43 protein-coding genes and 1 tRNA gene are annotated in these 48,939 nt (G+C 71.8%); 23 read left to right on the top strand and 21 right to left on the bottom strand.

The genetic code is table 11. The annotated features are described in order from the left end of the window. Positions 1-91: 91 nt before the first annotated feature. Positions 92-337, bottom strand: a complete 246-nt coding sequence (locus HIR71_RS09490) for a cell division protein CrgA (protein ID WP_169324817.1) — start codon at positions 335-337, stop codon at positions 92-94. A 101-nt stretch (positions 338-438) separates the two neighbouring features. Between HIR71_RS09490 and HIR71_RS09495 the strand changes: the two genes are divergently transcribed. The 4 genes from HIR71_RS09495 to HIR71_RS09510 are packed head-to-tail and all read left to right on the top strand — an operon-like array spanning position 439 to position 2,934. Next, the gene (locus HIR71_RS09495; RefSeq protein ID WP_311836199.1) at positions 439-1,257 is read left to right on the top strand and encodes a DUF881 domain-containing protein; all 819 of its coding nucleotides are present in this window, start codon (positions 439-441) and stop codon (positions 1,255-1,257) included. Next, positions 1,254-2,108, top strand: a complete 855-nt coding sequence (locus HIR71_RS09500; RefSeq protein WP_169324818.1) for a class E sortase — start codon at positions 1,254-1,256, stop codon at positions 2,106-2,108. The genes HIR71_RS09495 and HIR71_RS09500 overlap by 4 nt, the downstream gene beginning before the upstream one ends. Continuing rightward, positions 2,105-2,302, top strand: coding sequence for a hypothetical protein (locus HIR71_RS09505; RefSeq protein ID WP_311836200.1), 198 nt, complete (start codon positions 2,105-2,107; stop codon positions 2,300-2,302). The genes HIR71_RS09500 and HIR71_RS09505 overlap by 4 nt, the downstream gene beginning before the upstream one ends. Beyond that, positions 2,299-2,934, top strand: a complete 636-nt coding sequence (locus tag HIR71_RS09510) for an aminodeoxychorismate/anthranilate synthase component II (RefSeq protein WP_169324819.1) — start codon at positions 2,299-2,301, stop codon at positions 2,932-2,934. The genes HIR71_RS09505 and HIR71_RS09510 overlap by 4 nt, the downstream gene beginning before the upstream one ends. 40 nt (positions 2,935-2,974) lie before the next feature. Here HIR71_RS09510 and HIR71_RS17470 read toward each other — a convergent pair whose 3' ends face one another. Genes HIR71_RS17470 through HIR71_RS09550 form a run of 8 tightly spaced genes read right to left on the bottom strand, consistent with a single transcriptional unit; the run spans position 2,975 to position 12,453 of the window. After that, positions 2,975-3,490, bottom strand: coding sequence for a DUF2752 domain-containing protein (locus HIR71_RS17470; RefSeq protein WP_169324820.1), 516 nt, complete (start codon positions 3,488-3,490; stop codon positions 2,975-2,977). A gap of 45 nt (positions 3,491-3,535) precedes the next feature. Beyond that, positions 3,536-5,548, bottom strand: coding sequence for a Stk1 family PASTA domain-containing Ser/Thr kinase (gene pknB, locus HIR71_RS09520; protein WP_169324821.1), 2,013 nt, complete (start codon positions 5,546-5,548; stop codon positions 3,536-3,538). Next, positions 5,548-6,921, bottom strand: a complete 1,374-nt coding sequence (locus HIR71_RS09525) for a serine/threonine-protein kinase (protein WP_169324822.1) — start codon at positions 6,919-6,921, stop codon at positions 5,548-5,550. The genes pknB and HIR71_RS09525 overlap by 1 nt, the downstream gene beginning before the upstream one ends. After that, entirely contained in the window at positions 6,918-8,366 is a 1,449-nt protein-coding gene (locus HIR71_RS09530) for a peptidoglycan D,D-transpeptidase FtsI family protein (protein WP_169324823.1), read from the bottom strand. The genes HIR71_RS09525 and HIR71_RS09530 overlap by 4 nt, the downstream gene beginning before the upstream one ends. Continuing rightward, positions 8,363-9,790 carry an FtsW/RodA/SpoVE family cell cycle protein gene (locus HIR71_RS09535; protein WP_169324824.1) on the bottom strand — a complete coding sequence of 476 codons (1,428 nt, stop codon included), beginning with the start codon at positions 9,788-9,790 and terminating at the stop codon, positions 8,363-8,365. The genes HIR71_RS09530 and HIR71_RS09535 overlap by 4 nt, the downstream gene beginning before the upstream one ends. 13 nt (positions 9,791-9,803) lie before the next feature. Next, positions 9,804-11,201, bottom strand: a complete 1,398-nt coding sequence (locus HIR71_RS09540; RefSeq protein ID WP_169324825.1) for a Stp1/IreP family PP2C-type Ser/Thr phosphatase — start codon at positions 11,199-11,201, stop codon at positions 9,804-9,806. Between the two features lie 13 nt (positions 11,202-11,214). Continuing rightward, positions 11,215-11,727, bottom strand: coding sequence for an FHA domain-containing protein FhaB/FipA (locus HIR71_RS09545; RefSeq protein WP_169324826.1), 513 nt, complete (start codon positions 11,725-11,727; stop codon positions 11,215-11,217). A gap of 9 nt (positions 11,728-11,736) precedes the next feature. Continuing rightward, entirely contained in the window at positions 11,737-12,453 is a 717-nt protein-coding gene (locus HIR71_RS09550; RefSeq protein ID WP_169324827.1) for an FhaA domain-containing protein, read from the bottom strand. A gap of 340 nt (positions 12,454-12,793) precedes the next feature. On the opposite strand from HIR71_RS09550, the gene HIR71_RS09555 reads away from it, so the two are divergent. After that, positions 12,794-12,876: transfer RNA gene (locus HIR71_RS09555), tRNA-Leu, on the top strand. Between the two features lie 98 nt (positions 12,877-12,974). On the opposite strand, the gene HIR71_RS09560 is transcribed toward HIR71_RS09555, so the two are convergent. Then, positions 12,975-14,069 carry a GTPase gene (locus tag HIR71_RS09560; RefSeq protein WP_169324828.1) on the bottom strand — a complete coding sequence of 365 codons (1,095 nt, stop codon included), beginning with the start codon at positions 14,067-14,069 and terminating at the stop codon, positions 12,975-12,977. Between the two features lie 68 nt (positions 14,070-14,137). Then, entirely contained in the window at positions 14,138-14,848 is a 711-nt protein-coding gene (locus tag HIR71_RS09565; RefSeq protein ID WP_211373998.1) for a hypothetical protein, read from the bottom strand. A 103-nt stretch (positions 14,849-14,951) separates the two neighbouring features. Here HIR71_RS09565 and HIR71_RS09570 point away from each other — a divergent pair, with 103 nt between their 5' ends. From HIR71_RS09570 to HIR71_RS09580, 3 genes are read left to right on the top strand one after another with little or no spacing between them, the layout of a single operon-like run. Then, on the top strand, positions 14,952-16,991 hold the full coding sequence (locus tag HIR71_RS09570; protein ID WP_169324829.1) for a hypothetical protein: 2,040 nt from the start codon (positions 14,952-14,954) through the stop codon (positions 16,989-16,991). Between the two features lie 21 nt (positions 16,992-17,012). Beyond that, positions 17,013-18,638 (top strand): class I SAM-dependent DNA methyltransferase, encoded by a 1,626-nt coding sequence (locus HIR71_RS09575; protein ID WP_169324830.1) that lies wholly within the window; start codon positions 17,013-17,015, stop codon positions 18,636-18,638. Further along, the gene (locus tag HIR71_RS09580; protein WP_169324831.1) at positions 18,631-19,818 is read left to right on the top strand and encodes a restriction endonuclease subunit S; all 1,188 of its coding nucleotides are present in this window, start codon (positions 18,631-18,633) and stop codon (positions 19,816-19,818) included. The genes HIR71_RS09575 and HIR71_RS09580 overlap by 8 nt, the downstream gene beginning before the upstream one ends. Before the next feature lie 200 nt (positions 19,819-20,018). Here HIR71_RS09580 and HIR71_RS09585 read toward each other — a convergent pair whose 3' ends face one another. Together HIR71_RS09585 and HIR71_RS09590 are read right to left on the bottom strand one after the other, a co-directional pair. Then, on the bottom strand, positions 20,019-20,498 hold the full coding sequence (locus HIR71_RS09585) for a HEPN domain-containing protein (protein ID WP_169324832.1): 480 nt from the start codon (positions 20,496-20,498) through the stop codon (positions 20,019-20,021). A 3-nt stretch (positions 20,499-20,501) separates the two neighbouring features. Then, positions 20,502-21,086, bottom strand: a complete 585-nt coding sequence (locus HIR71_RS09590; RefSeq protein WP_211373999.1) for a nucleotidyltransferase domain-containing protein — start codon at positions 21,084-21,086, stop codon at positions 20,502-20,504. A 218-nt stretch (positions 21,087-21,304) separates the two neighbouring features. Here HIR71_RS09590 and HIR71_RS09595 point away from each other — a divergent pair, with 218 nt between their 5' ends. The 8 genes from HIR71_RS09595 (at position 21,305) to HIR71_RS09630 (ending at position 35,034) form a co-directional block, all read left to right on the top strand. Further along, positions 21,305-23,056, top strand: a complete 1,752-nt coding sequence (locus HIR71_RS09595) for an ATP-binding protein (RefSeq protein ID WP_169324863.1) — start codon at positions 21,305-21,307, stop codon at positions 23,054-23,056. Next, positions 23,053-26,241, top strand: a complete 3,189-nt coding sequence (locus HIR71_RS09600; RefSeq protein WP_169324834.1) for a type I restriction endonuclease subunit R — start codon at positions 23,053-23,055, stop codon at positions 26,239-26,241. Before HIR71_RS09595 ends, HIR71_RS09600 begins: the two co-directional genes overlap by 4 nt. Positions 26,242-26,593: 352 nt before the next feature. Next, entirely contained in the window at positions 26,594-28,045 is a 1,452-nt protein-coding gene (locus HIR71_RS09605) for a DUF3375 domain-containing protein (RefSeq protein WP_169324835.1), read from the top strand. 26 nt (positions 28,046-28,071) lie between these two features. After that, complete coding sequence (locus tag HIR71_RS09610) at positions 28,072-28,773, top strand: DUF4194 domain-containing protein (RefSeq protein WP_169324836.1); 702 nt, start codon at positions 28,072-28,074, stop codon at positions 28,771-28,773. Further along, complete coding sequence (locus HIR71_RS09615) at positions 28,770-32,156, top strand: ATP-binding protein (RefSeq protein WP_169324837.1); 3,387 nt, start codon at positions 28,770-28,772, stop codon at positions 32,154-32,156. Before HIR71_RS09610 ends, HIR71_RS09615 begins: the two co-directional genes overlap by 4 nt. Next, a complete protein-coding gene (locus HIR71_RS09620; protein ID WP_169324838.1) occupies positions 32,149-33,273 on the top strand; it encodes a Wadjet anti-phage system protein JetD domain-containing protein in 1,125 nt (374 codons plus the stop codon). Before HIR71_RS09615 ends, HIR71_RS09620 begins: the two co-directional genes overlap by 8 nt. Before the next feature lie 91 nt (positions 33,274-33,364). Beyond that, positions 33,365-33,985, top strand: coding sequence for a hypothetical protein (locus tag HIR71_RS16455; RefSeq protein WP_211374002.1), 621 nt, complete (start codon positions 33,365-33,367; stop codon positions 33,983-33,985). Beyond that, the gene (locus tag HIR71_RS09630) at positions 33,982-35,034 is read left to right on the top strand and encodes a helix-turn-helix domain-containing protein (protein WP_169324839.1); all 1,053 of its coding nucleotides are present in this window, start codon (positions 33,982-33,984) and stop codon (positions 35,032-35,034) included. The genes HIR71_RS16455 and HIR71_RS09630 overlap by 4 nt, the downstream gene beginning before the upstream one ends. Before the next feature lie 138 nt (positions 35,035-35,172). Here HIR71_RS09630 and HIR71_RS09635 read toward each other — a convergent pair whose 3' ends face one another. Continuing rightward, positions 35,173-35,949 carry a hypothetical protein gene (locus HIR71_RS09635; RefSeq protein ID WP_169324840.1) on the bottom strand — a complete coding sequence of 259 codons (777 nt, stop codon included), beginning with the start codon at positions 35,947-35,949 and terminating at the stop codon, positions 35,173-35,175. Between the two features lie 243 nt (positions 35,950-36,192). Between HIR71_RS09635 and HIR71_RS09640 the strand changes: the two genes are divergently transcribed. After that, positions 36,193-36,390 carry a hypothetical protein gene (locus HIR71_RS09640; RefSeq protein WP_169324841.1) on the top strand — a complete coding sequence of 66 codons (198 nt, stop codon included), beginning with the start codon at positions 36,193-36,195 and terminating at the stop codon, positions 36,388-36,390. Between the two features lie 54 nt (positions 36,391-36,444). Beyond that, positions 36,445-36,840, top strand: a complete 396-nt coding sequence (locus HIR71_RS09645) for a TraR/DksA family transcriptional regulator (RefSeq protein ID WP_169324842.1) — start codon at positions 36,445-36,447, stop codon at positions 36,838-36,840. 70 nt (positions 36,841-36,910) lie between these two features. Here HIR71_RS09645 and HIR71_RS09650 read toward each other — a convergent pair whose 3' ends face one another. From HIR71_RS09650 to HIR71_RS09680, 7 genes are all read right to left on the bottom strand, one after another. Continuing rightward, positions 36,911-37,816, bottom strand: a complete 906-nt coding sequence (locus tag HIR71_RS09650) for a DUF1206 domain-containing protein (RefSeq protein ID WP_311836201.1) — start codon at positions 37,814-37,816, stop codon at positions 36,911-36,913. After that, positions 37,807-38,619, bottom strand: a complete 813-nt coding sequence (locus HIR71_RS09655) for an ABC transporter permease (RefSeq protein WP_169324843.1) — start codon at positions 38,617-38,619, stop codon at positions 37,807-37,809. Before HIR71_RS09655 ends, HIR71_RS09650 begins: the two co-directional genes overlap by 10 nt. After that, positions 38,616-39,632, bottom strand: coding sequence for an ABC transporter ATP-binding protein (locus tag HIR71_RS09660; protein ID WP_169324844.1), 1,017 nt, complete (start codon positions 39,630-39,632; stop codon positions 38,616-38,618). The genes HIR71_RS09655 and HIR71_RS09660 overlap by 4 nt, the downstream gene beginning before the upstream one ends. A 52-nt stretch (positions 39,633-39,684) precedes the next feature. Then, positions 39,685-40,431 (bottom strand): hypothetical protein, encoded by a 747-nt coding sequence (locus tag HIR71_RS09665; RefSeq protein ID WP_169324845.1) that lies wholly within the window; start codon positions 40,429-40,431, stop codon positions 39,685-39,687. Continuing rightward, a complete protein-coding gene (locus HIR71_RS09670) occupies positions 40,428-41,306 on the bottom strand; it encodes an ABC transporter ATP-binding protein (protein ID WP_169324846.1) in 879 nt (292 codons plus the stop codon). Before HIR71_RS09670 ends, HIR71_RS09665 begins: the two co-directional genes overlap by 4 nt. Beyond that, complete coding sequence (locus tag HIR71_RS09675; protein WP_169324847.1) at positions 41,303-41,722, bottom strand: GntR family transcriptional regulator; 420 nt, start codon at positions 41,720-41,722, stop codon at positions 41,303-41,305. The genes HIR71_RS09670 and HIR71_RS09675 overlap by 4 nt, the downstream gene beginning before the upstream one ends. A gap of 245 nt (positions 41,723-41,967) precedes the next feature. Continuing rightward, positions 41,968-43,455 carry a helix-turn-helix domain-containing protein gene (locus tag HIR71_RS09680; RefSeq protein ID WP_249051738.1) on the bottom strand — a complete coding sequence of 496 codons (1,488 nt, stop codon included), beginning with the start codon at positions 43,453-43,455 and terminating at the stop codon, positions 41,968-41,970. Between the two features lie 158 nt (positions 43,456-43,613). Here HIR71_RS09680 and aceA point away from each other — a divergent pair, with 158 nt between their 5' ends. The 5 genes from aceA (at position 43,614) to HIR71_RS09705 (ending at position 48,837) form a co-directional block, all read left to right on the top strand. Then, the gene (aceA, locus tag HIR71_RS09685; protein WP_311836202.1) at positions 43,614-44,921 is read left to right on the top strand and encodes an isocitrate lyase; all 1,308 of its coding nucleotides are present in this window, start codon (positions 43,614-43,616) and stop codon (positions 44,919-44,921) included. A gap of 55 nt (positions 44,922-44,976) precedes the next feature. After that, positions 44,977-46,650 (top strand): malate synthase A, encoded by a 1,674-nt coding sequence (gene aceB / locus HIR71_RS09690; protein ID WP_169324849.1) that lies wholly within the window; start codon positions 44,977-44,979, stop codon positions 46,648-46,650. A 611-nt stretch (positions 46,651-47,261) separates the two neighbouring features. Continuing rightward, positions 47,262-48,029 (top strand): type I methionyl aminopeptidase, encoded by a 768-nt coding sequence (gene map, locus HIR71_RS09695; protein WP_169324850.1) that lies wholly within the window; start codon positions 47,262-47,264, stop codon positions 48,027-48,029. A 45-nt stretch (positions 48,030-48,074) separates the two neighbouring features. Then, on the top strand, positions 48,075-48,605 hold the full coding sequence (locus HIR71_RS09700; RefSeq protein WP_169324851.1) for a hypothetical protein: 531 nt from the start codon (positions 48,075-48,077) through the stop codon (positions 48,603-48,605). Positions 48,606-48,669: 64 nt separating this feature from the next. Beyond that, positions 48,670-48,837 (top strand): hypothetical protein, encoded by a 168-nt coding sequence (locus tag HIR71_RS09705; RefSeq protein ID WP_169324852.1) that lies wholly within the window; start codon positions 48,670-48,672, stop codon positions 48,835-48,837. The last annotated feature ends 102 nt before the right edge of the window (positions 48,838-48,939 follow it).

Raw genomic sequence — 48,939 nt, forward strand, 5'->3', positions numbered from 1 at the left:
CTGAGCCCACGGAGTGCGGACGTTGCGTGTTGGCTTGTGCCGGGGGGGGGTAACGGGGAGGGCTCAGCGGCAGCGGGTCAGTGCCAGCGGGTCAGTGCCAGCGGGTGGTCAGGCTGAAGCCGGTGATGATGAGCACGAAGCCGACCGCAAGGTTCCACTGTCCGATCCCGGGCACGGGGTACTCCGACCGGGTGAGGTACGTCGTCACGATCCAGACCAGACCGAGCAGCATGAGCCCGAGCATGACCGGGACCAGCCAGCGGGGGTTCGGCTTCGGACCAGCCTTCTCGGGCGGCGGGACGTAGGCGGGCTTCTTCCGGGACCTCGACTCGGGCACGGGGCTGGCTCCTGTCCTGGTGCTGCGGACGGGCGGGAACCACGGCGGTCCGCCACTCATCGTCTAGCGTAGTGCTCTGGACCCCGGGGGTTGGAGCACACGTGAGTGACAGGACGGCGCGCCACACGCGCCCGGGACGGCGCGGCACGGCCTCGGTCGCGCTGGTTCTCGCGCTCGCAGGGGTGATCTTCAGCGCCAACGCACGGCTCGCGAGCGGTCAGGAGGGGCGTCACCCGCAGGACCTCGCGAGCCTGTCCGAGGTCGAGGCCGATCGCGTCGCGGTGCTCGCGCAGCGCGTCGACGGCCTGCGCGAGCAGGTCGACGAGCTGACGGCGAGACAGCCGGTGAGCGTCGACACGGGGGATCCCAGGGCAGTCACCCTGATCGACATCGCGTCCGGTCGTGCGCCCGTGACCGGCCCGGGCGTCACCGTGCGCCTGACGGACGCCCCCTACGACGGCGCGCTTCCCCCCAACGTGAGCCCTGACGACCTCGTCGTGCACCAGCAGGACCTTCAGTCGGTGATCAACGCCCTCTGGGCCGGCGGCGCGGAGGCGATGGCGCTGCAGGACCAGCGCGTCACCGCGACGACGGCCTACCGGTGCGTCGGCAACGTGCTGTCGCTCGGCGGCCGCCTGTACTCGCCGCCGTACGAGGTGCGCGCGATCGGCGACCCGAAGGAGCTGCGCGCCGCCCTGCTGGCCGCCCCGGGAGTCATCGCGTACCTGAAGTGGGTGGATGCGTACGGGCTGGGCTGGTCGGTCACCAACGACACGAAGCTCGAGCTCCCGGGTACGGAGGGCGGCACCGAGCTGCGGTTCGCGACCACGCCGGAGGGGATGCCCGTCTTCCCCACCGACGGCGTGGGGGGAGCCGTCGCCGTCGCCGCGCGTGCCGACGAGGCGACCGCGCTGCGATGACGACGGACGGGACGACCAGCACGGACGCGACCACGCGCCACGTCGCGGAGGCGGCGCCGGGCGGGCGAACCCACGACACGTCCGCCCCGGCGGTGGAGGCCGCGCCCCGGCGGTCCACGCCGCCACCCGCCACCCGGCGGGCGGCGACCGTCGCCGGCGTCCTCGGCGAGCTCATGATCACGCTCGGCGTGCTCCTGCTGGCGTTCGTCGCCTGGCAGCTGTGGTGGACCGACGTGGAGGGCGAGCGCGCGCAGGCGGCGATCGTCGAGGAGCTCGACTGGGCACCGATTCCCGCGCCCGACGAGCCCGCGCCCCCGCCGCCCGCGCCCGCCGTGATGCGCCGGGACGCGTCGCCGCCGATGGCCGAGCCGGCGTACGCCGAGACCTTCGCCACGATGCTCGTGCCGCGCTGGGGCCCGGACTACGAGCGACCCGTGAGCCAGGGCGTCGATCGGGCCACGGTCCTGGACCCCCTCGGCATCGGCCACTACCCCGGCACGGCGATGCCCGGCGACGTCGGGAACTTCGCCGTCTCGGGCCACCGCACCACGTACGGCAAGCCGTTCAACCGGGTCGCCGAGCTGCAGATCGGCGACCCCATCGTCGTCCGCACGGCCGACATCTGGTACGTCTACCGCGTCACCAGCACCCAGATCGTGCTCCCCGAGGACGTCCAGGTCATCGCCCCTGCGCCGAACGAGCCGGGCGTCGAGCCGACGGTCCGGTCGATCACCCTCACGACCTGCCACCCGATGTACTCGGCACGCGAGCGCTTCATCGTGCACGGGGAGCTCGACTACTGGATGTCGACCGCGGACGGGTTCCCCGCCGAGATCTCTGGAGGCGCATGATGTACGGATGGCTGTGGCGGCACCTGCCGGGTCCGGCGTGGACCCGGGTCGTCCTGGCGGCCCTGGCGGCCCTCGCGGTCCTCACGGCGTGCTTTGTGTGGGTGTTCCCCGCGATCGCCCCGCTGATGCCGTTCAACGACACGACGGTGGGAGCGGGCATGACCACGACCGACCTGACGGGCCGTGACCGGTGACGAAGATCCTGGTCGTCGACAACTACGACTCGTTCGTCTACACGATCGTCGGCTACCTCACGCAGCTGGGTGCGGACTGCGTCGTCGTCCGCAACGATGCGGTTCCGCCGGTCGACGAGCGCGCCGGGTTCGACGGCGTGCTCGTCTCACCGGGCCCCGGGACCCCCGCCGCGGCCGGGGCGAGCGTCGACGTCATCCGCGACTGCGCGGCGTCGGGCACCCCGATGCTCGGGGTGTGCCTCGGCCACCAGGCGCTCGGCGAGGTGTTCGGCGGAACGGTGACCCACGCGCCCGAGCTCATGCACGGCAAGACGAGCCAGGTCGAGCACGAGGGCGCCGGTGTCCTCGCCGGGCTGCCCAGCCCGTTCACCGCGACCCGCTACCACTCGCTCGCCGTCGTCGACGGCACGGTGTCGGGCGAGCTCGAGGTGACCGCCCACGTCGCCTCGGCCGCCGGTCCGGTGATCATGGGACTCCAGCACCGGACCCTCCCGCTGCACGGCGTGCAGTTCCACCCCGAGTCGGTGCTCACCGAGGGTGGGCACCGCCTCCTGGCGAACTGGCTCGCGATCTGCGGGGACGACGACGCGGTGGCCCGCTCGGTGGGCCTCCATCCGCTCGTCCGCGGCTGAGAACCGGCACGTCGCCGGCGCTGCGCACCCCACGGGTGCGTCAGACGAGCGGCAAGGCCAGCGTCCGCGCCCAGGTGCCGTCCATGAGGACGTCGGCCATCAGCTGCTGACGGACCGTCAGCGCCGCCAGCAGCGCGACCACGACTGCCACCACGGCCCGACGGCGACGCGGCGTCCAGGCCACCGTCAGCGTCAGCCAGCGCCCCGTGGCGGTGCCGAGACCCGCCCTGACCAGCGCGAGCCCCGCACCGATCACTGCCAGCGGGCCCAGCGGGTTGTACCCCCACGCCCGTGCCCACTCGCCCCGGACCGTGAGGTAGGCGGCCCTCGTCCCGCCGCACAGGGGATCCATGATCCCGAGGTAGTGCAGGAGGCCGTGCAGGTCCACGGGCGGCAGCCCGAGGAGGGCGAGCGCGCTCGCCGCCAGAGCCCCCGCGGCCCCGACCGTTGTCACCAGACGGTGCTGGTCCCTGGCCTTCCACGACAGCGCCCACGGGCGGACCGCCGCGGCGCCCGCGGGCCCGGACGCCCCGCCTCCAGCGCGCCATGCCGCCACCGTCGGCCTCCTCGTCGTCGTTCGTCGGGGTGAGGTCGGCCTCGCTCAGTCGGCGTTGGCGCCGTTCCCACCGGGCGGTGGGGTCGCGCCGCCCCCGGCGTTGCCGCCGCGTGACACCTGGAGCGTCACGGTCGATCCGATCTGCACGGTGGTGCCGCGGTTCGGGTTCGACGAGATGACCGTGTCACGCGGCTGGTCGCTGTCGACGTCGGCGCGGGCCGGGACGAGCCCGAGCTCGGTGAGCTGAGCAGCCGCGTCGGTGAAGCTCTTCCCGACGAGGTCGTCGGGGACGGTGACCGTCGTGGGTGCGACGGCCACGTCGATCGAGATCGTGGTGCCCTGGGGCACCAGGCCCGGGCTCCGGTCCTGGGCCAGCACGGCGTCGGGCGCGTCGGCGCTCTCGACGTTGTTGATGCTCGAGTTGAGCCGCAGCCCCTGGAGGGTGGCGAGCGCGGCGGCCCGCGTCATCCCCACGAGGTTCGGCAGCTCGACCTGGCCCGAGGCCACGAAGATGGCGACCGTGGTCCCGGCGGCGACGGACGTGCCGGCCGGCGGGTCCGTCCGCACGACGTCCCCCGCGTTCGCGGGCACGTTCTCGCTGGTCACGTTCCCGGGGTCGAGTTTCGCCTCCTCGATCAGCCGGCGCGCCTCGTCCTGCGACCGGCCCGTCACCTCGGGGACGACGACCTGGTTCGGGCCGCTCGAGACGAACACCTTGACCGGGGTCCCGACGTCAACCTCCTTGCCGCCGGCAGGGTCGGTCCGGGTCACGGCGTCGGCCGGGATGGTGTCGTGCGGCTCCTCCTGCCGCTCGGGGGTGAGCCCGAGCTCGGTGAGCTGCGCGGCCGCGGCCTCGTAGGTCGCGTTGGTGAGCTCGGGGATCTGGACCCGGTCGACGGCGCCGCCGTCGCGTTCGGCGTTCATCCCCAGCAGGATCGCGATGCCCGCGATGGCGGCCACGGCGATGGCGATGAGCGTCCAGAGCAGCCCGCGCCGCTTCCGGGGCTCGTCCTCGTCGGAGTACGGGGCGGCCGCGTCCTGCGTGGTGGTGTGGCCTGTCGGCGCCCACGGCGGCGGGCCGGCGGGCATCACCTGCGTCTGGCCGGCCGTCGGCGCCAGGACCTGAGTCGACTGCGCGGCGGCCGTCTCCATGGCGGCCGTCGCGGCGAGCACGCCCACCGCGGGCGCCGACACGCGGCCGCCGCGGACGGCGGACTCAAGGTCGGCGCGGAACTCGGACGCGCTGCTGTACCGGTTGTCGCGCTCCTTGGCGAGCGCCTTGAGCGTGATGCGGTCGAGGGTCTCCGGGACGTCGGACGCGATCGAGCTGGGCGTCGGCGCAGCCTCGCGGACGTGCTGGTAGGCCACGGCGACGGGGGAGTCGCCCGTGAACGGCGGCCGTCCGGTGAGGAGCTCGAACAGCAGGCAGCCGGTCGAGTACAGGTCGCTGCGCGCGTCGACCTGCTCGCCGCGGGCCTGCTCGGGGGAGAGGTACTGCGCGGTCCCGATGACCGCCTGGGTCTGGGTCATCGTCGCGGCCGAGTCGGCGATCGCCCGCGCGATGCCGAAGTCCATGACCTTGACCGCGCCCGTCGGGGTGAGCATGACGTTCGCCGGCTTGATGTCGCGGTGCACGATCCCTGCGTGGTGGGAGTACTCGAGGGCGGACAGCACGCCGGCCGTGATCTCGACGGCCTCCTCGATCGGCACCGCCTGGCCGTCGCGCAGGATGTCGCGGACCGTGTGCCCCTCGACGTACTCCATGACGATGAACGGCACGTGCGCGACGGCGCCGGTCGGCTCGGTGAAGACGTCCTCGCCCGTGTCGTACACGGCCACGATCGCGGGGTGGTTGAGGGACGCCGCGGCCTGCGCCTCGCGCCGGAACCTCGCCTGGAACGAGGGGTCGCGGGCCAGGTCGGAGCGCAGGATCTTGATCGCCACGGTGCGGCCCAGGCGGGTGTCGTGACCGATGTGGACCTCGGCCATGCCACCGCGCCCGATGAGCTCGCCCACCTCGTACCGGCTGGCGAGGATCCGGGGTGCGTCGTCCGCCACTACGCGTCCTTAGCTGTCGTCGTCGTCGGCGCACCGGCAGGGAGTTCGCCGGACGCGCTGGGGATGATCATTTCACCGTCGGCGGCCTGTTCCGCGGTACTGCCGGTCACGTGCGTGCTGCTGCGCGGTGCTGTCGCGGCCGGGCGGGCACCGGCGCCCTCGTCCGGGCCCGCCGCGTTGACGAGGGTATCCGCCAACGCACCCCCGAGGAGCGCGATGAGCAGCAGGATGAGCGCGAGCATGGGCCACGTCACCCGTCCGAGCCGCCACCCGGTCGTCGTGGAGGTCCGGGTCGTGGAGGTCCGGGTCGTCGTCGTCCGGGTCGTGGTGGTGCGGGTGGCGGCGCGCGAGCTCGGCCGTGGCTCGGCCGGCGGCCGTCCCCCTGCCGACTCGCGCGTCTCCCGTAGCTGGCGGCGCGGCGGGTACGACGGCGGAGGCGCCGCGATGCCGCCGGGCGCGACCGTGGGTGGCGCGCCCGCGGGGGGCGCGACCGTCGTCGGCGCGACCGCAGCGCCGGCGGGCGCCGAGACCATGACCGGCACGCCCTCGGGCGGCGTGCTCTCGACCATCTGGTCGAACGTCCGGGCGAGGGCGGTCGCCGAGCGCGGGCGCTCGGCCGGCTCCTTCGACAGCATCCTCATCACGAGCTCCGCGAGCCGCGGCTCGATCGAGGGCGGCAGCGGCGGCACGGGCTTGTTGACGTGCGCGACGGCGATGTCGACCGCCGTCGGGCCGGTGAAGGGCCGGTGCCCGACCAGCGACTCGTACGCCACGATGCCCAGCGAGTACAGGTCGGACGACGGCGTCGCGGGCCGCCCGATCGCCTGCTCGGGCGAGAGGTACTGCGCGGTGCCCATGACCATGCCGGTCGCCGTCATCGGCACCTGGTTCACGGCGAGGGAGACGCCGAAGTCCGTGATCTTCACCCGCCCACCCCGGCCGAGCAGGATGTTGCCCGGCTTGACGTCGCGGTGCACGACGCCGGCCACGTGGGCCGCGTGCAGCGCGCGCGCCGTCTGGGCGAGGATCGGCAGGAGGCGCTGGATCGGCAGCACTGGCTCGCGCTCGAGCAGGTCGCTCATCGGCTCGCCCACGACGAGCTCCATGACGAGGTACGCCGAGCCGTCCTGCTCGCCGTAGTCGTAGAGCTGCGCGATGTTGGGGTGCGAGAGCGAGCCCGCGTTGCGCGCCTCGGTGCGGAACCGGTCGAGGAACCCCTTGTCCCCCGCGAACTCCTCGCGCAGCACCTTGACGGCGACGTCGCGCGCGAGCGCGAGGTCGTGCGCCGCCCACACCTCGCCCATGCCGCCGACGGCGATCTGCCGCTCGAGGCGGTAGCGCCCGACCAGCGCGGTCCCCGGCGTCGGCTTCATCGGGCGAGCACCGCCTCGATGACGGCGCGGGCGATCGGGGCGGCGACCCGTCCGCCGGTCGCCTCGCTGCCGGCGCTGCCGCCGTTCTCGACCACGACGGCGACGGCGACCCGCGGGGCGTCGGCGGGCGCGAACGCGGTGAACCACGCGTGCGGCGCGGCCTCGTCGGTCGTCTGGGCGGTGCCCGACTTGCCCGCGACCCGCACGCCCGGGATGCGCGCGCTGGTCCCCGTGCCGTTCTCGACGACGCCGACCATCATCTCCGTGAGCGCTCCCGCGGTCTGCGCCGAGACCGAGGTCCGGAGCACCTCCGGGGACGCCTCCCGGACGACCGCGAGGTCGGGGTCGCGCACGGTCTGGACGAGGTACGGCGCCATCTGTGCGCCGTCGTTGGCGATCGCGGCCGAGACCATGGCCATCTGGAGCGGCGTCGCGCGCACCTCGTACTGACCGATCGCCGAGAGCGCGGTCTGCGGGGCGTCGACCTCCGCGGGGAACCGGCTCGTGGCGACGGCCAGCGGGATCTCGAGGTCCGAGCCGAACCCGAACGCCTCGGACTGGGCGCGCAGCGCGTCCGCACCCAGGTCGAGGCCCAGCTGCCCGTACGAGGTGTTGCACGAGATGCGCAGGGCGTCCGCGAGGCTGATCGTCTCGCCCGGCCCGCAGTCCGAGCCGCCGAAGTTGCGGATCTGGGCGCTCGAGCCCGGCAGGGGGAGGCTGACCGGGGCCGCGAGCTGGCTCTCGGGGGTCAGGCCCGCCTCGAGCGCCGCGGCGGTGTCGACGAGCTTGAACGTCGACCCGGGCGGGTAGGTCTCCCGGATCGTCCGGTTGACGAGCGGCCGGCTCGGATCGGCGTCGAGCGCGCGGTACGCCTCGTTCACCGCGGTGGTCGAGTGCCCGGCCAGCACGTTCGGGTCGTACGACGGGCGGGACACCATCGCGAGGATCGCGCCCGTCGTCGGGTCGAGCGCCACGACGGCGCCGCGCTGCTCACCGAGGGCGTCCCAGGCCGCCTGCTGGACCGCCGGGTCGATCGTGAGCTCGACCGACGACCCCTGCGGCTGCCGACCCGTGAACAGGTCCTGCACGCGCGAGAGGAACAACGAGTCCGCGGTGCCCGTGAGGTACTCGTTCGCGGCGTCCTCGATGCCCGTGCGCCCGTACACGACCGAGTAGAAGCCCGTGGCCGGCGCGAACAGCGCGCCGTTGGCGTAGGTGCGCTGGTAGCCGAACGGGTCGTCGACAGGGGTCGACGACGCGACGGGCTCGCCCCCGATCACGATCGGGCCGCGCGAGTTGTCGAACTCGCGGTAGAGCGTGCGCACGTTGCGGCGGTCGCTGTTGAGGTCGCCCGCCTGGACGAACTGCACCCACGTCGCGGCGCCCATGAGCGCGAGGAACATGCTGAGGACGACGACCGAGATGCGACGCAGCGGGGTGTTCATCCGCGCGCCTCCTCGAGGCCGGTGAGGACCTGGGTCTTCTGGTGGTCGGCCGTGCTCGGCGGCGGCTCGACGAACCCCTTGACGACGGGCGCCGGCCGACGCGCGCTGTCGGAGATGCGCAGCAGGAGCGCGACGATCACCCAGTTCGCGAGCAGCGAGGAGCCGCCGTACGCCATGAACGGCATGGTCAGGCCCGTGAGCGGGATGAGCCGCGTGACGCCGCCGACCACCACGAAGCACTGGAACGCCACGACGAACGCGAGCCCGCCGGCGAGCAGCTTGCCGAACCCGTCCCGCACCCCGATCGCGGTGCGCAGGCCGCGCTGGACCAGCACGAGGTAGACGAGCAGGATCGCGAGGAGCCCGGTCAGCCCGAGCTCCTCGCCGAGCGAGGCGACGATGAAGTCGGACTCGGCGTACGGCACGAGGTCCGGCCGTCCACGGCCCCAGCCCGTGCCGAACAGCCCGCCGTTCGCCATGCCGAACAGGCCACGCACCAGCTGGCCGGAGCCTCCCGGCGACCGGGCGAACACGTCGTCGTCGAACGCGTTCAGCCACGCGTCGAACCGCGCGCCGACGTGCGGGAACGCCTGCGCCGCGACGACCGCGCCGCCAGCGAACAGCACCAGGCCGAGCACGATCCAGCTGAGCCGCTCGGTCGCGAGGTAGAGCATCGCGACGAACACCCCGAAGAACAGCAGCGAGGTGCCGAGGTCGCGCTCGAGGACGAGCACCGCGAGGGAGCCGGCCCAGACGAGGAGGATCGGGCCGAGGTCCCGGATCCGCGGGAGCTGCAGCCCGAGGACCTTGGGGCCGGCCAGCGTGAGCGTGTCGCGGTTCGTCACGAGGTAGCCCGCGAAGAACACGGCCAGCGCGATCTTGGCGAGCTCGGCGGGCTGCAGCGACTGGCCGCCGACGTACACCCAGATGCGGGCGCCGTTGATGCTCGCGCCGAGCCCCGGCACGAGCGGCAGGACGACCAGCACGAGACCGACGACCATCGCGGTGTAGGTGTAGCGCCGCAGCGTCCGGTGGTCCTGGAGCAGGACGAGCACGACGGCGGCGAGGATCACGCCGATCGCCGTCCACCCGAGCTGGCGGGTCGCGAAGGTCGTCGGGTCGCCGCTCGCCGCGTTCGCCAGGTCGATGCGGTAGATCATCGCGAGCCCGACGCCGTTGAGCGCGACGGTCGCGGGCAGGATCACGGGGTCCGCGTAGGGGGCGCGCAGGCGCATGACGACGTGCAGCCCGACGCCGAGGCCCACCATGCCGGCGCTGTAGCCGTAGATGTTGGTCGGCAGGGACCCGGCGACGTTGAGGCCGACGAGCGCGTAGGCGGCGACGCCGAGGGCGAGCGCGAGCACGAGGAGCCCCAGCTCGACGCCGCGACCGGGACGTACGCGATGGGGGCTGACCGTCGCCATCAGCGGTCGACCATCAGGACGGTGCGCCTGGGGCGGGCGCGGGCGGGGCGGCGGGGTCGGGCGCGGGTTGGACCGGGGCCGGCGCGGGTGCGGGCGCGGGCGTGACGGCGGGCGTCGGGGTGGGCGACGGCGTCGGCGGGGTGGTCGGTGGCGCCGCCGAGTCGGCGAGCCGGCCGACGCGTTCCCGGGCGTCGTCGAGCGACGTGGCCGGGATCGTCTGCGCGAGCCGAGCCTGCACGTAGCCGGGCAGGTCGTCGGTGCGCAGGTCCGCACGCTCGACCACCTGCGAGAGCGCGACCGGCCCGACGTTCTGGGGGATCCCGCGGAAGATCGCGACGTCGTCGTCGGCGACCCCGACGTAGAACTGCGTCTGCGTCCAGCGGTAGGCCGCGTAGCCGCCCGCACCGACCGCGACCAGGAGCAGGAGCACCGTGACGAGCGTCAGCGCGCGGCGGCGGCTCCGCCGGCGGGCGACGGCGGGGTCGGCCGCGTCGTCCTCGGCCGTGTCCTCGTCGAGGCGGGGAGCGGCGTCGTCGCTCTCGGTGACGGCAGGCGCGGTCCGCGTGAGCGTGGCCGCGCGAGCTGCGGGGCCGTCCGTCGCGGTCGTCCCGCGGTGGCGGGACGTCGCAGCCGACCCGACGACCGACGACGACGTGACGGGGGCCGCGCCGTCGGGCAGGGCGTCGAGGTCGACGACGTCGGCGACGATCACGGTGATGTTGTCGGGGCCGCCGCCGCGCAGCGCGAGCTGCACGAGGCGCTCGGCGCACGCGTCGACGTCGTCCACCGCCCGCAGGGTGTCGGCGATCGTGTCCGCGCTGACGACACCCGAGAGCCCGTCGGAGCACAGCAGCCACCGGTCGCCGGCGCGCGCCTCGCGCACCGACAGGTCCGGGACGATCTCCATGTCGAAGTCGCCGAGCACGCGCATGACGACGGACCGCTGCGGGTGGTGCTCGGCCTCCTCGGCCGTGATCTTGCCCGTGTTGACGAGGTGCTGGACGAACGTGTGATCGGTCGTGACCTGCGTGAGCCCGCCGTCGCGCAGCAGGTAGGCCCGCGAGTCACCGATGTGCGCCATGGCAAGCTTGCTGCCCGCCCGGAGCAGGGCCGTGACCGTGGTGCCCAGGCCCGCGAGCTCGGGGTCCTGGCTCGCGCGCGAGAGCAGGTCGTCCTGCGCCCGGTGGAGCGCCTGGTCGAGCTCCTCGAGCGCGTCGTCCGGGCCGTGCGCCTCGTCGTCGAGCGGGGCCAGGTTGGCGACCGCGACCGACGACGCGACGTCACCCCCCGCGTGGCCGCCCATGCCGTCCGCGACGACGAGCAGGTGCGGGCCGGCGTACGCCGAGTCCTGGTTGTTGGACCGCACGAGGCCGACGTCGGAGCGGGCGGCGTACCGCAGGGCGATGGTCACTGGTCCTCCCGCCCTACTTCTGGAGCTCGACGACGCTCTGGCCGATGCGCACGCGGGCGCCCGGCGGGACGAGGGTCGGCTGCTCGACCTTGGTGGACCCGAGGAACGTACCGTTCGTGGAGCCCAGATCCTCCACGAACCACTGGCCGCCCTGCGGGAAGATCCGGGCGTGCCGCGAGGACGAGTAGTCGTCGTCGAGCACGAGGGTGCACGACGGGGCGCGGCCGATGAGGATCGCCGACGACGTGAGGGGGAGCGTCGTGCCGCGCAGCGGGCCGTCGGTCACCACGAGGCGGGTCGGCTGCCCGTCGCGACGGGCGGCTGCCGGCTGCTTCGTGGGCGCGGACGTGTCCCGCGCCGGCGCGACCGAGGGCACGCCGGTAGCCGGGCTGGTGGTCTTGCGGCCGCGCGAGGTGATCTTCGTCCCGTAGAGGTCGTGGCGCAGGACGCCGATCGCGGAGAGGACGAAGACCCACAGCAGGACGAGGTACCCCAGCCGCAGCAGGGTGACCGCGAGCTCACTCATGCGGACCCGTCACCGGTCGTCCTCGCCGGCCTCGTCCTGACCGGTCCAGAACATGATGCGGGTCCGGCCGATGGTCAGGGTGTTGCCGTCGAGCAGGGTCGCGGCAGGCACCTGGTGGCCCTCGACGAACAGGCCGTTGGTGGAGTCGAGGTCGGTCGCGACGACGCCGTCGGGGGTCACGCGGATCTCGAGGTGCCGACGGGAGACGCCCGGGTCGTCGACGATGATGTCGGCCTCCGAGCCGCGGCCGATGACCGTGACGGGGCCGGTGAGCAGGTAGCGCTGGCCGTCGATGTCGAGCAGCGGGTGGCGCGCGCTCGGGGCCGCGGCGGCGGTCGCGGGGGCGACGGTGCCACGCACGGTCGAGCTGCGGACGCGGAACCGGCCGGTCTCGAGGTCGTCGTGCTCGGTGAACGTCACGGTGACCGGGCCCACGAACGCGTAGCGCTGCTGCGAGGCGTGGTCGGTGACGTTCGAGGCGAGCTCGTCGGCCAGCGTCTCCTCGCCCCACTCCACGACGCGCCGGTGGTCGTCGTGCGACAGCTCGATCGTGAGCTCGTTGGGGACGACGGTGCGCTCGCGGTCGACGACGGCGGCCCGGTCGTCGACCTCGCGACGCAGCGCGCTCGCGAGCTCGACCGGCTTCACCTCGCTGTGGAACGCCTTCGCGAACGCGGTGTTGACCACGCGCTCCACGCCCTGCTCGAACTTGTCCAGGATGCCCACGGTCACCTCCTTGCGTCGTTCGTCGTCCGCTCCGTACGCGAGATCCCGGGCATGGTGGCGCCGGCGGGGTGCACCGCTGCACCCGATCGTAACGATCTGATCGCGATCGGACGTCGCGAGCGGGCCCCGGGGAGTCGACGTGTCGGTGTGACCTGCGGTTCTGCCGGGTGAACTGTGGTCGTCCGTGCGGCTCGGTGGTGCGTGGCAGGCGGGCCAGGTGGGCGGCGAGGGGTCCGTCACGGGGTGCGTGACGGGGTGCGTGATGGGGTGCGTGACGACGTCGGCGGTGTCCCCGGCGAGGTGAGGCCGAGGTGCCGTGCGTGCTAATGTGCTCCGGCGCGCGCGAGTGGCGGAATGGCAGACGCGCTGGCTTCAGGTGCCAGTGTCCGAAAGGGCGTGGGGGTTCAAGTCCCCCCTCGCGCACAGATCCTTGGGAGTCTTCCCAAGGTGACAACGAGTCGGGAACCCACGGGCTCCCGGCTCTTTGTCGTTCACGCCTCGCACAACGGCGCAGCTTGCGGTCAGGCGGCGGGTTCGCCGTCGGTCTTCACCTTGCGGCGCAGCCCGTCGAGGAACGAGGCGGCGACGTCACTCACCGCGTCGAGGTCGAGCTTTCCTGTGAAGACGTTCTCGGACACGGTGCGCCAGCTCTCTCCCACTGTCGCCGTGATGGTCGCGGCCACCGATGCCGAGATGACGGACCCGACTCCGGGGACCAGCTTGAACAGGGACGTGGCGGCGTACTTGCCGCCCATGGTGGCGACACTGGTCGCGCCGGTGATCACCTTGCGTGCTTGATCCTTCGGGACGTTGTAGATCGCTGCGATCCTGGCCATCAGCGCCATCTGCGCGGGCACGAGGATGCCTGCGTCCGCGACGGGAACGGGAACGAAGCCGACTCCGCCCGCGAACGTGGATGCCCCGGCGATCCAGGACCGTGCGAGTCGCAGCTTCGAGCGCAGGTCGATGCGCTGGGAGGCGATCAATGCGTTCAGGCGGCCCTGCGGGACGGCGGTGTAGGTGCGGTCGAGCAGGTCCTGGAGGCCGTGAGATGGCAGGCCGCTGAAGGGGTCAGGCGTGGCCCTGGCGAGCACGACCTTGTTGCTGACGATCGGCAGGTCACGCGCTTCGATCGAGGCGGCGAGCTCGAGGTGTGCCGGTGCGAACTCCTCACCACGGCGATGGACTTGGGTCAGGACGAGGACGACGGGGATGCCGAGGGTGTCGAGCTCACGCACGAGCGCAGCCTGCCCGTCGTCGAACCGTCCGGACGGGCCCGAGACGGCGAACCAGGCGACGTCGAACGTGTCCTGCCTGCTGCCGCGCCGGTTGTCGGCGACCTGCTTACGCAGCCACCTGCTGGGCTTGTCTCCGGTCTCGAAACCCTGGAAGTCCCAGATAGCGAGGGTGCCTTCGGCGTTCACGTGCTTGTGCACACCTTTGGTCACGGGTTCCCCAACCCCCGCTGCTGCGACATCCTCGCCGAAGACGGCGTTGATCAGAGTCGACTTGCCGACGCCAGTCCCCCCGAAGATCGCGATGCGGACGGTGCCGAGCTCGCGCGTCTGCTCGTCGTACGCATCGTCGAACTGATCAGGCGAGTCCAGCGTGGCCATGGTCGCTCCCGGGGCTTGGGGTCTGGTGAGGCGAGCGTAGGAGGTCCGGAGACGTCGAGCGCCAAGGCTCACTGCTTGCTCCAGACGCCGCACGAGTTGTCGAAGTCCTGACCAGTACTCAGCGTGACGGTCGGGAAGCCTCCCTCCGGCAGGTCGTTGTCCACGATGTCCGAGCCGTTCGTGCCGCTGCGGAGGATCGCCCAGTAGCACATGGACGTGACCGGTTCGGCCGTGCGATAGGTGCCCGGCTCGATGTCGACACCGACGGTCCAGACGCCGTTCTTGATCTGCGTCGCCGCGATCTGATTCTCGGTGGCGGTCACCGCTGCCTCGCGGGCCTCCAGGTCACCCTGGCGGGAGTCGAGCTCCCCCGAGAGCGCATCGAGTTCGTCGGCGCGAGCTTCGAGCGCGGCTTCCTTTTCGGTCGCTGCCGATGTGGCGTCGTCGGCGCGCTCCTCGGCTGTCTCGACGGCGTCCCGCAGGTCGTCTCGCTCGGCCGCGACTCTGACGTACTCCTCGGACGCGGTCGGGTCGCCGCTTCCTCCTGCGGCGCCCACGCCGATTCCGAGGAAGAACGCGAAGGCCGCGGCGACGGGCCACGCCCAGCGGTGCTTCCTCCTCGGTCCGGCGGGCGATGCTGTCGGAGGGATTGCCGCGGTCGGCGGACGTTGCGATGCATCGAAGTCATGCTGCGTGGTCATGGAGATCTCCTCGGCTCGGATCACACGGGATCGACGGTCGTACACGTCGGTGCCCACCTTTCGCCGGAGCACCAGCATTCGGCCATCTGCGTCCTGATAACCCGCCTTACCAACATCACCCTCCGAAACGTCTCCAATCTCAGTTAGCGTCGGGCCATCCACCGAGGGAGAGGAGCCGGCGTTGCAGAAGACCCCCACGCGCCGACTGCTCTCGCTGCCCGACGTCGCGGCTCTCGCCCGCGTGCAACGTCCCGTCGCTTCGATGTGGCGCAGCCGCAGCGCTGGTACGTCGCTCCCGTTCCCAGAGCCCGCGAGCCGGGCAGACGGTCAGGACCTCTTCGACGCCGACGACGTGACGAGCTGGCTCGTCGCCACGGGCCGAGGTAACAACCCGGCAGTGCGCGAGGAGAGCGCGCTTTTCACGTTCGTCGATGGCCTCACCGATCTGGACAGCGCCGTGGCTTTCGATGGCCTTACCGCCCTCCTGGCGCTTCGCGCCGCAGCCGGAGTGCAGCTCTCCGGCCGCGGCCGGATCGAGGTCCTCGACCTCGCCGACGCCGTCGACCCGCAGGATCGCTGGCTGTACCGCGAGCTCGATGCGCTCGGCGAAGACCTCACCTCTCTGGCGGATCACGCGGACGACGTTGCGGATGCGGCCTACACCGTGCCGGCGGCGTTCGAGTCATTGAAGGCGCACCGGTTCCGTAGGGGGATCCGCGAGTACACCGACACGACGTTCAGCCCGGCCGTGCTCGAGCTGGCGGCGCGGATTGCGACCGAGCTGATCGACCCGGATCAGCGCAGTTCCGCCACGGTCGTCGATCCGTCCGGCGGCAGCGACCTGCTGGTGACGCTCGGCGCCCGGCTCACTGACGGCGACGGGACGACGGCCGTGCTTCCGGCGACCGGGACCGCGACGGTACGCCTGGCCGGACGTCGCCTGATCGCACATGGCTGGGGTGTCACCGAAGCCGGTGCTGACGAGGCGAACCGGCGAGGCCCCCTGGATAGCACCTTGCTGGTGGCGCAGTACCCGTCACCGGCGTTCCAGGTCGACACGGAGGACGCGATCCTCGACGCCATCGACGAGGCGGTGCTCACCATGCAGGTCGAGGACCGCGCCGTGATCATCGGCCCGGCGCGTGCGCTGACGAACGCCACACGCACGCCATCGATCACAGGTTCTCGAGCCGCGCTCCTGCGCACCGACCGGGTACGAGCGGTCGTCCGCCTGCCGGAGCGGCTGTGGACCAGCCGCCCCCGACAGCAGCTCGCTCTCTGGGTGCTCGGCCCCGCGCACGCGGGCGTGGCGATCGCAGAGCGCTGGGTGATGGTGGCGGACCTGTCCGCGGTGCGACTCGACGACAGGGTGCTCGACGACCTGCTGACCGACGTGGTCGCCGCCATCGGAAGCCGGGAGACGGTGCGCTCACACGCCTTCCGGTTCGGTCGGATCATGGCGACGAGCGCACTCCTCGCGTCGTCGGGGGACCTCGTGGGGTCGGGACTCCCGCCCCAGCATCGCCAGCGGCGTAGCGCGGCGGAGATGGCCCTCGACGTGCAGCGACTCCTCGACGTCAGTCGGGGATCGACCACATCGAGCGAGATCCGACTCGACGTCGCGCACCATGAACCCGGACCGGTCAATGTCTCCACCCTCGGTCAACTCGTGGAGGCGGGCGCCGCACGCGTCCTCCCGGGTCACCGCCTGAGCCCCGAGCACGTCGGCGCCTCGGGTAGCGTCCGGGTCATCGGTACCGAGGAGGTGCTGGGCGCCCGGCCGCTCGGTAGTCGGACGATCGACCGCCTGACCTTCACCGCCCAGTACCCCTCCGGCCGTTACACCGAACCGGGCGACGTGGTGTTCTGCGCGACGCCGGGCGTGGGGGCGATCGTGGACTCCGACGGCCTCTCGGTGGTGCTCGCCCCCGCCCGGGTCCTGCGCCTGAACCGGGCCGCACATCCCGGCTTGGTGCCCGACGCCGTCGCCCGGGCGGTGCGGTCGGCCTCGGCACGCGGTGGCTGGCGGTCGTGGCCGGTGCGGTTGGTCCCGGCGGCGCAGGCTGGCGCGCTCGACGCCGCGCTGAGAGCGGTCGCCGCCGCGCGCGCCGAGACCGAACGGCGGCTCGCCGCCCTGGACGAACTGGCCTCCACGCTCACCGACGGCGTGACGACCGGCTCGCTCACGCTCAACATCCCTCGCGACTCTGACGATCGATAAGCAGAACAGGAAGGCGTGCGCATGCCCCCCAGGAAGAGGACGTCCGATCCGTCGGCACCGATGACGATGAAGCAGCTGAAGGACACGCTCTGGAAGGCGGCCGACAAGCTGCGCGGATCGATGGACGCCTCGCAGTACAAGGACGTGATCCTGGGGCTCGTCTTCCTCAAGTACGTGTCGGATGCGTTCGACGAACGCCGCGAGCAGATCCGGACCGATCTGACCGCGGAGGGCTACCGCGAGGACCAGATCGAGGGCTTGCTCAACGACATCGACGAGTACACCGGGCACGGCGTTTTCTGGGTGCCCACGACGGCGCGCTGGCGCTACCTCGCGCAGCACGCGAAGGGCACTCAGGCCGCCATGGGACAGGCTGCGCAGACGATCGGCGAGCTGGTCGACGGGGCCATGGACCACATCATGGGGTCCAACTCCTCTCTTGTCGGCACGCTGCCGCGCATCTACAACCGCGACAACGTCGACCAGCGACGCCTCGGCGAGCTCATCGACCTGTTCAACGACGCGCGGTTCACCGGGAACGGCGCGACGAAGGCACGGGACCTGCTCGGCGAGGTCTACGAGTACTTCCTCGGCAAGTTCGCCGCGGCCGAGGGGAAGCGGGGCGGGGAGTTCTACACGCCGCGCGGCGTCGTGCGGGTGCTCGTGGAGGTGCTCGAGCCGTACTCGGGGCGTGTGTACGACCCGTGCTGCGGGTCCGGCGGCATGTTCGTCCAGACCGAGCAGTTCCTGGAACGCCACAACCAGGATCTCCAGGCGATCTCGGTCTACGGCCAGGAGCTCAACGAGCGCACCTGGCGCATGGCGAAGATGAACCTCGCCGTGCACGGGCTCAACGGCAATCTCTCGTCGCGATGGGGCGACACGTTCGCCCGGGATCAGCACCCGGACGTCCAGATGGACTACGTGCTGGCGAACCCGCCCTTCAACATCAAGGACTGGGCGCGCAGCGAGTCCGACCCGCGCTGGAAGTACGGCGTCCCGCCGGCTGGTAACGCGAATTACGCGTGGATCCAGCACATCCTGTCGAAACTCGCGCCGGGCGGTTCGGCCGGGGTCGTGATGGCCAACGGGTCGATGTCGACGAACTCCGGCGGTGAGGGGGAGATTCGCGCGCGGCTCGTCGAGGCGGACCTCGTGTCGTGCATGGTCGCGCTGCCCACGCAGTTGTTCCGTTCGACGGGTATCCCGGTGTGCCTGTGGTTCTTTGCGAAGGACAAGACGGCTGGGTCGAAGGGGTCCGTCGACCGGACCGGTCAGGTGCTGTTCATCGACGCCAGGAACCTCGGATACATGGTCGACCGGGCCGAGCGCGCGCTGTCCGAGGATGACATCGCCAAGATCGCGAACACGTACCACGCGTGGCGCGGCACGGCTTCGGCGGTGGAGGCCGGGCTGACGTACGACGACGAGCTCGGGTTCTCGCGGTCAGCCACCCTCGCGGAGATCAAGACCGCCGACTACGCGCTCACGCCGGGACGGTACGTCGGCGCGGCTGATGTCGAGGACGACGGAGAGCCACTTGAGGACAAGATCGAGCGCCTGACGAAGGAGTTGCTGGAACAGTTCGACGAGGCGGCGCGGTTGGAGAAGGTCGTGCGCGAGCAGTTGGGACGGGTCCGTGGGTGAGTGGAGGGATACGACGCTCGGCTCCTTGCTCGCAATTGGCGGAGGCTCGATCAAGACCGGGCCCTTCGGGACGGCGTTGAAGGCTAGCGAGTACTCGCAGGACGGTGTGCCGGTGATCTCCGTCGGAGAGGTGGGGTATGGCCGCCTTGTAATCCGATCCACGACCCCGCGGGTTTCACCGACAGTTACCGACCGACTTCCCGAGTACGTCCTCCGATCCGGAGACATCGTCTTCGCACGGAAGGGGTCTGTCGACAGGTCTGCGTGGGTGGCTACCGAGCAGGACGGTTGGTTTCTCGGATCCGACGGCATACGGATCCGATCCGGTGATGGAGTCGATGGGCGATTTCTCGCCTATCAGTTGCAAGGCGCAGTACTACGTGACTGGATTGTCCAGCACGCTGGCGGATCCACCATGGCCTCGCTCAACCAAGGCACGCTCGAGCGAGTACCTCTTCGAGTACCTGGTGTGCATGAGCAATGGGCAATCGCGGAGGTGCTGGGCGCGCTCGACGACAAGATCGCCGCCAACGCCGAACTGATCCGTATTGCGGACGAATTAGGTTCCGCGACCTTTCGATCAATGCTGAGTGAGAGCGAGTCGTTACCGCTGTCTGCGGCTGCACGGTTTATCAACGGCAAGGCCTTCACCAAAGGTGCGAGTAGAACCGGTCGTGTCGTGGTGCGCATCGCGGAACTCAACTCCGGAATCGGTGGTTCCACCGTGTACAGCGACATCGAAGTGGCCGACGACTACTTGGCGCGGCCTGGGGACATTCTGTTCGCGTGGTCAGGATCGTTGACGCTCCATCGGTGGTTCAGATCGGAAGCGATCATCAACCAGCACATCTTCAAGGTGGTCCCTGCGGCTCGACGCCCCGCGTGGTTGGTGTGGAACCTGATCGCCAGCAAGCTCGACGACTTCAAGGCCACGGCGGCGGACAAGGCCACGACGATGGGCCATATCCAGCGACACCATCTGGACGAACTCGTCGAGGTGCCAGCACGAGAGGTGGTCGAGCGCCACGACGCCCAGATGACGGCGCTGTGGTCCCGGGCACTCGCCGCTGAGCAGGAGAACCTCACCCTCGCCGCGACCCGCGACACCCTGCTACCCGCCCTCATGTCCGGCAGGCTCCGCGTCCGCGACGCCGAACGGGTCGTCGAAGGTGTCGCGTGAGTGCGCGCGTTGAGCAGAACGGGGCATGCTTCCCGATGCTTCCCAACCTACTGGCGCGATGGGACGTAGTGCTTGTGAGACGACTGGGAGGCTCGTCGACTTCGCACTACTTCGCACCGGAACGGGAATGCGATGCGCAGCTGCGAAGCAGCGAGGCGGCAGAGCGGCAGAGCGGCGAGCTCAGAGTCGGGTGGGACGAGTCAGTAGACGGGCATTCGCGGAAGCACAGTGACCGCTATCTCGATGATGCGCTCCGCCGCCGGCAGCGCCTCCTCGACGTCCTCGGCGCTCGCCACGGGTGCGTCGGTCGTGGGGTACTCGCTCTCGTTGCGGGTGCGACGCATCCAGTCGAACGCGTCGAGGTCCGCGCCCAGCGGAGGGTGGAGTTGAGCCCGCGTCGCGGTGAGGAGCACCGCGTGCGCGCCGTCGCCCCCCTTCGGGCGCAGCCCCTGGTTGAGGAGGATCGCCGCGAGGGCGTTGCGTGCGCCGTCATACACGAGCTGGAAGGCGCCGACGGGATCGATCTCCGAGACGGTGCGTGCAGACGCCAGGTGCCGGGTCGCTTGCAAGATCATCAGCTCGGCGAGCTCACCGTTGGGGTGAACCACCTGGAGCCGGCCCTCGGCGATGAGTGCGTCGATGTGCACTCGGCCCTGCTCCCACCGCAGTGGATCGCTCAACCGTCAGACCTCCTCGGGGACGACCGCGGTCAGCGGTCGGGAGCGCACCGTTCGGACGAAGGGCGCGGTGCCCTCATCCCACTCCGCGGCACTGACACGGCTGATGTTCACCTCGCGCGACAGCCACTGCTCGGCGGCTCGCGCCGCGTCGGCGAGGGCGGCCCTCGGCGCGCTGCCGACCACGAGGACGTCGACGTCGCGGGGCGTCGGTCCTGCCTCGCCGGCGCGGCGGGCCGCCCAGGAGCCGAAGATGTAGGCCTCCCGGACGCCGTCGATCCCGCGCAGCACATCCTTCAGCACGGGAACCGGTCCGTACGTGGCTGTGACCAGCTCTGTCAGCGGGCGGAGCAACGGGTAGTCAGGGTTGACCCGAACCATGCGCGAGCGGCCGACCGTGCGGTCGGTCAGCACGCCGGCGTCCAGCAGTCGCGTCACCTCGCGGTGCGCGACCGCTGCGGCGGTGCCGGTCGCGCGCTGGACGTCCGCGATGCTGAACTCACGGTCGGGGTGGAGCAGCACGTGAGCCAGGACGTCGCCCTGGGCGTCGGACCGCACGAACGGCGCCAGCGCGGACGGCGGAGTCTTCACAGAACGCGACGGTATCATCGCCTAATAGGAATTCGGTCCCATCCGACGCCTGCTCCAACCGGCCGAGGGCAGGGTTCAGTCGGGCGCGAGCGCGACGCCGTGCTCTACCTCAACTCCATGCCCGTCACGATCATCGGGCTCGGCGCACTCTTAAGAACTACTCTTAACCGACTCTACGGCGACACCCAGAAGTTAAGAGTAGGAGTGCTGTGAGCCGGATGGACCGGGACGACGTCACTGAGCTCCTCGACTCCCTGCGCCGGATCGGTGGGGAGCCGGAGACCGTCGAGGCGAAGAGCGGCGCGGGCGGATTCCCCACCTCCGTGCGGGAGTCGCTCGTGGCGTTCGCCAACACCGAGGGCGGCACGGTGTTGATCGGTGTCGACGAGGAGACCGGCTTCACGGTCGTTCCGATACCCAGCATCACGAGGTACCGGGACAACCTCGTTGCTCTTGCTCGGGACGCGATCACTCCACCGCTGCAGATCGAGACGGACATCGTCGAGGTCGACGGCGGCGCCGTCCTGGTCGCCCAGGTGGCGCCGTCCCGGCCTGACCACAAGCCCGTCTACGTCACGTCCAAGGGCGTCACCAACGGTGCGTACCTCCGGACGGGTGATGGTGACCGGCGAATGAGCGAAGGAGAGATCGGACTCGTCTACGCGGCACGCGTCGAGGCGCGGTACGACCGCGAGCCAGTTCCCGGCACGGGCACGCAAGATCTCGACTGGCCGTCGCTCCGCCGCTCGCTTCAGCGCGTGCGTGCAGGCTCGGCGAAGCTGCGGGTCGAGGACGAGACGGTGGTGCTGTTCCGGCTTGGTGTTCTTGCAGAACCGCAGCCCGAGTCGCCGCTGACCCTCGCTGGCTTGCTCGCCTTCGGCGAGTACCCGCAGCGGATGTTTCCTCAGCTGATGGTGTCGGTCGTCGTCTACCCAGCCGACCGCGCGGGCGGTACTCGATTCCTCGACAACGTCACGGTGCGAGGGTCGATCCCAGACATGGTGTCCGAAGCGCTCGCAGTGATCCGCCGCAATCTGGCAGCACGTGCCGTGATGGGTGAGTTCGGCCGGACAGACCGCCTCGAGTACCCACTCGAGTCGATCCGGGAAGCGCTCGTCAACGCGCTGCTGCATCGCGACTACAGCCCGTTGACCCAAGGAACTCAGGTCCAGGTCGAGCTCCACCCGGACCGGCTCACCATCCGCAGCCCGGGCGGCCTCTACGGCGGACTCATCACCGACGAGCTGGGCGAAGCCGAGCGCGCGTCCTCCTCTCGGAACGGGCTTCTCGCGGGCCTCCTCTCCGACACGTACCTGCCCGGTTCGGAGGATCTCGTCGCGGAGAACCGGTCCACCGGTATCCCGACGATGATCGGCCTCGCCCGATCGAACGGCCTGCCGCGGCCCGTCTTCACCAGCACGCTCCTCGGCTTCACCGTGACGATGGGACGCTCCGAGCTCCTCGGGCCGGATGTCCGGGCATGGATCGCCGGCCTGGGGGTTCCCGTGCCCACCCCGGCCCACGAGATCGCGCTGGCGATGATGCGTGGTGGGCCGGTGACGAACGCGATGCTCCGCGAATGGGGAGCAGATCGGATCGCAGCGGGGCAGGTGCTCCGAGACCTCGTCGCGCAGGGGATCGCCGTGCGGGAGGGCGGTCGACGCTACGCGCGATACGTGCTCGACCCGAGCCGATCGGAGCGCCCGGCGCTGCGGACGCTCTGGGACACCGTCGATGCAACAGGGACACCGAACACGACCCAGCTGGTGGCCGACGAGCTGCGCTCGCGCGGAGATGCATCCGCGGAGGAGCTCGGTTGGCTGACGGGATTGAGCCGCCCGACGATCGTGGCCCACCTCAACCGGCTCATCGAGCAGGACCTCGCCGTCGCCGAGGGATCCCGCAACAGTCCGAAGCGCCGTTATCGGTGGACCGGGATGGCAGGCATCAACCAAGGGAAGAAGCGATGACCTACCGCATGAGCGAGGACGCGTGGGAGCACCTCACGCTCGAGGTGCTCGCCGAGCCGCTCATGTGGCGACCTCAGGCGGGCGCGTCGATCGCTCCGGGGTCCGGCGAGCGCGAGTCCTGGGACGAGCTGCTCATCCCGTCGCGCCTGCGGGCCGCGCTGCGCGCCCTCAACCCGAGCGTGCCGCGCGAGTACCTCGACCAGGCGCTCGCCATGATCGCGGCCCCCACGTCGCAGGACGCGATCGCCGAGAACCACCGCATCCACGGCTACCTCACCGAAGGCTTCCGTGGCCTCACCTACATCGACGACGCCGGCCAGGAGCAGACGCCCACCATCCGCCTAGTCAGCGCCGAGCCGAGCGAGAACGACTGGCTCGCCGTCAACCAGGTGACCATCGCGCAGGGTGAGCACGAGCGGCGCTTCGACGTCGTGCTCTACCTCAACGGCATGCCCGTCGCGATCATCGAGCTCAAGCAGGCGGGCAACGCGCGCGCCGACGTCGCCGCCGCGCACGCCCAGCTCCAGACGTACGTGCGCGAGTTCCCGCTCGCCTTCCGGTTCGCGGTCCTCGTCCTCGCCTCGGACGGCGTCACGGCCAAGTACGGCACGCCCTTCACCCCGCTGCACCACTTCGCCCCCTGGAACGTCGACGACGAGGGCCAGGTCGCGGCGTCGGGCACGATGGACGAGGGGCAGACGGCGCTCGACGTCGCGTTGGAAGGCCTGTTCCACCAGCTGCGGTTCCTGCAGCTGCTGCGCGGGTTCGTGGCCTTCGACGAGGGCGACGACGGCCTGACCAAGCGCATCGCCAAGCCGCACCAGTACTTCGCGGTTACCAAGGCCGTCGGGACGACGGTGCAGGCCGTCGAGACCCACGGCAGGGCCGGGGTCGTGTGGCACACCCAGGGCTCGGGCAAGTCCATGGAGATGGAGCTCTACGCCGCGCAGGTCCTGCGGCACCCGAAGCTGCGGAACCCGACGATCGTCGTGGTGACCGACCGCAACGAGCTGGACGGCCAGCTATTCGAGGCGTTCGACCGGAGCCTCCTGCTGCCGGAGTCGCCGGTGCAGGTGCGTCGCCGCGAGGAGCTGCGCTCCGAGCTGTCCGGCCGCGTGTCCGGCGGCATCTACTTCACGACGCTGCAGAAGTTCGGGCGCAGCCAGGCCGAGCGTGAGGCGGGCGCCGAGCACCCGCTGCTGTCGCAACGGTCCAACATCGTCGTCATCGTCGACGAGGCTCACCGGAGCCACTACGACGACCTCGACGGGTACGCACGGCACCTGCGCGACGCGCTGCCCCACGCGACCCTGATCGCGTTCACCGGCACGCCGATCTCCTTCGCGGACCGCAACACCCGCGAGGTGTTCGGCGACTACATCGACATCTACGACCTGACGCGTGCGGTCGAGGACGGCGCGACCGTGCCCGTCTACTTCGAGTCCCGGCTGGTGAAGGTGCAGCTAGCCGAGGGGGTGACCGAGGAAGCGATCGACGCGGCCGCCGACGAGGCCACCGTCGGTCTCGACGACGTGGAGCGCGAACGCGTCGAGCGGTCCGTCGCGGTGGTCAATGCCGTCTACGGGGCACCGGAACGCATCGCGATGCTGGCCACCGACTTCGTCGCGCACTGGGAGTCGCGGCGTGCGGACATGGCCAAGGTGCTCGGGACCCCGGAGACCCCGCTCGTGCCCGGCAAGGCGATGATCGTCGGGGCGACCCGGGAGATCTGCGCCCGGCTGTACGCCGCGATCGTGGCGCTGCGACCCGACTGGCACTCCGACGAGCTCTCGGCCGGGAGGATCAAGGTCGTGTACTCGGGCACGGCGTCGGACGTCCCGCCGGTCGCCGACCACGTGCGCCGCGACTCGGCGAACGCCGCCATCAAGCAGCGGCTCAAGGACCCGGACGACGAGCTCGAGATCGTCATCGTCAAGGACATGATGCTGACGGGGTACGACTCGCCGCCGCTGCACACCCTCTACCTGGACCGCCCGCTCAAGGGCGCCCTGCTCATGCAGACGCTCGCGCGGGTGAACCGGACGTTCCGCGGGAAGCAGGACGGGCTCCTGGTGGCGTACGCGCCGCTCGCGGACAACCTCGCCAGGGCGCTCGCGGAGTACACCGCGGCCGATCAGGAGAACAAGCCGATCGGGCGGTCGGTCGATGAGGCAGTCGCTGTCGTCGAGGAGCTGCTGGGGCGGCTGCGCGAGGTGCTCGCGGGGCACGACTGGCGGGCACGGCTGGCACGGCCTGGACCGCGAGCCTTCATCTCGGCGGTTCACTCGACGGTGGAGTACCTGCGTAGTCCTGCCACACCGGGCAACCAGCCTGTCGAGGGCGAGGAGGGCCTCGGCGCGCAGTACCGACGGCTCGCCGGGCAGCTGTCGCGCGCGTGGGCCATCGCGGGCCGTGCGGACGTGCTCGTCGCCACGCGCGCGGAGGCGCAGTTCTACGAGGAGGTCCGCGTCTGGATGGGGAAGTTCGACGCGGAGGACCGGCAGGCACGGGGCGAGCCCATCCCCGACGACGTCCAGCGGATGCTCAACCAGCTGGTCGCGGGCGCGGTGATGTCGAGCGAGGTGCTCGACATCTACGACGCCGCCGGGATGCCTCGACCGGCCCTGAGCGAGCTCAACGCCGAGTTCCTCGCGAAGACCCAGGCGGCCGAGAACCCGCACCTGGCGATCGAGGCGCTGCGCCAGCTGATCATGGCGGAGACGCGGACGACCACCCGGAACAACATCGTGCGGCAGCGAGCGTTCTCCGAGCGCCTGGTCGAGCTCATGACGAAGTACACGAACCAGCAGCTGACGTCGGCGGAGGTCATCGCGGCGTTGATCGAGGTCGCACGCGAGGTGGCCCACGAGGCTGACCGGGGTGCTGCGTTCACGCCACCGCTCGACCAGGACGAGCTCGCTTTCTACGACGCGGTCGCGGCGAACGAGTCGGCGGTCGAGGTTCAGGGTGAGGGTGTGCTGGCCACCATCGCCCGCGAGCTCGTCGCGATCATGCGGAACGATGTCAAGACCGACTGGACGGTGCGCGACGACGTGAAGGCCAAGCTGCGGTCCTCCATCAAGCGCCTGCTCGTCAAGTACGACTACCCGCCGGACAAGCAGCCCGGCGCGATCAAGCTGGTGATGGAGCAGATGGAGTCGATGGCGCCGCGGTACGCGGCGTGAGTGGACTTGATGACGGGGGGCCGGACAGTCAACACACGGGTGGATGGCGCGTACCGCGGCGCCAACGACGCCATCTGGGCACATTTCGCGCCCGCTGTCGTCCACGAGCTCTGCTGGGAACCGTAGACGCACGAGAGCCCCGTACCGGCGAGGTACGGGGCCCAAGGCGATGCGGGAGGCCCGAGGGCGTCCTGCAATCCACACGCTACAGGCGTACGCACTGAAGAAGCCAGTCTCTCGCGGCACCCACCACATTTCGCCCGGGCCCGTTCGGCGTAGCGCCGAATGCGCTCGCTCGCAGGCGAGGGGTCGCGTCTCGGGAGATGTCACCGCCCCGTGCGAAGGTAGCGGCGTGAGCGCGCTGCACACCGCCTTGGCGGCCGAGAGGCTGTGGGTCGAGAGCCCCGCCTGGGTGCTTCTCCGTGCCCGGAACGCTCCGGCAGCGATCGCGCTGCTCGGCCAGCACCTCGGCGGCGAGGTGCGCCGTCGGTCGGTGCCCGAGCTGTTCGAGCTCATCGAGGAGGACCTGGTCGAGCTGAGGGCGCACGGCTTCGAGCTGCCCCGGCCCGCCCGCGGGTACTGCGACGACTGGCGGCAGGACGGCGTGCTGGTGCGTCGTCCCGTCGAGGGCACGCGCGAGGAGACGTACGAGCTGTCCGACGGTGCGCTGGTCGCGATCCGCTTCGTGCTCGACCTCATGGAGCCGCGCAGCGTCGTCACGGAGTCCCGGCTGGGGACGATCCTGGCGCGGGTGCGCGAGCTGTCGCTCGCGACGGACCCGAGCGCAGCCACGCGGTTGGCTGCCCTCAGCGCCGAGCGGGATCGCATCGACGCCGAGATCGCGCGCGTGCGCTCCGGCGACTTCGACGTGCTCGACGCCGATCGCGCGGTCGAGCGGGCCCGCGACGTCCTCGCGCTGGCCGACGAGCTGCCCGCCGACTTCGCGCGCGTGCGCGGCGAGCTGGAACGCCTCAACCGAGCCCTGCGGGCGCGCCTGGTGGACGACGTCGACTCGCGCGGCACCGTGCTCGACGACATCTTCCGCGGCGTCGACCACCTCGCCGAGTCCGAGGCGGGTCGCAGCTTCGACGGGTTCTTCGGGCTCATCCTCGACGCCGAGCGGGTGACGGCGTTCGAGGACGACGTCGACGACCTGCTCGCCCGCCCGTTCGCGGACAGGCTCACCGCGAGCCAGGCCCGCACCCTGCGCCGACTGCTGCCCGGGCTGCAGGACGCGAGCGGCGAGATCCACGACGTGATGACGACGTTCTCCCGGAGCCTGCGCCGGTTCGTCCAGACCGACGAGCTCGCCGAGCACCGCGAGGTGCAACGTCGTCTGCGGGCGGCGCAGCGAGAGGCCGCCGAGCTGGCGCACACCGTCCAGCCCTTCGCGCGCACGCGACTCGAGCTCGACCTCACGTCCGTGCCGTTCGAGTCGGTCGGTGCCCTGGCCCTGCACAACCCGGCCGACCACCGCACGGCGTCGGACGTCGAGGTGTCCGCGCACGAGCAGGTCGACTGGGAGGAGCTCGTCCAGGCGGCGCGCGACTCGGAGATCGACCTGGTGGAGCTGCGCGCCCACGTCAACGACGCCGTCGGCCGCCTGGGAGCGCTCACCGTGGCGGAGGTGCTCGCCGAGCACCCGCCCACGCAAGGGCTCGCCGGGGTGGTCGGGATGCTCGTGCTGGCCGACGAGCACGCGACAGCGCTCGACGGCGCCGAGCCGGTGTCCTGGACCGCGCCGACCGGCGTCGCCCGGCGCGGGACCGTCCCGCGCCGCCTGTTCACGGCGGCGGTCCCGTGACGGTCTCGCGGGACGAGGATCGCGCGGTGCTCCCCCCGGAGGGCCCGGCGGTCGGCGCCCCCGAGCCGACCGGAGGCCAGCTCTGGCCGGACGACGCGGGGACCCTGCTCGCGTCGTCGCGCCGCGCGCTGGTGCAGCTCGTGCGCGGGCCGTACCTCTCGGCCGCGCGGCACGGTGCGCTGTGGGGCGCGCTCCTCAACGACGAGCCCGCGATCCGCTCGCGGCTGGCCGACCTGTTCCTCGACCTCGTCGTCGACGCCGACCACGAGGTCGCGTTCGTGCGGAACGTCGACCAGCCGGAGGTCGACGCGCCACGCGTCGTCCGCACCGCGCCGATGACCTTCCTCGACACCGCGATGCTCCTGCACCTGCGCCAGACGCTCCTCGCGGCCGGAGCCGGTGAGCGCGTGATCGTCGGTCAGGACGAGCTGGCCGAACAGCTCGAGGTGTACCGCAGCGCGTCGAGCACGGACGCCGCCGGCTTCGCGAAGCGCGTCAACGCGTCTTGGGTGAAGCTGCAGAAGTACGGCATCCTCGCGACGACGACGACCGAGGGCCGGTGCGAGGTCTCGCCGGTGCTGCGACTCGTCTTCGGGCCCGAGCAGATCAGTGCGGTCCGGGCCGAGTACGCGCGGCTCGCGGCCCCGCCCGACGAGCCCACCGACGAAGCGGCCGGTGTCGGCGACGATGCCCACGACGACGACCACGACGACGAGGAGCGCCCATGACCACGCCGAGCACGACGGCGCTGTTCGACCTCGAGGAGTCGACGTCCGCGAGCCCGCGGCCGGCGGAGCCGATCCCCGGCGCGGTGCATCCCGGCCAGTGGCGGCTCGAGCGCATCGAGGTGGTGAACTGGGGGACGTTCCACGGCCACCACGCCGTCGACGTCGCGCGGCAGGGCTTCCTGCTCACCGGGCACTCGGGCTCGGGCAAGTCGTCGCTGGTCGACGCCGTCTCCGCGGTCCTCACGCCGCCCGGCAAGATCCGGTTCAACGCGGCAGCCGCCGACGCCGGGGGGCGCGCGGACCGGACGTTCGCCGCCTACGTGCGTGGCGCGTGGCGTCGGCAGACCGACGACGCGACCGGCGAGGTCGTGAGCGACTACCTGCGCACGGGAGCGACCTGGAGCGGCGTCGCGCTGCGCTTCGCGGACGGGACGGGCGGTGCCGGGGGCGTGGTGACCCTCGTCAAGCTGTTCCACCTGCGCGCGGGCGAGAACGCGAACCCCTCGGACCTGCACGTCCTGCTGCCCGGCGCGCTGGACCTGCTCGACCTCCAGCCGTTCGCCCGGGACGGGCTGCAGGCCCGCGCGATCAAGGCGGAGTGGCCGCAGGCCACGGTCACCGACAAGCACTCGCAGTTCGCCGCGCGGTTCTGCCGGGTGCTCGGCATCCACGGCGACAACGCCCTGCTCCTGCTGCACAAGACCCAGTCCGCCAAGAACCTCGGCTCGCTCGACGACCTGTTCCGGGGCTTCATGCTCGACGAGCCGACGACGTTCGGGCTCGCGGAGACGGCGGTCGCCCAGTTCACCGAGCTCGACACGGCGCACCGGCACGTCGTGACCGCGCGACGTCAGGTCGAGCACCTGACGCCGCTGCGGGCGCTCGCCGCGGAGCACGCCGGCCACGAGCGAGAGGTCGACGATCGTGGCGCGCTGCTCGCGGCGCTCCCCGCGTTCGCCGACGCCTGGCAGCTGGAGCTCGCGCGCCACGACCAGGCGCAGCGCAGTCAGCAGGCGGCCGCGCTCACCGACGCGCTCGACGAGGCGCGACGAGTCACGCGCGAGCGTGAGGGTGAGCTGCGCGACGCGGAGCTCCTGGTCGCGCAGCACGGCGGGTCCGCCGTCGTCTCGCAGCAGGCGCGCGTGGACGCGGCCGACGCGCGAGTCACCGCTGTGCAGGCGGCGCGCACGAGCCTGGCCGAACGGCTCGGCGAGGTGGAGCTGGCGCTGCCCGCGACCGCCGCAGAGTACGAGGAGCTCCGTAGCCTCGCGAGCGCAGAACGTCACGGTCTCGAGGAGTCCCGCGCCGCCGAGCGGGACGAGCGGCACCGGCTCTACAGCACGTCCACGCGTGCGCGCCAGACCGTCGAGACCCTGGACCGGGAGCTCGACGCGCTGAAGCGCGTACGGTCCAACCTCGACGGCGACCTGCTGCGCGCCCGCCAGCTCGTCTGCCACGCGACCGGGCTGGCGCCGGATCTCCTGCCGTTCGCGGGCGAGCTGCTCCGGGTGGCCGACGCGCACGCCGAGTGGGCCGGGCCGATCGAGCGCGTGCTGCGCCCGCTCGCGACCGTGATGCTCGTCCCGGCGCTGCACCGGGACGCGGTGGCACGCGCCGTCGATGCGCACCACCTGAGAGCCAGGATCGTCTTCGAGGTGGTGCCCGCCCGTGTCGACGCCCCCCGCCTGGTGGGAGGTCCGGGATCGCTCGTGCACCGGGTCGAGGTCAAGGACGGTCCGTTCCGAGCCTGGCTCGCGGGGACCCTCAGCCGGCAGTACGACGTCGAGTGCGTCGCCGGCGACGCCGAGCTGCACGGCGTCGAGCGCGGCGTCACACGAGCGGGCCTGGTCAAGCGCGGCAGCACCCGGCACGAGAAGGACGACCGGTTCGCCGTCGACGATCGCGCCCGCTGGGTCCTCGGCTTCGACAACGCGGACAAGGTCGAGCACCTGCTCGCTCGGCGCGCTTCCGCGCAGACCGAGCTCGACGCGGCCGAGCGGGAGATCGAGCGTGCCGACCGGCAGGCGCGTGCCGCCCAGGACCGACGAGCCGCCCTGCGCGCCGTCGAGGACCGCGAGTGGCGGGAGGTCGACCTGGCGGGCGCCGAGCAGGAGCTCGATCGTGCACGGGGTGCGCTCGCGGAGATCCTGGCCGCCAGCGCCGACCTGCGGACCGCCCAGGCCGCTGCCGGTCGTGCACGAGAAGCGGTCGGCGCGGCCCGTGACGCGGAGCAGCAGGCGCTGGCAGCGCGCGCCGAGGCGTCCAGCGAGCTCGACCGGCTCGACCGGCTCGTCGCGGATCTGTCGGCGCGGCCGATCGAGCCGGTCGCGCCGTCGCACCACGCCGAGCTCGAGGATCGGTTCTACCGTCAGCAGCGATCGGTGCGGTACGACGTCGTCCACCGGGTCCAGAGCCAGGTGCAGTCGGTGCTGCAGTCCGAGCGGGAGACCGCTGGTCGGGCGGCGGCGCGCGCGGCGGAGCGGATCATCGGCGTGCAGGCCGAGTTCAAGCACACGTGGCCGGCTCTGGCCGGAGACCTGACGGACGCGCTCGCCGACCGCGACGGCTACCTCGCGGTGCTCGGGCGGCTGGAGACCGACCGGCTGCCCGAGTTCGAGGAGCGGTTCTTCGGCTTGCTGCAGACGCAGTCCCAGCGCAACATCGGCCAGCTCGCGGCCGTCATCCGTCGTGCGCCCGGCGAGATCCGGGACAAGATCGTTCCGATCAACACCTCGCTGCGCCGGTCGCCGTTCGACCGCGGCCGGTTCCTGCAGATCAAGGTCGACGAGAACCGCACCGCGGCCGCGCATGACTTCCTCGCCGACCTGCGGGAGATCTCGACCGGCTCGTGGGCGGACGAGGACCGCGCCGCGGCGGAGCGCCGGTTCGCCGTGATGGCGCGCGTCATGGCGCGGCTCGGGTCGTCCGAGCACGGGGACCGGAGCTGGCGCGCGCTGTGCCTCGACACCCGCCGCCACGTCCGGTTCACCGGCGTCGAGGTCGACCCCGGCGGGACGCAGGTCAACGTGCACGACTCGGCGGCGGGCCTCTCAGGCGGCCAGCGACAGAAGCTCGTGGTGTTCTGCCTCGCGGCCGCGCTCCGGTACCAGCTCACGCCTCCCGAGGCGGAGATCCCCGCCTACGGCACGATCATCCTCGACGAGGCGTTCGACAAGGCCGACTCGACCTTCACCCGGATGGCGATGGACGTCTTCGTCGAGTTCGGCTTCCACATGGTGCTCGCCACGCCGCTCAAGCTGTTGCAGACGCTCGAGGAGTACGTCGGCGGTGTCGGCCTCGCGACGTGCCGCGACTTCCGTGAGTCCCGTGTCGGCCTCGTCGCGTTCGACGACGTGCCCGTCCCCGAGGACCGCGATGCCTGAGCGGCTCACCGTCAGCGCAGCACGAGCGCGTGCGGCCGCCGCCTACGACCGGCACGCGACGACCTGGGCGACGCAGCGGGCCGCGGTCGCGGACGTCCCCGCGGTGGACCTGCCGTTGCACCCACCGACCGAGCGGCACGCCCTCACCGACACCGACGGCGTCGTGGAGTGGGCGACGGCGTGGCGGGGGGTCGATGCGGTGACGTGGGGGCGCCGACGGTGGACGAACGTCGGGGAGCAACGCGTCCCCGAGCGACTGGTGCTCAGGGAGCCGGCCGACGTGGCCTCCTTCGCCGGCCGGGGTGCGCACTGGCGTCGGCTGTCGGCGCGCGCGGACGACCTGATCGCGGCGTTCGGCGTCGACGCCGGTCCCGTGGTGCGCCGCTTCGCGCGGACGATCGTCGACCTCGATGCCGTCGACTACGCGCGACTCGTCGCCGTCGCGTCGTGGCTCGTCGCGCATCCCGACTCGGGTGCGTACCGCCGTGAGCTCCCCGTGGCCGGCGTCGACACGAAGTGGTTCGAGCAGCGTCGGGGGGTGGTGACCGCGCTGGTCGCGGCAGCGACCGGGCGCGACCAGCTCGGGCTACGCGAACCACCCCGTCTGGTCCGGATGCGTGCGCTCGACCGGGGACTGGCTCCCTCCGGCCTCCCCGACGTGAGCGCTCCGGTCGACGACCTGTCCGCGCTGTCGGTTCGCGCCCGCGTCGTCGTCGTGGTCGAGAACCTGCAGACGTTCGTCGCGCTCCCCGCTCTCAGCGGCGGGATCGCGGTGCACGGCTCGGGCTACGCCGTGGACCGGATCGGCCGCATCGGCTGGGTCCGCGAGGCGCCGATCGTCTACTGGGGCGACTTCGACCGGGACGGGTTCGCCATCCTGGACCGGCTCCGCGCCCACTGCCCGGACGTGAGATCGGTGCTCATGGACGAGGAGACGTTGCTTGCCCATCGCGAGCTGTGGGTCGCGGACCCGAACGCGGCGACGCCGTTCACCCCCACCCGGCTCACCGGCGGCGAACGGCGAACGCTCGACGCGCTCGCCGCGTTCGGCGGCGTCCGCCTCGAGCAGGAGCGCCTCGCGTGGCCGCACTGCCTCGCGGCGCTCGAGGGCCTCTGACAGCGGTGGAGGCTCAGGTGAGCGACACGGCCGGTGTTTGATCGTGGCGCTCAGGTCCGACGTGCCCGTCGGTAGTGGTATATTTTCCGACATGTTTTCGCCGCGCGAATCCGAAACCGTCCTCAGCGAACTGGGCAGCAAGTTCCCTCTCGCCCTCGTGCGAGCAACCGACGCGGCCCGTGGCGACCTCCGCTCTCTGCGCCGCTGGAGGTCTGACTGGCTCCAGGGCATGTTCCAACGGGAAGTGGCTGGGATCGTACATGCTCGCATCTGGGCCCACCTGATGGCCGAGCTCGACTCGGTCGATGGCGTCACATTCCGTACGGAGGAGCCCTACCGCGAGGTGCGCGTGGTCACGCCGCTCGGCCGGACATTCAAGGTGCGAGTCAAGCGACACTCAGAGGGCGACAGGATCAGCTCGTACACGACGCCGTCTGACGTGGAGTTCTGGGGTGGCGCGGTGCTCTCGTTCGACGGGTTGGAGGAGGTACCGCTTGCTGCCGGCTACCGCTGGGAGGCGGCGACCGGAGACGTCGGCGCTCCGGTGATCTCCTACCGGGAGGGCAAGGAGAACGTGATCTGGGCGGTCGAGGTCGATGCAGGTCAGGCTGATGCTGCCGCGCCGCTCCGCTACACGCCGATCGCGCCTCCTGGCCTTCCGAAGATCGACCTGGCAGCCAGTCGACGAGACGCGGAGAGCGGCACACGATGAGCGGCCTCGGTGAGGTTCTCGCGACCGCTCGGCGAGCGCGGGGGCTGACACAGGACGAGTTGTCACGGGCTGCCGAGGTGACCCAAGCCGCACTGTCGCGCTACGAGCACGATCTGCGTACTCCCGAACCCGAGGTGCTCGGCCGTCTCGCGCTCGCGCTCGGCGTCACGCCCAGCCTTCTCGAGCACGGTGGCCGCATGGAGGGCGGCATCGCTGCCGGGGCTCACATGCGCCGGCGGGCCACTGCGAAGCCGACCGTGTGGCGCGAGCTCGAGGCTCGACTCAACATGGCTCGCCTGCATACAGCGCGGCTCATGGATGAGATCAGCGTGCGCGCCGACCGCCAGGTACCGAGCTTCGATCCCGTCGATGTCGAACCTGAGACCGCGGCTCGTCTGCTTCGGGCTCAGTGGCGTATGCCCGTCGGCCCCGTCCACTCGCTCAGCGCCTGGATGGACGCGGCGGGGGTCATCGTCGTCGAGCAGGACTTCGGGTCGGCCGCGCGGGCGGACGGTCTGTCGCAGTGGTCGGGTCCTTACCCGGTCGTGCTGGTCAACCTGGCCGCGCCCACGGATCGAAAACGGCTGACCCTCGCCCACGAGCTCGGGCATCTCGTCCTGCACTCCTCCTACCTCGATGACGAGGCGGAGACGCAGGCGAACCGATTCGCCGCGGAGCTGCTGATGCCAGAGGACGAGATCAGGCCCATGCTCAGGGCGCGCCTGACGCCCGAACGGCTCGTCGAGCTCAAGCGGTACTGGGGCGTCTCCATGCAGGCGCTCGTTGAGCGCGCGTTCGCGCTCCGGGTCTTGACGCCCGCGCAGCGCGGTTCGCTCTACAAGGTGCTCAGTGCTCGGGGAATGCGGCGGCGTGAACCGGCGAGCGAGGAGCTCACCCCAGAGGTTCCCCGGCTGACGCGGCACATCGCGGAGTCGTTGCGGTCGCGCGGGCTCACCGACGACGAGATCGCCGACCTCGCTGGGTACGCCTCCGCATCTGTGAACGCACTGTTCGTCGTGCCCGAGAGGCCGAGACTTCAACTGGTCTGACGGAGGATCGCGACGCGTGTCCGCGCAATGAGGTAGGAGAGGCTCGGCTTCACGCCGGACGACGCTCGCCCCGTCAGAGACGGCGGCATCGCGTCGTTGCGCACGGCGAGCCGCGGCGGAGGCCCTGACCGACGCTCCTCAGGCGCTCGCGACCTTCGCCATCGCGCGGTCGGTGATCTCCTGCAGGAGCTCCGGCTCGAGCGGGTCCGTCCCGCCCGCGAGGAGCGTCACCGCGACGTCGCCCGCCACGACGAGCACGACGTCGAGCGTGAGGAACAGGTTCATGCCGCCCTCGCCGCTCGACGCCTCGAGGCGGAGCGCGAGCGTGCGGTCACCGTGCTCCGGCACGTCGAGCGTGGTGACCCGGGTGGTGGTCACCTGCCCGGTCGCCGCGGTCTGCGAGTACTCGGCGCAGTCGGGCAGCGCCGCCGTGAGGGTGTCGAGCTCGGCCGTGCTCGTGCCCGGCTCCCAGGTCTCGATCGTCTCGGAGACGAACGCGAAGCCCCTGCCCCCGAACGAGGCCGTCCCCGTGGCGAGCGGGACGCGCGCCGCGCTCGTCGTCCCGGCGAGACCCGACACGACCGCCGCGCACTGCGGCGGGTCGTACGCGAGCGCCTCGGTCGACGCAGCACCCGCGTCGAGGGGCATGGCGCTCGAGGCGTCCTGCGTCCAGCCGGACGGCAGCTCGGTCTCGGTCAGGAGGGCCACCGCGATCTGCTCCTGGGTGAGCGTCGTGACGGCAGCCGCGTCCGACGCGCCGGACCGGCCCAGCCCGGCATCCGCGCCGGGTTGCGCGCGGGACGCCGCCGGGGGGAGGTCCGCCGTCTCGGGCGCCGACGTCGACCCGGAGCAGCCGGCGACGAGCACGAGGGTCGCGGCGGTCGCCGCCACTGCAGTGAGAGGTCTCGCGCGCACGTCGGCCACCTTGCTCCGGGGAGAGACGCCATTCTCCCCACCCCGCGCCGGAGCGAAAGCCGCTACTGGGGTGAATCGGACACCGCGCGCCTCCTGATGCCGGGCGCCCGGATCGTTACGGTATGTCCCGTCGGTCGGTCCGCGACCGACGCGGGGAACTCCAGCGGGAGACGCCATGACCTTGATCAGACGCGCGCGCACGATGGCCGACCCCCGGCCGGAGACCATCCCGGAGGGCGGACTGTGAGCGTCGTCGCGGTCGCCGTCATCCTCGGGGTCCTCGTGGTGATGGCGACCCGCGCCGGCCAGGTCCGGGCGGGCGCGGCCGTGCTGTGCATCCTCTTCGGCCTGGTGCTGGGCGCGACGCCGGCCGGCCCCGCCGTCAACGAGTTCCTCACGTCGATCGGGCAGGGGATCTGGGAGACGCTGCAGGCCTGGTGAGGCCGCCGGTCGAGGCGTAGCGCACCGGGCCCGGGTGTGGTGTGATCCGCGGTCATGGGCCAGGACCGCAGCGAAACCTCCCCGGCTGACGCCCCCCTCGCCGTCGACCACGAGCGCGTGGCGCAGGTCCTCGCCGCGGAGCGTGCGGAGACGCTCGAGCGACTCGCCGGACGCACGGCCGGTTTCGACGAGGTCGTGGCCGCCTCGCTGCACTCCAACGCCGACGACGAGCACGATCCGGAAGGCGCGACCCTCGCGTTCGAGCGCTCGCAGCTCGGCGCGTTGGTCCGGCAGGCGCGTGCGCACCTGCAGGAGATCGACGCCGCGACCGCGCGGCTCGCCGCTGGGACGTACGGCGTCTGCGAGCGGTGCGGTCGCCCGATCGCGACGGGTCGGCTCGAGGCGCGGCCGGCCGCCCGCACCTGTGTGGAGTGCGCGGCTCTGCGCTGAGGACTCTGCGCTGAGGGCACTGCGTGTGGAGGGCTCCGCGTCGAGGGCTCTCCGGCGAGCGACCCTGGCGTCAGACCTTGGCGTACCGCGCGCGGAAGAACGAGTAGACGCCGTACGCGGCGAAGCCGAGGGCGACGAGCGTGAGCAGCACCCGGCCGAACGGCAGCTCGAGCATCGTCCGCAGCGCGCCGTCGAGCCCGTCGGCCCGCGACGCGTCGTGCGTCGCGGCGGCCCACGCGAGCAGGACCCCCACGACCCCGAGCGCGACGCCCTTGGCGACATAGCCGACCCGCCCGGCCCGCTCGGCCCAGCGGCCGGGGTGCGCACGCAGGTCCTCGAGGAACTTCCGCCTGACGCCCTTGATCACGTGGTAGCCGCCGACGCCGACGACGGCGATCCCGACCACCGCGACCAGGACGCGCCCGAACGGCTGCGCCATGAGACCGGCGGTCGCGCTCGACCCGCCACCACCTGACGCGCCGCCCGAACCCGCGCCGCCCGAACCCGAGCCCTGCACGACGGTCGCGGTCGTCCACGCCAGGCCCAGGTAGACGACCGACTTCGCCGCCGTCTTGAGGCGGTCGACCGGCTCGCGGCGCACGAACGACTCCGCGAGCTGCCACAGCCCGAGCAGCACGAACCCGACCACGAGCACCCACAGCAGCGCGGACCCGAGCGGCGCCCCGGCGAGCGTCTGGAGCGCGCCGGCCTGGTCGGCGGACCCGCTGTAGGCGCTCCAGGCCAGCTGCAGCGCGATCCACGCGAGCAGGACGTGCAGCACGCCGTTCGCCGCGTAGCCGAGCCGGGCACCCTTCTCGAGCGCCGGGTGGTTGCCGGCTTCGCGGGCCGTCGAGCTCATCGAGGGGGACATGCCGCCCAGGATGGCAGCGCCGCCCTGGCCGCGCCGGGCGAACCGGGCGAACCGGGTGAGCTCACCCGGCGCGCGGTTGCCGCCGCCGTGGCTCGTCAGGTCCACCGGAACAGGCGCGCGGCCAGCGGGAACAGGACGACCACGTACGCCACGAGCACCAGCAGCTGCAGGGCCGGGAACCCGCCCTCGAACCACGCCGTCGTGAGCGCCTGGCTCGCGGCGCCCAGCGGCGTGTACTGGCTCACCGTGCGTACCGCCTCAGGCATGACCGGACCGGGCGTCCACATGCCGGCGAAGAACAGCATCGGGAAGTACACGAGCATGCCGATCCCCGAGGCCGAGGTTCCCTTCGGCGCACGCGCCGCGATCAGCAGCCCGACACCGAAGATCGCCCCCGCGCCCAGCACGAGCACCAGCAGCGCGGTCCCGACCTGTCGCGGCGCCGGTGCGTCGAACGCCAGCCCCGCCGCGACGAGCGCGAGCACCGACGCGACGACGAACGCCCCGAGCGCCACGACCACCTGGGCGACGAGCACCGCCTGCGGGCGCAGCGGCGTCGTCGACAGGCGGCGCAGCACCCCGCGCTCGCGGTGCGTCGCGATCGCGACCGGCAGCGTGCTGAGCGCGGGTGTCGCCATCGCCGTCGCCAGTGCGATCGGCACGAACACGTGGATCAGCTGCAGCCCGTCCCAGGGCGCGGGCACGTCCGTGAGGGTCTCCCGCACGCCCGGGAAGGCGAAGCCGACGCCCAGGACCAGCACCGCGGGGAAAGCGAGCGCGAAGAACGCCGCCCCGGGGTCACGCAGGAACAAGCGGACCTCCGAACGGGTCAGGGCACGCAACGCACGCGCGCCGTCGGCACGGGACAACCCTGAGGGCCGGACGGAGGGGGCTGCGGCGGCGCTCATGAGCGGACCTCCACGTGGTCGGTCGGGTGGGACGAGGGCGGGTGGGGCCCGCCCGGGTGAGGGGACGGGGGCGGCTGCGAGGGTGCTGCCCCGGAAGGGTCCGCGCCCGTGACCGCGACGAACACGTCCTCGAGCGTGCGGCCGAGCGTGCGGACGTCGTCGGGCACGACGCCGTGACGCGAGAGGGCGAGGATCGTCGCCGGCAGCACGTGGCCGTCGCCCGTGACCTCGATCTCGCCGGTGGAGTCGACGCGGGTGAGCGCGTGGACCTCGGGCAGTGCGGCGACCTCGGCCGCCACCTCGGCGGGCGTCCCGCTCGGTAGCCGCATCCGGAGGGCACGCCGGTCGCCGTCGCCCTGGACGAGCCCACGCGGTGTCCCGGAGGCGACGATCCGACCACGGTCCACGATCACCACGCGGTCGCAGAGCCGCTCGGCCTCGTCCATGAAGTGGGTGACGAGCACGATGGTCACGCCGCGGTCGCGCACGCGTTCGATCAGCCCCCACGTGTCGCGGCGGGCCTGCGGGTCGAGGCCGGTGGTGAGCTCGTCGAGCACCGCGATCTCGGGGTCGCCGACCAGCGCGAGCGCGATGGACAGGCGCTGCTGCTGCCCGCCCGACAGGTCGCCGAACGCCGTCCCGGCCTTCTCCGTGAGCCCGAGGAGGCGCATGAGCTCGGCCGGGTCGGCCGGGCGGGGGTAGAAGGCGGCGTAGAGCTCGAGCGCCTCGCGGACCCGCAGGCGCGCGGGGAGCGTGGCCTCCTGGAGCTGCATCCCGAGACGGGCGCGGACGGCCGCGGGGTCGCGCTGGGGGTCGACGCCGAGCACACGCACCGAGCCCGAGTCGGCCCGCCGCACCCCGGCCAGGCACTCGACGAGCGTCGTCTTGCCCGCGCCGTTCGGCCCGAGCACCCCGACGATCTCCCCGCGCCCGACGGCGAGGCTCACGCCGTCGACGGCGACCTTGGGGCCGTAGGTCTTGCGGAGGTCGCGGATCTCGATGACGGGGTCCATGCCCCTTCCTTCCTCTCGCCGGGGTGTGCGACTCAGGACTGCGCCGTGCGACTCATGACCGCACCGCGCGGATCGGGACGCGGCGCGCGATCAGGTGGTAGGCCGTCGCGCCGCCGACCAGGCCGACCACGACCAGAGCGGCCGACGCAGCGGGAGCGAGGTCGAGCCCCGAGTCCCAGAGGCCGACCGCGAACGCCGAGGCCACGAGGTAGATCGGCGCGAGCGTGAGGAGCAGCGCCACGGTCCCACGAAGTCCGCCGAAGCGGTAGTACGCGATCCCCACCAGGAGCCCGCTGATCTGGCCCCCGACGAAGGTGGGCACGAGCATCCCGAGCGTGGGCAGGAAGCCCGCTGCCAGGTCGAGGTCCTGGTCGAGCCCCGCGACGTGCGGCCAGCCCTTCGCCTCGTAGAGCAACCGCTCGAGCTCGAGCAGCACCGTCAGCACGAAGGCGTGGCCCGCTCCGGCGAGCACGCCCGCGGCGAGCGAGCCGACCGAGAAGTCGCGCCGGGTGATCCCGTGGGCGACGTGCACCGGGAGCAGCATGGCGGCGATGACGATCGCGAGGCTGAACGGGAACCACATCGCCCCGTAGCGCACGAACTGCACGATCGAGAGCTCGACCTCGCCGACCCGGTCGATCGCGAACGTCGCCACGCCGACCGGCACGAGCGCGATCCCCCAGAACCACAGGCCGGGGAGGGCGTTGGTCCACAGGGTCGTGCGCATCGCACGCACCCACGGCGGGCGCTGCCTCGACTGCGCGGCGGGCCGCGCGGGCCGCGCGGTGGTGGTGCTCATCGTGACTCCTCACCGGTCAGGTGGATGAACAGGTCCTGGAGGGGGACCGCGCCCAGGTCGACGCCCGCGCTCCGCGCCCGGGCGAGCCGGGCGTCGTCGAGGTCGTCGAACACCGTGACCTGGCGCGTGGCCCCGAGGTCGCGGGTCGCCACGACGGTCAGGCCGTCGACCGCGGCGGCGACCGCGGAGGCGGCGCCCGTGAGCGTCACCCCCTTGGCGCGTAGCGCGTCGACCTCGTCCGAGAGCAGCACCCGGCCGGCGTGCAGGATGACGACGCGCTCGAGCAGGTGCTCGATCTCGCCGATGAGGTGACTCGACAGGATCACCGTGCGCGGGTGCTCGATCACGTCGGCCAGCAGCAGGTCGTAGAAGAGCTGCCGGGTCGGCGCGTCCATGCCGAGGTACACCTCGTCGAGGATCGTCAGCGGTGCCCGCGACGCGAGCCCGACGACGGCGCCCAACGCCGACCGCTGCCCGCGGGACAACGCCGAGACGGCCTTCCTGCGGTCGAGCCGGAAGAGGTCGACGAGCTCGTCGGCACGGTCGGCGTGCCAGGTGGACCGGATGTCGCCCAGGAGCCGGAGGTTCGACCTCACGCTCGCGTCGGAGAGCAGGTCACCCGACTCCCGGACGAGGCCGGTCCCGCCCATCACGCGCGCGTTCTCGAAGGGGTCCACGCCGTCGACGAGGACGCTGCCCGAGCTCGGCGTCCGCAGGCCCGCGAGGGTCGAGAGCAGCGTCGTCTTGCCCGACCCGTTGCGGCCGAGGAGGCCGTGGAGGCCGCCCGCGGGCAGGTCGAACGTGGCGCCGTCGAGCGCCGTCGTCGCGCCGAAGCGCACGGTCAGGTCGCGTGCGGCGACCGGGTAGCCGCTCATCGCGCGTCTCCTTCCGGTTCGGTGGCGGAATCGGTGGTGGAGCTGTCGGCGGCGGAGCTGTCGGCCGCGGAGCCGCGGATGTGGCGGGCCAGCTGGTCCGCGGTGATGCCGAGGACGGCTGCCTGGGCGAGCACCGGGTCGAGGACCTCGGTGAAGAACCGCGCGCGGTGCTCGGCCAGCAGCCGGCCGCGCGCGCCCGCCGCCACGAACATGCCGACGCCGCGGCGCTTGTAGAGCACCCCCTCGTCGACGAGCTCGGCGAACGCCTTGGCGGCCGTCGCCGGGTTGATCCGGTACGTGGTCGCGTACTGGGTCGTGGACATCACCTGCTCCTCCTCCCCGAGCACGCCCGAGAGGACCTCGGCGCGGACCTGCTCGGCGATCTGCACGTAGATCGGCTCGCGTCCTTCGAACACGGCGCCGCCTTCCTCGTTCTCTGGTTAGTTACACAAGTAATGAACCATAGAAGCGGTACGTGTGGCAAGAGGCGGCGTGAGACGGACGGCCCGGGTCGTCGGGCTGGTCGACGTCGGGCGCGCGTGAGCTGTCAGGCGCTTCGCGAGCCATCGACCGCGGGAGGTCTGACACGTCGTGGGGCCTCCGACGTGTCAGGCGTGGCGCGTGCCCTGGGGCGCGGGAGGTCTGACACGTCGAAGCCTTCTCAGGCGCGCGGAGCGTGCCGCTCGAGGAACGTGTAGACCTCGGTCTGGTCGACGCCGGGGAACGCGCCGGTCGGCAGCGCGGCGAGCATGCTCGCGTGCGGACGGGCGCTCGGCCACGACTTGGTGCCCCACCGCTGGGTGAGGTCGGCGGGCGCGCGACGGCAGCAGTCCGGGTCCGGGCAGCGCGACTGGGCGCGCTCGGTGGTCTCGCGGCCGAGGAACCAGCGCACGTGCGCGAACGGCACGCCGACGCTCACCGAGAACTCGCCGTCGGGCGAGGCCTGCACGCGCGAGGTGCACCAGTAGGTGCCCGACGACGTGTCCGTGTACTGGTAGTACGGGCTGAACCGGTCCGGGATCTGGAACACGACCCGAGCGGTCCAGTGCCGGCAGACCGGCTGGCCCTCGATCGAGCCGAGCGGGTCGCTCGGAAAGCGCACGCCGTCGTTCTCGTACGCCTTGTGCAGCGTGCCGCTCTCGTGAGCCTTCATGAAGTGGACCGGGATGTCGAGGTGCCGGGTCGCGAGGTTGGTGAACCGGTGAGCGGCCGTCTCGTACGGCACCGCGTATGCGTCGCGCAGGTCCTCGACCGACAGCCGGCGCTCGGCCTTGGCCTCCTTGAGCAGCGCGACGGCGCCGTCCTCGGGGAGCATGAGCGCGGCGGCGAGGTAGTTGGACTCGACGCGCTGGTGCAGGAAGTCGCCGTACCCGGTCGGCTCGGTGTGGCCCAGCACGTGGCTCGCGAGCGCCTGGAGCAGCGGTGACCGCGGGTCGCTCGAGCTGTTCACCGCGTGCGGCAGGTAGATGCGGCCGTTCTCGAGGTCGGTGACCGAGCGGGTCGAGTGCGGCAGGTCGTGCACGTAGTGCAGCGAGAAGCCGAGGTGCGCCGCGAGGTCGGCCGTCGCGCGCTGCGACAGCGGGCCGCCCGGGTGGTCGATCGCCGTCAGCAGCGCTCGGGCGTGCGCCTCGAGCTCGGGGAAGTAGTTGTCGCGTGCGCGCATCATCGCGCGCAGCTCGGAGTTGGCGCGCCGGGCCTCCTCGGGCGTCGCCGCGTTCTCCGTGAGGAGCCGCTGGATCTCGGCCTGCAGCCCGACGATGGTCTCGAGCGCGTCGGTCGGCAGGGACTTGCCGACCTTGACCGTCGGCAGCTCGAGCGCGGAGAAGAGCGGCCCGCGCTGCGCGCGCTCGAGCTGGATCTCGAGCGCGGCCCGCCTGCTGGGCGCCTCGCTCGCGAGCAGCTCGGCGAGCGGCACCCCGAGCGCGTTGGCGACCTGCTGGAGGAGCGAGAGCTTCGGCTCGCGGTGCCCGTTCTCGAGCATCGAGATCTGCGAGGCCGCGCGCCCGACGGCGGCACCGAGCTCGTCGAGCGTCATGCCCTGCGCGGTGCGCAGGTGCCGGATCCGGCGTCCGACGACGAGGGTGTCGATGCCTGCGTCGTCCGTCGGCACCGGTCGGGTCAGGGGGGCGGCGGGCGCGCGCTGGTCCATCAGGGTCATGGAAGCAGGGTGACAGGGCCGCACGCTTCCGTCCAGCAGAAGTTCCCGATTTCTTCTGCTCAATCGGTTGGTGAAAAGGGGTTGACCTTCCGGCAGGGTGGTCGTCACCAGCCAGTGAGCACCACGTGAACGACCCAACGGAGGACATCGTGAGCACCGACAACCCGACCCGCCCCGGCGACCAGCGTCAGACCGCGGCCGAGCTTGCCGAGCAGTGGGCCACCGACCCGCGCTGGGCCGGGGTGAAGCGCAACTACACCGCCGAGGACGTCATCGCCCTGCGCGGCTCGGTGCGCGAGGAGCACACGCTCGCCCGTCGCGGCGCCGAGAACCTGTGGAACCTGATCCACTCGGAGGAGTGGGTGCCGGCCCTCGGCGCGATGACGGGCAACCAGGCGGTCCAGCAGGTCCGCGCGGGCCTCAAGGCGATCTACCTGTCCGGCTGGCAGGTCGCCGCCGACGCCAACCTCTCGGGCCAGACGTACCCGGACCAGAGCCTGTACCCGGCGAACTCGGTGCCCGCCGTCGTCCGCCGCATCAACAACGCGCTGCTGCGCGCCGACCAGATCGAGACCAACGAGAAGGGCGCCCCGGACCGCGAGTGGGTCGTCCCGATCGTGGCCGACGCCGAGGCCGGCTTCGGTGGCCCGCTCAACGCCTACGAGCTCATGTCGTCGATGATCACGTCCGGCGCGGCCGGCGTGCACTGGGAGGACCAGCTGGCGGCCGAGAAGAAGTGCGGCCACCTCGGCGGCAAGGTGCTCATCCCGACCTCGCAGCACGTGCGCACGCTGAACGCGGCCCGCCTCGCCGCCGACGTCGCGGGCGTCCCCACCATCGTCATCGCCCGCACCGACGCGCTCGCCGCCGACCTGCTGACGTCCGACATCGACCCGCGCGACCAGCCGTTCCTCACGGGCGAGCGGACGTCGGAGGGCTACTACCGGGTCAAGCCGGGCCTCGACGCCGTCGTCGCCCGCGCCGAGGCCTACGCCGAGTACGCCGACCTGATCTGGGTCGAGACCGGTGAGCCCGACATCGAGCTGGCCCGCGAGTTCGCCGAGCGGATCCACGCCAAGTTCCCGGGCAAGCTGCTCGCGTACAACTGCTCGCCGTCGTTCAACTGGAAGGCCAAGCTGGACGACGACCAGATCGCCGGCTTCCAGAAGGAGCTCGCGGCGCTCGGGTACGCCTTCCAGTTCATCACGCTGGCCGGCTTCCACGCGCTCAACTACTCGATGTTCTCGCTGGCCAAGGGCTACGCGGAGAACGCGATGACCGCCTACGTCGAGCTGCAGGAGGCCGAGTTCGCGGCCGAGGCCGACGGCTACACCGCGACGCGTCACCAGCGCGAGGTCGGCACCGGCTACTTCGACAAGGTCGCGACGGCTCTCAACCCCGAGAGCACCACGCTGGCGCTCGAGGGCTCGACCGAGACCGAGCAGTTCCAGCACTGATCGATCCCGTCCGACTCACCCGCAGCATCCCGCAGTTTCCCGAGAGGAGTTCGCCATGTCCCCCAGCACGACCACCACCGGCACGACACCGCACCTCGAGATCACCGGTCCGGTCGTCGCCGGGGTCACCGAGATCCTCACTCCCGAGGCGCTGGCCTTCCTCGCGGAGCTCCACACGCGGTTCGTCGGACGTCGGCACGACCTGCTCCTCGCGCGGCAGCGGCGTCGCGCCCGTTTCGCCGACGGGCGCGACCCGCGCTTCCGCCCCGAGACGCAGTACATCCGCGAGGACCCGAGCTGGCGCGTGGCCGGCGCCGGCCCGGGCCTCGAGGACCGTCGGGTGGAGATCACGGGCCCGACGGACCGCAAGATGACCGTCAACGCGATGAACTCGGGCGCCAAGGTGTGGCTCGCCGACCTCGAGGACGCCACATCCCCGACCTGGGAGAACATCGTCGGCGGCCAGCTCAACCTGGTGCACGCGATCCGCCGGCAGATCGACTTCACCTCGGACGAGGGCAAGGAGTACCGCCTCGCCGAGGAGAACCCGACGATCGTCATGCGGCCCCGCGGCTGGCACCTGGCCGAGAAGCACCTGCGCTTCACGGACCGGGCGGGGCAGCGGTCGGCGGCGTCGGCCAGCCTGGTCGACTTCGGGCTGTACTTCTTCCACAACGCGGCGGAGCTGATCGCGCGGGGCAAGGGGCCGTACCTCTACCTGCCGAAGCTCGAGAGCTACCACGAGGCGCGGCTGTGGAACGACATCTTCGTGTTCGCGCAGGAGTACGTCGGCATCCCGCGCGGCACGATCCGGGCGACCGTCCTGATCGAGACGATCACGGCCGCGTTCGACATGGAGGAGATCCTCTACGAGCTGCGCGAGCACTGCGCGGGGCTCAACGCCGGCCGCTGGGACTACATCTTCAGCATCATCAAGAACTTCCGGAACCGCGGGCCGCGCTTCGTGCTCCCGGACCGCTCCGAGGTGAAGATGACGGTGCCCTTCATGCGGGCGTACACCGAGCTGCTCGTGGCGACGTGCCACAAGCGCGGCGCGCACGCCATCGGCGGCATGTCGGCGTTCATCCCGAACCGGCGCGACCCCGAGGTGACCGCCAAGGCGCTCGACCAGGTGCGCGCCGACAAGGAGCGCGAGGCCACCGCCGGCTACGACGGCTCGTGGGTCGCGCACCCGGACCTCATCCCGGTGGCGCAGGAGGTGTTCGACCGCGTGCTCTGCGACAAGCCGAACCAGGTCGACCGGCTGCGCGACGACGTGCACGTCGAGGCGTGGCAGTTGCTCGACATCGGCTCCGCCGGCGGTCAGGACCAGGTCACCGACGCGGGCGTCCGGCACAACGTGTCGATCGGCGTCCGGTACATCGAGTCCTGGCTGCGGGGGGTCGGCGCCGCGGCGATCGACAACCTCATGGAGGACGCCGCGACGGCCGAGATCTCGCGCTCGCAGATCTGGCAGTGGATCCACCAGGACGTCGTGACGTCCGAGGGCCACCGCGTCACGCACGCCTGGGTCGAGGAGATCCTCGCCGAGGTGGTCGCGGAGCTGCCGCGCACCGAGGGCGACCGCGTCGACGACGCGGTGCACGTGTTCCGTGCCGTCGCGCTCGCCGAGGACTTCCCGACCTTCCTCACGATCACGGCGTACACGCGGTACCTCGTGCAGGCCGAGCGGCGTCGTCCCCAGCCGGACGCCGAGCAGGCCGCCTGAGGTCTCGCGCACCGCACCACTGCCCGGACGACCGCTGCTCGCACCACCGACGACGGCGCCGCACCCCACCCGGGGCGCGGCGCCGTCGTCGTGCGCGGCCCGGCCGGCCCGGTGCAGGGGATCGCGGCGATGTGTCAGACGTAGCGCGCGCCCGGGACCGCGCCTGGCCTGACTCGTCGACCGAGTGCAGGGGATCGCGGCGATGTGTCAGACGTAGCGCGCGCCCGGGACCGCGTGCGGCCTGACACGTGCGTGCGGACGCCTGCCGTGATCGCCGCGGGCGAACAATGCCGTCGCGGAAAAGTCTTGGCTGGCGCCGCCTCGGCACGTACGGTCGTGCGATCGGGAAAGGAGGTGGTCCAGGAGTGCATGATCCTCGGACGCGAGAGGTGACTGTCCGCTAGTCGCCGCACCTGTTCCAGGTGCACCCGGACGGACTGCTGTTCGTTCTCGAGGCCGCGCGGCGGCCAGCGAGTCCCAGGCAGTCACCGCAGCCCGTGGGCGCCGCGATCTCGTCCATCGCGGCACGGCTCCACCAGGAGCCCGGCCCACGGGCTGTTCCCTGCTCCGCCACCCCTCACTCCTTCCCTCGCGAGTGAGAGGCTGGCCCGATGGTGGAGCTCAAGAGCCGCGGGCAGATCGATCGGATCCACGCGGCCGGTCGGTTCGTCGCCGCGGTCCTCGTGTCGGTGCGCGAGCAGGCCAAGGTCGGCGTCAGCCTGCGGGAGCTCGACGCCCACGCGCACGCGATGATCGACGACGCCGGCGCCCGCTCCGTCTACCTCGGCTACCACCCCTCATTCGGCGCCATGCCGTACCCGGGCGTGCTGTGCACGTCGGTCAACGACGCGGCGCTGCACGGCCTGCCGTCGGACCACGTCCTCGTCGACGGCGACCTCCTCAGCATCGACTTCGCCGCCGCCGTCGAGGGCTGGGTGGCGGACTCGGCGATCTCGTTCCAGGTCGGCACGCCCGATGCCGAGAGCCGGCGCCTGATCGACGTCACCGAGCGGGCGCTCGCGGCGGGCATCGCGGCCGCGCAGCCCGGCGGCCGGATGGGCGACATCTCGGCCGCGATCGGCGCGGTCGGGTTGGGCGCCGGCCTCGGGGTGAACGCGGACTTCGGCGGCCACGGCGTCGGGCGCACGATGCACGAGGAGCCGCACGTCCCCAACCTGGGCCGCGCCGGTCGCGGCATGATCCTGCGGCCGGGACTCGTCATCGCGATCGAGCCGTGGTTCATGGCGGGCGGCGACGGGTACCGGATCGACGCCGACGGCTGGACCATCCGCTCGGCCGACGGCTCGCGCGCCGCGCACGCCGAGCACACGATCGCGATCACGGGCAACGGACCGGTCGTCCTCACGGCCCGCGACTGACTGCGGTCACCACGCCGCGGTCACCTCGCGTGGGACGATCTCGCGGTGACCGGCACCGACGCACCTACCAGCACCGGTTCGTGGCAGCTCCGGCCGCGGGAGGTCGTGCTCGCCTGGGTGACGGGCTTCGTCTGGGCGGTCGTGGCGACGATCGCGCTCGCCCTCGTGGGCAGCGGGCAGACCCTCGGACCCGAGGCCGGGACTGCGGGCTCGGCGGGGACAGCCGCCGCCGTCCTGGGGATCGTCCCCGCGCTCGTGATCGGGCTGCCCGCATGGTTCGGGCTCTCGCGACTGCTCCGCGCCGAGCGTCGGCAGTGGGCGCACGTCCTCTGGTTCGCGCTCGTCGGCCTGGTCCTGGCCAGCGCGATCAGCGCGGCCCTCTTCGGACAGGTGATCACCGGCGGTCTGCTCGACGCCCCGGGCGGGACCCTCACATCGTCCGACGCGGCCGACCTGCTCCGAATCTCGCTTCTGCTCGGCGCGCCCTGGGGCGTCGGCGCCGCCGTCGGGCGGGCGGCCGTGATCCCGCTGGTCCGTCGGCGCCTCGCGGCGACCCCGGCGACGATGGCCGCATGACCGCGTCTCGGACTCGATGTCAGCGGTGGGTGGCAGCATCATGGAGTCACGAGAGGAGTTCGTCATGGGACCGAGAACGATTGAGGTCACTCCGACCGAACTGGCGACGCGCCGTGCGGGGGTGCTGGAGTCCCTCGGCATGACGCGGGAGCAGTTCCGCGAACGTGTGCGTGAGGGCTCACTGTCCCCGGCCGAGTGGGACGCACGGGTCAAGTCCTGGGGAGTGGTGTAGCGGTGCGGTGTGACCCCTGGGGTGTTTTCAGGCCGTGAGGGCCAGGGTTGGGTCGGTCACCTCCTGGTCGCCGGGGACGAGGTTGAGGTGGGCCTTGGCCAG

This window comes from Cellulomonas fimi, from assembly GCF_012952065.1.
Classification (GTDB): domain Bacteria; phylum Actinomycetota; class Actinomycetes; order Actinomycetales; family Cellulomonadaceae; genus Pengzhenrongella; species Pengzhenrongella fimi_A.

Bases quoted from the DNA above. Each gene is read 5' to 3' on its own strand.
- HIR71_RS09500 (WP_169324818.1), top strand. From the start codon at position 1,254: ATGACGACGGACGGGACGACCAGCACGGACGCGACCACGCGCCACGTC.
- HIR71_RS09505 (WP_311836200.1), top strand. From the start codon at position 2,105: ATGATGTACGGATGGCTGTGGCGGCACCTGCCGGGTCCGGCGTGGACC.
- HIR71_RS09525 (WP_169324822.1), bottom strand. From the start codon at position 6,921: ATGAAGCCGACGCCGGGGACCGCGCTGGTCGGGCGCTACCGCCTCGAG.
- HIR71_RS09530 (WP_169324823.1), bottom strand. From the start codon at position 8,366: ATGAACACCCCGCTGCGTCGCATCTCGGTCGTCGTCCTCAGCATGTTC.
- HIR71_RS09535 (WP_169324824.1), bottom strand. From the start codon at position 9,790: ATGGCGACGGTCAGCCCCCATCGCGTACGTCCCGGTCGCGGCGTCGAG.
- HIR71_RS09545 (WP_169324826.1), bottom strand. From the start codon at position 11,727: ATGAGTGAGCTCGCGGTCACCCTGCTGCGGCTGGGGTACCTCGTCCTG.
- HIR71_RS09560 (WP_169324828.1), bottom strand. From the start codon at position 14,069: ATGGCCACGCTGGACTCGCCTGATCAGTTCGACGATGCGTACGACGAG.
- HIR71_RS09565 (WP_211373998.1), bottom strand. From the start codon at position 14,848: ATGCTGGTGCTCCGGCGAAAGGTGGGCACCGACGTGTACGACCGTCGA.
- HIR71_RS09575 (WP_169324830.1), top strand. From the start codon at position 17,013: ATGCCCCCCAGGAAGAGGACGTCCGATCCGTCGGCACCGATGACGATG.
- HIR71_RS09595 (WP_169324863.1), top strand. From the start codon at position 21,305: ATGGACCGGGACGACGTCACTGAGCTCCTCGACTCCCTGCGCCGGATC.
- HIR71_RS09600 (WP_169324834.1), top strand. From the start codon at position 23,053: ATGACCTACCGCATGAGCGAGGACGCGTGGGAGCACCTCACGCTCGAG.
- HIR71_RS09615 (WP_169324837.1), top strand. From the start codon at position 28,770: ATGACCACGCCGAGCACGACGGCGCTGTTCGACCTCGAGGAGTCGACG.
- HIR71_RS09620 (WP_169324838.1), top strand. From the start codon at position 32,149: ATGCCTGAGCGGCTCACCGTCAGCGCAGCACGAGCGCGTGCGGCCGCC.
- HIR71_RS16455 (WP_211374002.1), top strand. From the start codon at position 33,365: ATGTTTTCGCCGCGCGAATCCGAAACCGTCCTCAGCGAACTGGGCAGC.
- HIR71_RS09630 (WP_169324839.1), top strand. From the start codon at position 33,982: ATGAGCGGCCTCGGTGAGGTTCTCGCGACCGCTCGGCGAGCGCGGGGG.
- HIR71_RS09645 (WP_169324842.1), top strand. From the start codon at position 36,445: ATGGGCCAGGACCGCAGCGAAACCTCCCCGGCTGACGCCCCCCTCGCC.
- HIR71_RS09655 (WP_169324843.1), bottom strand. From the start codon at position 38,619: ATGAGCGCCGCCGCAGCCCCCTCCGTCCGGCCCTCAGGGTTGTCCCGT.
- HIR71_RS09660 (WP_169324844.1), bottom strand. From the start codon at position 39,632: ATGGACCCCGTCATCGAGATCCGCGACCTCCGCAAGACCTACGGCCCC.
- HIR71_RS09665 (WP_169324845.1), bottom strand. From the start codon at position 40,431: ATGAGCACCACCACCGCGCGGCCCGCGCGGCCCGCCGCGCAGTCGAGG.
- HIR71_RS09670 (WP_169324846.1), bottom strand. From the start codon at position 41,306: ATGAGCGGCTACCCGGTCGCCGCACGCGACCTGACCGTGCGCTTCGGC.
- HIR71_RS09680 (WP_249051738.1), bottom strand. From the start codon at position 43,455: ATGGACCAGCGCGCGCCCGCCGCCCCCCTGACCCGACCGGTGCCGACG.
- aceB (WP_169324849.1), top strand. From the start codon at position 44,977: ATGTCCCCCAGCACGACCACCACCGGCACGACACCGCACCTCGAGATC.
- map (WP_169324850.1), top strand. From the start codon at position 47,262: ATGGTGGAGCTCAAGAGCCGCGGGCAGATCGATCGGATCCACGCGGCC.
- HIR71_RS09705 (WP_169324852.1), top strand. From the start codon at position 48,670: ATGGGACCGAGAACGATTGAGGTCACTCCGACCGAACTGGCGACGCGC.